48 protein-coding genes and 1 other RNA gene are annotated in these 47,716 nt (G+C 63.2%); 25 read left to right on the top strand and 24 right to left on the bottom strand.

Going from position 1 to position 47,716, the window contains the following annotated elements:
* Positions 1 to 872, top strand: an 872-nt coding sequence (locus ACFDTG_RS06905) for an acyltransferase family protein (RefSeq protein ID WP_375290281.1), incomplete at its 5' end; no start/stop codon positions are given.
* Positions 873 to 1,169: 297 nt separating this feature from the next.
* The gene (locus tag ACFDTG_RS06900) at positions 1,170 to 1,895 is read left to right on the top strand and encodes a 3'(2'),5'-bisphosphate nucleotidase CysQ (RefSeq protein WP_375290280.1); all 726 of its coding nucleotides are present in this window, start codon (positions 1,170 to 1,172) and stop codon (positions 1,893 to 1,895) included.
* Between the two features lie 30 nt (positions 1,896 to 1,925).
* Here the strand turns inward: ACFDTG_RS06900 and ACFDTG_RS06895 are convergent, their stop codons facing one another.
* Positions 1,926 to 3,194 (bottom strand): acetyl-CoA C-acetyltransferase, encoded by a 1,269-nt coding sequence (locus ACFDTG_RS06895; RefSeq protein WP_375290279.1) that lies wholly within the window; start codon positions 3,192 to 3,194, stop codon positions 1,926 to 1,928.
* Between the two features lie 98 nt (positions 3,195 to 3,292).
* Here ACFDTG_RS06895 and ACFDTG_RS06890 point away from each other — a divergent pair, with 98 nt between their 5' ends.
* The gene (locus ACFDTG_RS06890) at positions 3,293 to 4,054 is read left to right on the top strand and encodes a crotonase/enoyl-CoA hydratase family protein (RefSeq protein WP_375290278.1); all 762 of its coding nucleotides are present in this window, start codon (positions 3,293 to 3,295) and stop codon (positions 4,052 to 4,054) included.
* Between the two features lie 2 nt (positions 4,055 to 4,056).
* Positions 4,057 to 5,220, top strand: a complete 1,164-nt coding sequence (locus tag ACFDTG_RS06885) for an acyl-CoA dehydrogenase family protein (protein ID WP_375290277.1) — start codon at positions 4,057 to 4,059, stop codon at positions 5,218 to 5,220.
* 124 nt (positions 5,221 to 5,344) lie between these two features.
* Here the strand turns inward: ACFDTG_RS06885 and ACFDTG_RS06880 are convergent, their stop codons facing one another.
* The 7 genes from ACFDTG_RS06880 to tsaD form a co-directional block, all read right to left on the bottom strand.
* Positions 5,345 to 6,355, bottom strand: a complete 1,011-nt coding sequence (locus ACFDTG_RS06880; protein WP_375290276.1) for a fumarylacetoacetate hydrolase family protein — start codon at positions 6,353 to 6,355, stop codon at positions 5,345 to 5,347.
* A gap of 338 nt (positions 6,356 to 6,693) precedes the next feature.
* On the bottom strand, positions 6,694 to 7,869 hold the full coding sequence (locus ACFDTG_RS06875; protein WP_375290283.1) for an acyl-CoA dehydrogenase: 1,176 nt from the start codon (positions 7,867 to 7,869) through the stop codon (positions 6,694 to 6,696).
* A 67-nt stretch (positions 7,870 to 7,936) separates the two neighbouring features.
* Positions 7,937 to 8,323, bottom strand: a complete 387-nt coding sequence (locus ACFDTG_RS06870; RefSeq protein WP_375290275.1) for a four-helix bundle copper-binding protein — start codon at positions 8,321 to 8,323, stop codon at positions 7,937 to 7,939.
* Between the two features lie 66 nt (positions 8,324 to 8,389).
* Complete coding sequence (locus ACFDTG_RS06865) at positions 8,390 to 8,752, bottom strand: response regulator (RefSeq protein WP_375290274.1); 363 nt, start codon at positions 8,750 to 8,752, stop codon at positions 8,390 to 8,392.
* A 68-nt stretch (positions 8,753 to 8,820) separates the two neighbouring features.
* Complete coding sequence (locus tag ACFDTG_RS06860; protein ID WP_375290273.1) at positions 8,821 to 9,417, bottom strand: hypothetical protein; 597 nt, start codon at positions 9,415 to 9,417, stop codon at positions 8,821 to 8,823.
* A 65-nt stretch (positions 9,418 to 9,482) separates the two neighbouring features.
* Positions 9,483 to 10,475, bottom strand: coding sequence for an NAD(P)H-dependent glycerol-3-phosphate dehydrogenase (locus ACFDTG_RS06855; protein ID WP_375290272.1), 993 nt, complete (start codon positions 10,473 to 10,475; stop codon positions 9,483 to 9,485).
* Positions 10,472 to 11,512: a tRNA (adenosine(37)-N6)-threonylcarbamoyltransferase complex transferase subunit TsaD gene (gene tsaD / locus ACFDTG_RS06850; RefSeq protein WP_375290270.1), complete on the bottom strand. Its 1,041-nt coding sequence runs from the start codon at positions 11,510 to 11,512 to the stop codon at positions 10,472 to 10,474. The genes ACFDTG_RS06855 and tsaD overlap by 4 nt, the downstream gene beginning before the upstream one ends.
* A gap of 45 nt (positions 11,513 to 11,557) precedes the next feature.
* On the opposite strand from tsaD, the gene hemC reads away from it, so the two are divergent.
* From hemC to ACFDTG_RS06835, 3 genes are all read left to right on the top strand, one after another.
* Positions 11,558 to 12,493 carry a hydroxymethylbilane synthase gene (gene hemC, locus ACFDTG_RS06845; RefSeq protein ID WP_375290269.1) on the top strand — a complete coding sequence of 312 codons (936 nt, stop codon included), beginning with the start codon at positions 11,558 to 11,560 and terminating at the stop codon, positions 12,491 to 12,493.
* Positions 12,493 to 13,173 carry a uroporphyrinogen-III synthase gene (locus ACFDTG_RS06840; RefSeq protein WP_375290268.1) on the top strand — a complete coding sequence of 227 codons (681 nt, stop codon included), beginning with the start codon at positions 12,493 to 12,495 and terminating at the stop codon, positions 13,171 to 13,173. Before hemC ends, ACFDTG_RS06840 begins: the two co-directional genes overlap by 1 nt.
* A gap of 63 nt (positions 13,174 to 13,236) precedes the next feature.
* Positions 13,237 to 14,187: a mitofilin family membrane protein gene (locus tag ACFDTG_RS06835; RefSeq protein ID WP_375290267.1), complete on the top strand. Its 951-nt coding sequence runs from the start codon at positions 13,237 to 13,239 to the stop codon at positions 14,185 to 14,187.
* Here the strand turns inward: ACFDTG_RS06835 and ACFDTG_RS06830 are convergent.
* Positions 14,173 to 15,399 carry a UbiH/UbiF/VisC/COQ6 family ubiquinone biosynthesis hydroxylase gene (locus ACFDTG_RS06830; protein ID WP_375290266.1) on the bottom strand — a complete coding sequence of 409 codons (1,227 nt, stop codon included), beginning with the start codon at positions 15,397 to 15,399 and terminating at the stop codon, positions 14,173 to 14,175. The two genes, ACFDTG_RS06835 and ACFDTG_RS06830, sit on opposite strands and share 15 nt — an antisense overlap.
* A 35-nt stretch (positions 15,400 to 15,434) precedes the next feature.
* Here ACFDTG_RS06830 and ACFDTG_RS06825 point away from each other — a divergent pair, with 35 nt between their 5' ends.
* Positions 15,435 to 17,501 (top strand): protein-disulfide reductase DsbD family protein, encoded by a 2,067-nt coding sequence (locus ACFDTG_RS06825; protein WP_375290265.1) that lies wholly within the window; start codon positions 15,435 to 15,437, stop codon positions 17,499 to 17,501.
* On the opposite strand, the gene ACFDTG_RS06820 is transcribed toward ACFDTG_RS06825, so the two are convergent.
* From ACFDTG_RS06820 to uvrB, 3 genes are all read right to left on the bottom strand, one after another.
* Positions 17,434 to 17,979, bottom strand: a complete 546-nt coding sequence (locus tag ACFDTG_RS06820; RefSeq protein ID WP_375290264.1) for a hypothetical protein — start codon at positions 17,977 to 17,979, stop codon at positions 17,434 to 17,436. The two genes, ACFDTG_RS06825 and ACFDTG_RS06820, sit on opposite strands and share 68 nt — an antisense overlap.
* 8 nt (positions 17,980 to 17,987) lie before the next feature.
* Positions 17,988 to 19,493 (bottom strand): S10 family peptidase, encoded by a 1,506-nt coding sequence (locus tag ACFDTG_RS06815; RefSeq protein WP_375290263.1) that lies wholly within the window; start codon positions 19,491 to 19,493, stop codon positions 17,988 to 17,990.
* A 107-nt stretch (positions 19,494 to 19,600) separates the two neighbouring features.
* A complete protein-coding gene (uvrB, locus tag ACFDTG_RS06810; protein ID WP_375290262.1) occupies positions 19,601 to 21,796 on the bottom strand; it encodes an excinuclease ABC subunit UvrB in 2,196 nt (731 codons plus the stop codon).
* Between the two features lie 100 nt (positions 21,797 to 21,896).
* On the opposite strand from uvrB, the gene ACFDTG_RS06805 reads away from it, so the two are divergent.
* The 7 genes from ACFDTG_RS06805 (at position 21,897) to ACFDTG_RS06775 (ending at position 28,108) form a co-directional block, all read left to right on the top strand.
* Positions 21,897 to 22,424 carry a DUF3617 domain-containing protein gene (locus ACFDTG_RS06805; protein ID WP_375290261.1) on the top strand — a complete coding sequence of 176 codons (528 nt, stop codon included), beginning with the start codon at positions 21,897 to 21,899 and terminating at the stop codon, positions 22,422 to 22,424.
* A 96-nt stretch (positions 22,425 to 22,520) separates the two neighbouring features.
* The gene (locus ACFDTG_RS06800) at positions 22,521 to 23,291 is read left to right on the top strand and encodes an esterase/lipase family protein (RefSeq protein ID WP_375290260.1); all 771 of its coding nucleotides are present in this window, start codon (positions 22,521 to 22,523) and stop codon (positions 23,289 to 23,291) included.
* A gap of 57 nt (positions 23,292 to 23,348) precedes the next feature.
* Positions 23,349 to 24,773 carry a circularly permuted type 2 ATP-grasp protein gene (locus ACFDTG_RS06795; RefSeq protein ID WP_375290259.1) on the top strand — a complete coding sequence of 475 codons (1,425 nt, stop codon included), beginning with the start codon at positions 23,349 to 23,351 and terminating at the stop codon, positions 24,771 to 24,773.
* Positions 24,774 to 24,789: 16 nt separating this feature from the next.
* The gene (locus tag ACFDTG_RS06790) at positions 24,790 to 25,734 is read left to right on the top strand and encodes an alpha-E domain-containing protein (protein ID WP_375290258.1); all 945 of its coding nucleotides are present in this window, start codon (positions 24,790 to 24,792) and stop codon (positions 25,732 to 25,734) included.
* A complete protein-coding gene (locus ACFDTG_RS06785; RefSeq protein ID WP_375290257.1) occupies positions 25,734 to 26,549 on the top strand; it encodes a transglutaminase domain-containing protein in 816 nt (271 codons plus the stop codon). Before ACFDTG_RS06790 ends, ACFDTG_RS06785 begins: the two co-directional genes overlap by 1 nt.
* A 21-nt stretch (positions 26,550 to 26,570) precedes the next feature.
* Positions 26,571 to 27,320, top strand: coding sequence for a peptidase (locus ACFDTG_RS06780; RefSeq protein WP_375290256.1), 750 nt, complete (start codon positions 26,571 to 26,573; stop codon positions 27,318 to 27,320).
* A gap of 140 nt (positions 27,321 to 27,460) precedes the next feature.
* Positions 27,461 to 28,108 carry a response regulator transcription factor gene (locus ACFDTG_RS06775; RefSeq protein WP_375290255.1) on the top strand — a complete coding sequence of 216 codons (648 nt, stop codon included), beginning with the start codon at positions 27,461 to 27,463 and terminating at the stop codon, positions 28,106 to 28,108.
* A gap of 28 nt (positions 28,109 to 28,136) precedes the next feature.
* Here ACFDTG_RS06775 and ACFDTG_RS06770 read toward each other — a convergent pair whose 3' ends face one another.
* Both ACFDTG_RS06770 and putP read right to left on the bottom strand, forming a co-directional pair.
* On the bottom strand, positions 28,137 to 28,814 hold the full coding sequence (locus ACFDTG_RS06770; protein WP_375290254.1) for an extensin family protein: 678 nt from the start codon (positions 28,812 to 28,814) through the stop codon (positions 28,137 to 28,139).
* Between the two features lie 49 nt (positions 28,815 to 28,863).
* Positions 28,864 to 30,351, bottom strand: coding sequence for a sodium/proline symporter PutP (gene putP, locus ACFDTG_RS06765; protein WP_375290253.1), 1,488 nt, complete (start codon positions 30,349 to 30,351; stop codon positions 28,864 to 28,866).
* Positions 30,352 to 30,534: 183 nt separating this feature from the next.
* Between putP and ACFDTG_RS06760 the strand changes: the two genes are divergently transcribed.
* A complete protein-coding gene (locus tag ACFDTG_RS06760) occupies positions 30,535 to 30,789 on the top strand; it encodes a hypothetical protein (protein WP_375290282.1) in 255 nt (84 codons plus the stop codon).
* Between the two features lie 369 nt (positions 30,790 to 31,158).
* Here the strand turns inward: ACFDTG_RS06760 and ACFDTG_RS06755 are convergent, their stop codons facing one another.
* The 4 genes from ACFDTG_RS06755 to mscL form a co-directional block, all read right to left on the bottom strand.
* A complete protein-coding gene (locus tag ACFDTG_RS06755) occupies positions 31,159 to 32,040 on the bottom strand; it encodes an energy transducer TonB (RefSeq protein ID WP_375290252.1) in 882 nt (293 codons plus the stop codon).
* Positions 32,041 to 32,128: 88 nt separating this feature from the next.
* On the bottom strand, positions 32,129 to 33,229 hold the full coding sequence (locus tag ACFDTG_RS06750) for a DUF5694 domain-containing protein (RefSeq protein WP_375290251.1): 1,101 nt from the start codon (positions 33,227 to 33,229) through the stop codon (positions 32,129 to 32,131).
* A gap of 204 nt (positions 33,230 to 33,433) precedes the next feature.
* Positions 33,434 to 33,791: a transfer-messenger RNA gene (gene ssrA, locus ACFDTG_RS06745) on the bottom strand.
* On the bottom strand, positions 33,778 to 34,266 hold the full coding sequence (gene mscL, locus ACFDTG_RS06740) for a large conductance mechanosensitive channel protein MscL (RefSeq protein WP_375290250.1): 489 nt from the start codon (positions 34,264 to 34,266) through the stop codon (positions 33,778 to 33,780). The genes ssrA and mscL overlap by 14 nt, the downstream gene beginning before the upstream one ends.
* Before the next feature lie 144 nt (positions 34,267 to 34,410).
* Here mscL and ACFDTG_RS06735 point away from each other — a divergent pair, with 144 nt between their 5' ends.
* From ACFDTG_RS06735 to ACFDTG_RS06715, 5 genes are read left to right on the top strand one after another with little or no spacing between them, the layout of a single operon-like run.
* Complete coding sequence (locus ACFDTG_RS06735; protein WP_375290249.1) at positions 34,411 to 35,088, top strand: LemA family protein; 678 nt, start codon at positions 34,411 to 34,413, stop codon at positions 35,086 to 35,088.
* A gap of 16 nt (positions 35,089 to 35,104) precedes the next feature.
* Positions 35,105 to 35,920 carry a TPM domain-containing protein gene (locus ACFDTG_RS06730; RefSeq protein ID WP_375290248.1) on the top strand — a complete coding sequence of 272 codons (816 nt, stop codon included), beginning with the start codon at positions 35,105 to 35,107 and terminating at the stop codon, positions 35,918 to 35,920.
* Positions 35,920 to 36,594 (top strand): TPM domain-containing protein, encoded by a 675-nt coding sequence (locus ACFDTG_RS06725; protein WP_375290247.1) that lies wholly within the window; start codon positions 35,920 to 35,922, stop codon positions 36,592 to 36,594. Before ACFDTG_RS06730 ends, ACFDTG_RS06725 begins: the two co-directional genes overlap by 1 nt.
* The gene (locus ACFDTG_RS06720) at positions 36,591 to 37,133 is read left to right on the top strand and encodes an NUDIX hydrolase (RefSeq protein WP_375290246.1); all 543 of its coding nucleotides are present in this window, start codon (positions 36,591 to 36,593) and stop codon (positions 37,131 to 37,133) included. Before ACFDTG_RS06725 ends, ACFDTG_RS06720 begins: the two co-directional genes overlap by 4 nt.
* 3 nt (positions 37,134 to 37,136) lie before the next feature.
* On the top strand, positions 37,137 to 37,919 hold the full coding sequence (locus ACFDTG_RS06715; RefSeq protein ID WP_375290245.1) for an SDR family oxidoreductase: 783 nt from the start codon (positions 37,137 to 37,139) through the stop codon (positions 37,917 to 37,919).
* 57 nt (positions 37,920 to 37,976) lie between these two features.
* Here the strand turns inward: ACFDTG_RS06715 and ACFDTG_RS06710 are convergent, their stop codons facing one another.
* Genes ACFDTG_RS06710 through ACFDTG_RS06700 form a run of 3 tightly spaced genes read right to left on the bottom strand, consistent with a single transcriptional unit; the run spans position 37,977 to position 38,454 of the window.
* Complete coding sequence (locus tag ACFDTG_RS06710) at positions 37,977 to 38,192, bottom strand: PspC domain-containing protein (RefSeq protein WP_375290244.1); 216 nt, start codon at positions 38,190 to 38,192, stop codon at positions 37,977 to 37,979.
* Complete coding sequence (locus tag ACFDTG_RS06705; protein ID WP_375290243.1) at positions 38,189 to 38,302, bottom strand: enoyl-CoA hydratase; 114 nt, start codon at positions 38,300 to 38,302, stop codon at positions 38,189 to 38,191. Before ACFDTG_RS06705 ends, ACFDTG_RS06710 begins: the two co-directional genes overlap by 4 nt.
* 38 nt (positions 38,303 to 38,340) lie before the next feature.
* Positions 38,341 to 38,454, bottom strand: a complete 114-nt coding sequence (locus tag ACFDTG_RS06700) for a recombination protein F (protein WP_375290242.1) — start codon at positions 38,452 to 38,454, stop codon at positions 38,341 to 38,343.
* A 222-nt stretch (positions 38,455 to 38,676) separates the two neighbouring features.
* Here ACFDTG_RS06700 and recF point away from each other — a divergent pair, with 222 nt between their 5' ends.
* Positions 38,677 to 39,753 (top strand): DNA replication/repair protein RecF, encoded by a 1,077-nt coding sequence (gene recF / locus ACFDTG_RS06695; protein ID WP_375290241.1) that lies wholly within the window; start codon positions 38,677 to 38,679, stop codon positions 39,751 to 39,753.
* On the opposite strand, the gene ACFDTG_RS06690 is transcribed toward recF, so the two are convergent.
* The gene (locus tag ACFDTG_RS06690; protein ID WP_375290240.1) at positions 39,742 to 40,449 is read right to left on the bottom strand and encodes an arylesterase; all 708 of its coding nucleotides are present in this window, start codon (positions 40,447 to 40,449) and stop codon (positions 39,742 to 39,744) included. The two genes, recF and ACFDTG_RS06690, sit on opposite strands and share 12 nt — an antisense overlap.
* 48 nt (positions 40,450 to 40,497) lie before the next feature.
* Between ACFDTG_RS06690 and ACFDTG_RS06685 the strand changes: the two genes are divergently transcribed.
* Together ACFDTG_RS06685 and ACFDTG_RS06680 are read left to right on the top strand one after the other, a co-directional pair.
* Positions 40,498 to 41,187 carry an ABC transporter ATP-binding protein gene (locus ACFDTG_RS06685; protein ID WP_375290239.1) on the top strand — a complete coding sequence of 230 codons (690 nt, stop codon included), beginning with the start codon at positions 40,498 to 40,500 and terminating at the stop codon, positions 41,185 to 41,187.
* Entirely contained in the window at positions 41,184 to 43,688 is a 2,505-nt protein-coding gene (locus tag ACFDTG_RS06680) for an ABC transporter permease (RefSeq protein ID WP_375290238.1), read from the top strand. Before ACFDTG_RS06685 ends, ACFDTG_RS06680 begins: the two co-directional genes overlap by 4 nt.
* A gap of 92 nt (positions 43,689 to 43,780) precedes the next feature.
* On the opposite strand, the gene ACFDTG_RS06675 is transcribed toward ACFDTG_RS06680, so the two are convergent.
* Together ACFDTG_RS06675 and ACFDTG_RS06670 are read right to left on the bottom strand one after the other, a co-directional pair.
* Positions 43,781 to 46,441 carry a TonB-dependent receptor gene (locus ACFDTG_RS06675; protein WP_375290237.1) on the bottom strand — a complete coding sequence of 887 codons (2,661 nt, stop codon included), beginning with the start codon at positions 46,439 to 46,441 and terminating at the stop codon, positions 43,781 to 43,783.
* 141 nt (positions 46,442 to 46,582) lie between these two features.
* Positions 46,583 to 46,804, bottom strand: coding sequence for a hypothetical protein (locus tag ACFDTG_RS06670; protein ID WP_375290284.1), 222 nt, complete (start codon positions 46,802 to 46,804; stop codon positions 46,583 to 46,585).
* On the opposite strand from ACFDTG_RS06670, the gene ACFDTG_RS06665 reads away from it, so the two are divergent.
* A partial coding sequence (locus ACFDTG_RS06665; RefSeq protein ID WP_375290236.1) for a GTP-binding protein occupies positions 46,697 to 47,716 on the top strand: 1,020 nt, incomplete at its 3' end. The genes ACFDTG_RS06670 and ACFDTG_RS06665 overlap by 108 nt on opposite strands.

Below are 47,716 nucleotides of genomic sequence, written 5' to 3'. Positions count from 1 at the left end.
GCATTTTTCGCCTGCATCCAATGCTCGTTGCAGGCGGGCTCCTAGCTGCTTTTGTGGCTTTTTTCCAAAGTAGAACGGGGTACGATCATTTTGGCAATTACGCTCCTGCTACATTCATTTCCAGCATGGTACCGTTTCCCGCATTCTGGACGACCTCCTATGTCGCTTTCCCATGGAACGTACCGGTCTGGTCGCTATTTTTCGAATTGATCGCGAGTTTTATTGCTGGTGCGTTTTTGATCAATGCGAGACGGACGCCGCTGCTTGCCACGGCAACCGTGTCAGGACTGATTCTTGCAATCTCCAGCATTGAACAGAATGGGTTTCAGGTCGGTTATCAGCGCGACCCATTTCTTTTTTGGCTCGGCCTGCCAAGGGTAGTTTTTTCTTTCGCAGTGGGTGTGGTGGTATATCGTTTGCACCGTCAGATAGATATTTCAGCACACCGATACGGTTGGCTTTGCGCAGCAATTCTTTTCGCTACATTTGCGGCAATGGGCCATAAAGCGCCCGGTTCGTCCTGGTACGATCTCATTGTGGTTTTCATTATCTATCCCCTCCTGATTTTTTTCGCAGCCAGGGCAGATTCGGTCCTTCCCCGTTTTTGCGTTTTCCTGGGGGCTGTTTCCTATCCCCTTTATATTGTTCACGAGCCAATTCTTAAGATCATCGGTGGTGGCTTCAATGCATTAGGTTTATCAAGCGCTGGTCAAGGTGAAGCGCCCATGCTCCTCGAAGCCTTGATGCGGTTGGGCCTCACGGTTCTCGTATCGTTTATAATTTTGAAAGTCTTCGACGAGCCCGTTCGAGCGTATCTCAAGACGAGGACTAAAAGACGATCAGCCTCACGAGAGGAATTTCATGCTCGGTAAGGCTTTGATCCGCTAAATTCCTCTGTTTAGACCGTGCTAGCGAGCGCGCTGCGGTAAGATTGAGATCGGCCCTTTTGTGCCAAGCGCGCTCCGTATTTCGCGGTAGATCGGATCGGCGAAGCTTTTGGTGATCACTGCCCTCGCGTTCTTGCCGTGCCGGCACCAACGCCCCGCATCGCGTTGATTGTCACGCGCTTTTCCTTGTCCGAAATCATTCGCTGATGGACTGGGTTGTTGCCTAGCGCAGCTAGGTACCATAGCGTCCTGCCGCGCGATGAAAGATGTCTGGAAACCCACATGACGGATGCCGAACTGGCCGCGCGTCTCGCCCAGACACTGGGGCCGATACTCGAGCGGGTGCGAGAGGCTAAGCTTTTCGAGCCGGACGGGCTGGGCCGCGTGGGCGATCAGATCGCCGATCGGTATCTGATCAACGCCCTTCGTGAACATCGCCCGGATGATGGCATCATCTGTGAGGAGATGCGCGAACGGCCGCGCCGTCTGGAAAAATCACGCGTTTGGATCGTCGATCCGATCGACGGAACCCGTGAATTCGCCGAGGGGCGGGCCGACTGGGCAATCCACGTCGGTCTTGCGATCGATGGAGACGCTGCGATCGGCGCGGTCGGTATGCCGTGCCTCGATGGCGGCGTGGTCTTTCGCAGCGACCGTCCGGTCGAACTGGCTCCCAGGCACGCCGCGCCGCGGATCGTAGTGAGCCGCACGCGCCCGCCCGAAGAGGCGTCGAACATCGCCGCGCGGATTGGGGGCAGTATCGTCCCGATGGGCAGCGCGGGCGCGAAGGCGATGGCGGTGATCAGGGGAGAGGCGGATATCTATCTGCACTCTGGCGGCATGAGCGAGTGGGACAGCTGCGCACCTGTCGCGGTGGCCCAGGCGCATAGGCTGCATTGCTCCCACCTCGATGGTTCGCCTCTCCGTTACAATAGGGGCGATCTATCGATGTCCGATCTTCTGATCTGTCGCCCGGAATGGGCGAAACCCGTCCTCGACGCGTTTTGACGGGTCCCTCCTGCCCAATCCAACCAGGTCTCAGTCGGCCCAGTCCTCGACGCGTTCGACGATGATCGCGGGGGCCATGCCGCCAGCCGCGCACATCGTGACGAGGCCGTAGCGCTTGCCCTGCCGCTCCAGCTCATCGACGATCGTGCCGATCAGGATCGATCCCGTCGCGCCGATGGGGTGCCCGAGCGCGATCGAGCCGCCGTTTACATTGACCTTGTCCCAATCGAGTTCGAGATCGCGGACGAATTTCGCGGCGACCACAGCAAACGCCTCGTTGATCTCGTAGAGATCGATGTCGTCTTTCGAGAGACCGGCCTTTTCCAGCACCTTTCTGGCGGCAGGGACGGGTGCGTTGAGCATGAGCGTGGGGTCATCGCCCATATTGGCGGTGGCGACGATGCGGGCACGAGGTTTGAGCCCGTGCTTGCGGCCGTAATCCGCGCTGGTGAGCAACACGGCCGCCGCTCCGTCCACCACGCCGCTGGAATTGCCGGCATGGTGGAAATGCTCGATGTCAAGATCGGGATATTTCTCGTTCACCAGGCCGCGGAAGGTCGTTCCCTTTTCGTCGAGCGGCACATTCGCGATCTTGGTGAAGGCCGGCTCCAGCTTGGCCAGGCCTTCCATCGTCGTTTCGGGGCGGGGAAATTCCTCGCGCTCGAGAACGACCGTTCCGCTGTCGTCTTGGACGGGGACGAGCGACTTCTGGAACCGGTTCTCCTCGATTGCCTGTGCCGCGCGCTGCTGGCTGCGAAAGCCGACCTCATCCAGTTCCTCCCGCGTGAAGCCTTCCATCGTCGCGATGGCGTCGCCGCATACTCCCTGGTGGCTCTGGGGATGGCTGGCTTGCAGGCGTTCGTTGTGGCTGCCCATCATCGGGCCCTTGATGCCGGCCGCCATCTTGTCGCGCGCCATCTGTGCGGTGAGGCTCATCATCTCGGTTCCGCCTGAGATAACGCAATCCTCCATCCCGCTCATCACCTGAGCGGCCGCGAGCGCCACGGAGGTAATGCCTCCGCCGCAGAACCGGTCCAGCGTGGTGCCGCTGGCGGTGATATCGTAACCGGCGTCGAGCGCGGCCATCCGCCCGAGATCTCCCGCCTGGGGGCCGTCCTGAGTGCTCACCGACCAGATGATGTCGTCCACGGTCGACGTATCGAGATCGTTTCGGTCGCGGATCGCCGAAAGGACCGTCGCGGCGAGATGCTGCGGATGCATGTGCGCCAAGGCACCCTTGCCCTGCTTCCCGATTCCCCGCGGCGTTCGCACTGCATCGACGATATAGGCTTCAGGCATCACGGTTCCTCTCAGTTCTGATAATAGGTTGACGGGTACGTAAACCTTGCCCCACATACAGGCAAGACAGTTTCCATAAGCAACGGGAGCCAGCGAGGATGTCCGAGGAAATTCTGACCGAGGTGCGCGATGGCGTGCTGATCGTGACCATCAACCGTCCCGATGCGAAGAATGCCATGACCAAGGCGGCAGCAGAGGGGATCGCGGCGGCCATGGACCGCCTGGACGGCGAGGACGATTTGCGGGTCGGTTTGTTGAAGGGCGCGGGCGGCACCTTCTGTTCGGGAATGGATCTCAAGGGCTTCCTGCGGGGGGAAAGCCCGAGCATCGAAGGTCGCGGGTTTGGCGGCATTGTACAGAAGCCGCCGGTCAAGCCGCTGATCGCCGCAGTCGAAGGCTATGCCTTGGCAGGCGGGCTGGAGCTGATGATCGCCTGCGATCTCGTGGTGGCGAACAAGGATGCGAAATTCGGCATTCCCGAGGTGAAGCGCGGCCTCGTCGCGGCGGCGGGCGGGGTCATGATGCTGCCCGACCAGATCCCGGAACGGATCGCGATGGAGCTGGCATTGACCGGCGAGTTCATCGACGCGCACCGTGCCTATGAACTGGGTCTCATCAATCGTGTCGTGGATGGAGATGCGCTGGAAGGCGCGCTGGAACTTGCGGCCAAAATCGCCGAGAACGGCCCGCTGGCCGTGCGCGTGTCGAAACAGATCATCAAGGACTCGCGCGGCTGGCCGATGGACGAGCGCTACGACAAGCAGGCGCAGCTGATCGGACCGGTCTTCTTCAGCGAGGACGCGCGCGAAGGCGCGGCTGCCTTTGCGGAGAAGCGCAAGCCGAACTGGAAGGGGAAATAAGCATGGCCGTCATCGACGTACCCGAGCCCGAATACATGCAGGACGAGGAGATTGCGATCTTCTCCGACGCGGTCGGCAAGTTCTACGAGAAACATGCGCCCGAAAAGCGCGTCCTCAAATGGCGCGAGGACGGGCAGGTCGAGCGCGAATTCTGGAACGAAGCGGGCGAGGCGGGCCTGCTCGGTGCGTCCGTGCCGGAAGAATATGGCGGCCATGGCGGCGATTTCCGCCACGAGATGGTGGTGATCGACCAACAGGGCAAACATGGCGTCGAAGGCTTTTCCGCCAGCCTCCACAACACCGTGATCCTGCCCTACCTGGTCCGCCACGGCACCGAGGAACAGAAAAAGAAATATCTGCCCAAGCTGGTTTCGGGCGAGCTGGTCAGCGCCATCGCCATGACGGAACCGGGCGTCGGCTCCGACCTACAGAGCATCACAACCACGGCATTGAAGGATGGTAACGGCTACCGCATCAACGGGGCCAAGACCTATATCTCGAACGGCCAGATCGCCGATTTCATCATCGTCGTCGCCAAGACCGACCCGAAGGAGCGGGCCAAGGGCATCTCGTTGATGTTGCTGGAGACCGAGGGCGCGGAAGGGTTCCAGCGCGGCAAGAAGCTCGACAAGGTCGGGCTCGATGCGCAGGACACCAGCGAATTATTCTTCGACGATGTGTTCGTCCCGGCCGAGAACGTGCTGGGTGGAGAGGAAGGTAAGGGCTTCTACCAGTTGATGGGCGAATTGCCGCAGGAACGCCTTATTATCGCGATGGGCGGCATGACGGTGATCGAACGCGCGCTCGAAGAAACGGTCAAGTTCACCAAGGAGCGCAAGGCGTTCGGCCAGACTATCTGGGATTTCCAGAACACCCAGTTCACGCTCGCCGACCTGAAAGCGAAGGGGACGGCGGCGAAGATCTTCGTGAACGATTGCATCGCCAAGCATCTGAAGGGCGAACTGGACGTGCCGACAGCCTGCATGGCCAAATACTGGGTGACCGAATTGCAGGGCGAGGTGGTCGACAAGTGCCTGCAACTGCATGGCGGTGCCGGCTATATCAACGACTACCCGATCGCCCGCATGTTTCGCGACAGCCGCATCAGCCGCATATTCGGCGGATCGAACGAGATCATGAAGATGGTGATCGCGCGTTCGATGTAGCTATCCGGAATGCATAGGCCTTCACGGCAGCGGAAACGGGGATCTCGCTCGACCGGGTCGGACCTGAGGGCGCGAGGCCCCAGCTTTCACTGGGACGCCGGCCTGTTTGAAATGGTATGGAGGATCAGGCCCCCACCACCGTCTGCTCGATGGCACCGAAGATGGAATGGCCTTCCTTGTCCTTCATTTCGATCCGCACCGTATCGCCTGGGCTGAGGAACGGCGTGCTCGCCTCACCGTTGCCGATGGCCTCAATCATGCGGATTTCCGCGATGCAGCTGTAGCCTGCTCCGCCTTCGCTCACCGGCTTGCCCGGATCGCCGCCGGGCCCCCGGTTGGAGACGGTGCCGCTGCCGATGATGGTGCCGGCTGAAAGGCGACGGGTTCTGGCCGCATGAGCCACCAGCTGCGCAAGGCTGAATGTCGCATCCTGCCCGGCGTTCGGGCGACCGAAAGCCTGGCCGTTGAGATCGACCATCAGAGGCAGATGTACGAGGCTGCCGCTCCACGCATCGCCCAGCTCGTCCGGCGTCACCGCGACGGGGCTGAAGGCGCTGGCGGGCTTTGCCTGAAAGAAGCCGAAACCCTTGGCCAGTTCGTCGGGGATCAGGCCGCGTAGCGACACGTCGTTGACCAGCATCACCAGCTTGATGTGATCCGCCGCCTGTTCCTTCGAAACGCCCATCGGCACATCGTCGGTGACGACCGCGATTTCGCCCTCCATGTCGCAGCCCCAGGCTTCGTCGCCCAGCGGAATGTCCTCGCGCGGGCCGAGAAAACCGTCGCTGCCGCCCTGATACATCAGCGGATCGTGATAGAAGCTTTCTGGCATTTCCGCGCCGCGGGCTTTCCGCACCAGTTCCACGTGATTGATGTAAGCGCTGCCATCTGCCCACTGGAAGGCGCGGGGCAGGGGGCTCATCGCCTCGCGCTCGTGAAACCGCTCGCACGGCACCGTTTGATGTTCGACATCGGTGTAGAGCGCTGCCAGCTTGGGAGCCACCCGGTCCCAGTTGTCGAGCGCATATTGCAGTGTCGGCGCAATGTAGCCCGCCGCGCAGCAGCGGGTCAGATCCTTCGAGACCACCACGAGTTTACCGTCGCGCGTTCCGTCATTGAGGCTGGCGAGTTTCATGCTGTGTCGTTCCTCTCCGCTTAGTCTGGCGGGTTTTCCCGCATATGTCGTTTTGCTCGGTACCGGGGGTGCTTAACCGCGCTCCCCCCGCCGCCTGCGCGGCGAGTCGCATCGGCGAGCGGCACCGGGCGGCAAAATAGGAAATCGGTAGGGCTTACGGATCGATGTCCAAGAACATGGACCACTTGGACCACGGTACAGGGACAAAACTGAGCGACCGCCGAAATCCGCCGAGAACCTGGTCTGCAAAGCGGATTTCGGGCGGTTCATGGCTGCCCTTCTGCCACGCCGGAGCCATGTAGGAAAGGTCGCTGCGCGGCCCGTCCGTTCCGCCGCGATCAGAAAGCGGGTATCCCCGTGATGGCGCGTCCCAGGATCAGCGCATGGACATCATGCGTGCCTTCATAGGTATTCACCGTCTCCAGGTTCACCATGTGACGGATGACCTGGTATTCTTCCGATATCCCGTTGCCGCCATGCATGTCGCGCGCGGCGCGGGCGATGTTGAGCGCCTTGCCGACGTTGTTGCGCTTGACGATGCTGATCATCTCGGGCGCGAACCGGCCTTCGTCCATCAGCCGCCCGACTTGCAGCGAGGCCTGAAGGCCCAGCGCAATCTCGGTCATCATGTCCGCCAGCTTGAGCTGGTAAAGCTGCTTGGAAGCAAGCGGTACGCCGAATTGTTCGCGGTCCAGGCCATACTGGCGCGCGGCATGCATGCAGAATTCAGCAGCGCCCATCGCGCCCCAGCTGATGCCGTACCGCGCGCGGTTGAGGCAGCCGAAGGGACCTTTCAGGCCCTGCACATCGGGCAGGATCGCGTCGGCGGGCAGCTTGACATCGTCCATCACGATCATGCCTGTGGTGCTGGCGCGCAGGCTCAGCTTGCCCTTGATCTTGGGGGCGGACAAACCCTCCATACCCTTGTCCAGCACGAAGCCGCGGATCGCGCCGCCGTGTGCCTCGCTCTTGGCCCAGACAACGAAGACATCGGCAAAGGGGGAATTGCTGATCCAGGTCTTGGACCCGCTCAGGCGAAATCCGTCACCATCCTGCCGTGCCACGGTCTTCATTCCGGCAGGATCGGATCCGGCATCGGGCTCGGTCAGGCCGAAGCAACCGATCAGCTTGCCGCTGGCCAAGCCGGGGAGATACTTGCGGCGCTGCTCCTCGCTGCCATAGGCGAAGATGGGATACATCACGAGCGAGGACTGAACGCTTGCCATCGAGCGATAGCCGCTGTCGACCCGCTCGATCTCCCGCGCGATCAGGCCATAGGCGACGTAGCCCGCTCCGGCCCCGCCGTATTCCTCGGGAATGGTGGCACCAAGCAGACCAGCTTCGCCCATCATCGGGAAAAGCTCGGGCGCATCGGACTCCTCGCGGTAGGCGTCGATCACGCGTGGTTGCATCTCACCCTGCGCGAAGGCCCGCGCCGCATCGCGGATCATGCGTTCGTCTTCGGACAACTGATCGTCGAGCCGGAAGGGGTCCTCCCACCCGAAAGGTACCATCTGCGCCATCTCGTCTCCTCTTCGCCTCCGCCATGTCAGGCTGAGGGCGTACGGGCAAGAGCGAGACTTAGTTCACCAGCGGAAGGGCCTTGCGGCAGTCCTCTGCGCATTCCCTGCACATGGTCGCGCACAGGTTGCAGTGCGGATTGTCGTGCTTGCTGCATTCCTCGGCACATATCTCGCACGCCTTGATGCAGGCTTCGATCTGGGCGCGCAGAACGTCGATATTCTGTCCGGTGCGTCGCACGGCCAGACGGGCGGTCGCGGCACACACGTCCGCGCAGTCCGAACAGGTGCGCACGCACTGGCTCATGTCCATGCTTTCGGACGAACAGGCATCGGCGCAGCTCGTGCAGAACAGCGCGCACAACATTGCATGGCGCGCGGCCAGAACCAGTTCTTCCGTTTCGTTATCTACCTGTGGGTGCGTGGCGACCATTTTTTGAAGCGACATGAATTTCCTCTCGTGCGAATGTTCACCACACGAACGGACCCCGGCCCCAAACTGTTCCGACGCGTTCTATTGCGGGCGTAGCGCCTCGCTGACGCGTTCGAGGATTTCACCCGGAGGGCACGGCTTCGACAGGGCCCAGGCCTGGGGGAACCGCTCGCGAACCTCTTCCACCGTCACCTGGCCCGAATGGAAGATCACGGGAATGTCCTCCGCGATCAGCTTCTCGGCCAGGGCATAGGCGGTTGTTCCGCCGAACAGCTTGATATCGAGTATCGCGATATCGGGTTTTTCCGTCTGCGCCGAAAGGAGCGCCGAGGAAGGATCGTCGAACGGTCCGGCGACAGTGAAGCCGGCGCTCTCGATCGTCTCGCATAAGTCGTAGGCGATGATTGCTTCGTCTTCCGCGACAAGGATAACCGGGCTTTTCATGTCATCGACTCCCGTTCGTACGACGACCCAGGGAGATCATACGCAGGTAAACCGGATAAGTTCCAGCCCTAGGCGTTGTTCCCAAACCTCGCCGCGTAGCCGGCATCGTCGCCACTGGCGAGAAACTTCGCCTGTTCGACCCAGGCGTCCCTGCGAATACGGCCCTGAAAGCGGCCGAGCTGGCTGTCGACGCGGTCGATCTCCGCCTCGTCCCATTTGGCGATCTGCGCGAAGGAGTTAATCCCCAAGCCTTGAAGGATCGCGGCGAGTTTTGGACCTACACCCTTGATCTGGGTCAGGTCGTCGCTGTCGGCCTGCGGTTCCTGGGCATCGGTCATGGCGGCGGCCGCCGATCCAAATCTGGCCGCCTCTCCCGCGCCCGCCAGCCCAGTGGGTGCGCTGGCCATCGCTGCGGGGGCCGTCACCGGTGAGGGGTCTGGACGTGGTGCGGGTTCCACGCGATCCGTCCGCGGGGCCGCCGATGCGGGAGGCGCGTCGATAAGGGCCTGGTTGCGTGCTGCCGGAGCTGCCCCTTGATCGAGCACATCGCGCCGCTCGCCGGTAACGCGGGTCCGCCTCGCGGCGTGAAAGATGTACCAGAAAATCGCGACCGCCGTCACGACGACCAGCAAGATCAAAAGCCAGTTGGCCTCGATGAATTCCATGGGACCGTGTCTCCTCTCCGATCAGTCCTTAGCGGGAACCCCGGCGAGGGGGAAGCTTCGGGTCTTCAGTTGCCCTCTTCGCCTTCCGCCCGCAGGGGGCGGGCCAGCAGCCCCGTGACGACCTCTGCCGCGCGGGCGCCGCCCAGCAGCCGTTCGACGGCATCGACTATCGGCATGGCAATGCCATGGTCCCGCGCCAGCCTGGCGAGAACCGGGGCGGTGAAGGCGCCTTCGGCCACGGTGCGCCGGTCGGCCATCAGGTCTGCGGGATTGCCCCCTTCCCCCAGCGCCTTGCCAAGGGAGAAATTCCGGCTGGAGGTGGAGCTGCAGGTGAGCACGAGATCGCCGAGGCCGCAAAGCCCGGCCAGGGTTTCGGCCCGAGCGCCAAGAACTGCTCCGAACCGCAGCATTTCGGCATAGCCGCGCGCGATCAGGGCAGCCCGCGCGTTCTGGCCAAGCGCCAGCCCGTCCACCACGCCGCAAGCGATGGCTAGCACATTTTTGACCGCGCCCCCGATCTCCGCGCCGATGACGTCGTCGGAGTAATAGGGCCGGAATGCGGCCCTCGCGATGGCCGGTGCCAGTCGATCCCACTGCTCCTCTGCGCCGGAGCAGGCGAGGGTGACTGCTGTGGGCAATCCCGCCGCGACTTCATGCGCGAAAGTGGGGCCGGATAGCACCGCAACCTCGCTGCCCGGCGCAGCATCGCGAGCGACGTGATTGAGCAACAGGCCCGTAGCGGCGTCGATGCCCTTGGAGCACAGCACCAGATCGCGCGGATGAGCGGGCATGCCGCCAAGCACGCTGGCCATATGCTGGGCCGGAGTGACGACCAGCAGAATTTGCAGACCGGCCATCTCGCCAAGATCCGTCGTCGCGCGGATGGAGTTCGCAAGCTGCGCGGAAGGCAGGAAGACGGGATTGCGATGCTGCGTGTTGATGGCATCCACCACGTCGGGCTCTCGCGCCCACAGCCTGACCTCGCGCCCCTCGCTTGCGAGCATCTGCGCCAGGGCCGTACCCCAGGCGCCGCCTCCCAGAACTCCGATTCCGCTCATGCCTTCACGCCCGCGCCGCGCACCGGCTCCGCATCGGGATCGAGCGGCCAGCGCGGCCTGGCGGGGATATCGAGAGGATCGCCGGCGAAACCTTTCTGGCCCAGCCGTTCGCAGCCTGCCCATGCGATCATGGCGGCATTGTCCGTGCACAGGGGGACTGGCGGTGCCACGAAGCGCATGTCGTAACTGGCCGCCAAATCCGTCAACGCGCCGCGCACCGAAGCATTGGCCGCAACTCCCCCGGCCACGACAAGGGCAGGGCATCCGCCATGATCGCGCACAGCCATGCGCAACCGATCGGTTACGCAATCGATGGCGGCGCGCTGAAAGCTCGCCGCAATATCCGCATCGCCATATTTCCCGCTGTCCTTGGCCCGAAGGACGGCGCTCTTGAGCCCGGCAAAAGAGAAATGGGGCTCGCCGCTTCCAACCAGGGGCCTCGGCAATGGAACCGCCTGCGGATCCCCCTCCAGTGCCAGCTTCTCGACCGCGGGGCCGCCAGGGAATCCGAGGCCCAGGATCTTCGCGGTCTTGTCGAAGGCTTCGCCCAAAGCGTCGTCTATGGTCGTGGCGAGGCGGCGATATTGCCCCACGCCCTCCACGCGAAGGATCTGGCAATGGCCACCGGAAACAAGCAGCAGCAGATATGGGAATTCCAGTTCCGGATCGGCGAGGCGAGGGCTGAGAGCGTGGCCTTCGAGATGGTTTATGGCGATGAGCGGCGTATCGCTCGCCATGGCCAGAGCCTTCGCGCTGACCAGTCCCACCATCACTCCGCCGATGAGTCCCGGACCGGCCGTGGCCGCGATCGCATCGCAATCGGCGAGGGATACATCGGCCTCTTCCAGAACCGCTGCGATCATCGGTGCCAGCCGCTCCGCGTGGGCGCGTGCGGCGATTTCCGGGACAACGCCCCCGTAAGGCGCGTGGGCTTCGTCCTGGGAGGCGATCTTCTGCGCCACGATCCTGCGATCGTGCGTGACCAGCGCCGCCGCCGTTTCGTCGCAACTCGATTCGATGCCCAGTACCAATGCCATGCGGCTTTCCTCTAACGAGCCCGCCCGCTAGGGCAAGCGACCGCGATGGTCGATCAGCCCAGCCCCGACAGACCCTTTCGCCTCGGCACGAGGCGTTCCCCGCTCGCCATGGCGCAGGCGGAGGAAACGCGCCGCCGCCTTTGCGATGCACACGGCTGGGACGAGAGCTGGGTCGAACTGGTGCCCGTCATCGCGAGCGGCGACAAGATCCAGGACCGCCCGCTGGCCGAAATCGGCGGCAAGGCGTTGTGGACGCGCGAACTCGATATGTGGCTCGACGAAGGCCGCATCGATGCGGCGGTCCATTCGATGAAAGACGTTGAGACGCTGCGCCCGGACAGCTTGGCCATTGCCGCCATCTTGCCCCGTGCGGACAAGGCGGACGTGCTTCTTGGTGCGCTCTCCATCGACAGCTTGCCGCAAGGGGCCACCATCGGAACAAGCGCGCCGCGCCGTGCCGCTCAGCTGCTCCATGCCCGGCCGGATTGCAAAGTCGTCATGTTCCGGGGCAATGTCGCGACGCGAAGGGCCAAGCTGGCAGCTGGGGAGGTGGATGCGACTTTCCTTGCGGCCGCAGGCCTTGCGCGGCTGGGCGAAGGCGGCATCGGCACGCGGCTCGATCCCGAGGACTGGCTTCCCGCACCGGCTCAGGCGGCCATCGGCATCGAGTGCCGCGGCAGTGACGAGGCGGCGACGAGATTTTTAAAGGCCATCGACGACGCGCCAAGCCATGCCGAGGTAATGGCGGAACGCGCGCTGCTCGCGGCGCTGGGCGGCTCATGTCACAGCGCGGTTGCCTGCCTGACCGTGCGAGGAGAGGGGGGGCTTGTGCTTCATGCCGCCATCTTCTCGCCCGACGGGGCAGAACGGATCGCGGGGGAGCAGCGCTTCGCCGAGGGAGACCCCGCAGGTCCCACGGCGCTTGCGGAGGAATTGCTCGCGCGTGCGCCGCTTTCGGTTCGCGAAACCTTTCAGGCGTGATGCCGCGACCTCTGGCGATCCTCAGGCCACAGCCCGGCTGGGATTCGACGGCAGAGCTTGCCAGAAGTCGCGGTATCGCCGCAATCGGCCATCCGCTGTCCGCCTATGAACCGATTGCCTGGTCTTTGCCGGACGGTGCTTTCGACGCCATTCTGGCTGGTAGCGCGGCGGTTTTTCGCCACGGCGGCCCCGCACTCGCCCAATTGCGCGGGCTGCCCGTTCTGGCTGTGGGCAAGAGTACCGCCGATGCAGCCCGGGGAGCCGGCTTTCGAGTGGCTGCGACCGGGCGGGGCGGATTGCAGACCGTGCTGGAGACTGCGGGAAACGATTGGCCGCGCCTTTTGCGCCTGATGGGCGACGAGCGCGTCGATCTTGAACCGATGCCGGGACAGCAGATCGAAGAGCGGGTCGTGTACCGGGTCCGATCGGTCCCGCTGGAGACCGCTTTCGCCTCGGAAATTGGGCTTTTGCGTCCGGTGATCGCCTTGCACTCTGCCGCTACGGCCCGACATTTCCGATCGGAGTGCCAGCGACTGGGGATTGACTTGCCGCGTCTGGAATTGCTGGCTCTCGGCCCCCGCATCGCAGAAGCAGCGGGCGAGGGATGGTTGGCCGTCCACAGCGCCGAAACGCCAAGTGATGCGGCGCTGATTGGCAAAGCTGCGGCTTTGTGCAAGTAACTTGCTCCGACAGGGGAGCATTGCGCGCGCGGAGCGGCGCGTCGGATCGCAGAACGGGAGCTGATGAGCGAATATTCGAGCAGGCGGCGCGCGGGCACGACCGTGCGACCGGTATTGATGGCATTGGCCGCTTCTTTCCTACTGGGCGGCGCACTCGTTGGTTATGGGGTCTATAGCTACCTGGAGCGTGACAGCGCGGTCGAGCCGGCAGCCTCTGTGTCGCAGCCTGTGCTTTCGACCACCCCCGCTGAGACGAACAGCCCGGAGCCAACGCCAAGCGCGACTTCCAGCAGAGCCGTTCAGAAGGCTACGGAGGCGGTAGAGCGGGTCGCTGAACAACAAGGCGGTCTCGACCAGCGTATCGCCGCTGCGGAACAACGGATCGCGCGGCTGGACCTTCAGGCGCAGGCGGCTGCGGGCAACGCGGCACGGGCCGAGGGTCTCCTCATCGCTTTCTCCGCGCGCCGCGCGCTGGAGCGCGGAAACGAACTCGGCTTCCTGGCCGATCAGCTTCGGCTGCGGTTCGGCGATGCCATGCCGAATGCGGTTCAGACGGTGGTGGCCTTCGGACGCAATCCGATCACTCTCGATCGGCTCGTTGCCCGCCTCGATGGACTGGCGCCCGAACTTGCCCAGACGCAAAGCGAAGCGAGCTGGTCACGGCTGCGCAGCGAGATCGCCCAGCTTTTCGTGGTTCGCCGTGAAAGCACCCCGTCTCCTCAGCCCGAACGAAGGCTCGACCGTGCTCGACTCTTTCTTCAGAGCGGGCGCGTCGAAGCTGCCGTGGCAGAAGTCAGCAGCCTGCCCGGTGCGGCCAACGCGCAGAACTGGGTTCGCGATGCCAGGCGCTATGCCGCTGCGCAGAATGCGCTGGATCTGATCGAAACGGCGGCGGTGCTGGAGCCGCGCAAGCTGCGCGACGGCACGGGCCGCGCGATCGAGCAGGCAAGCCCGGCCGATCCGGTCCCGGCTATTTCCACTTCGGCGGCTATCGAAGGGTCAGGCGCGCAGTAGATCCGGCAGGTCGCCGGCCATACCCCTGGCCTCGTCCATGAACCATCGTTTCAGCGGAGGCATCCGCTCGACACCGGCCATGCCGAAGCGCCGGATCGCTGAGGCGGCCGGGCCGGACAGACCGAACAGCCGGGTCAACCCATCGGTAGCGAGGGCCACCATGAACGCGTCCAGCCCGCGCCAGCGCTCGTAACGGGCCAGCAGCTGCGCGTCTCCCGGCTCCAGGCCCAGCCGCGCGCCTGCGTCCAAGACCTCGACCAGCGCGCCCACATCGCGCAGCCCCAGGTTGAGACCCTGACCGGCGATGGGGTGTATGCCATGGGCCGCGTCGCCGACCAGGGCGAGCCTGTCGGCAGTGATGCGCGCGGTGTGATGAAAGCCAAGCGGGAAGGAGGAGCGTGGGCCAACTCCCGTTATTTTTCCGAACAGGTCGCCCATGCGCTTGTCCAGCTCGGCCAGAAAAGCCCGATCCGACAGTTTCAAAGTACCTGCGGCGTCTTTTTCGGAGACGGTCCAGACCAGGGCACTTCGATGCGTGCCGTCTTCGTCGTCGCGCATCGGCAGCAGCGCGAACGGGCCCGCCGGGTAGAATATCTCCCACGCCACATTCTGGTGGGGCTTTTCGTGCGAAATGCCTGCGATGATCGCGCGGTGGGAGTAGTCCCACTTGGCGACCGAGATGCCCGCATCCCCCCTGGTGGGCGAATTGCGCCCCTCCGCGCCTACCATCAGCGACCCTGTGAGCGCGGTACCGTCGGACAGCTTGGCCTCGACACCGAAATCGCTGCGTTCCCGGCTGGTCACTTCGGACTTCGCGTGCCAGTCAATCAGCGGTTCCCCCCGGGCCGCTTCGAACAAGGCCAGCCGCAGACGACGGTTTTCGAACATACGCCCCAGTGTTCCTTCGTGCGCTTCAGGCGTAAAATTGAGGTGGCCCGGGCGCAGCTGATCTGTGACGGCGATCGAGGAAATGGGGCAGGCGAAAGGCTCAAGGGCGGTGGCGATGCCGATATTGCGGAACAGGTTCCAGCTCGCGGTCGAAATGGCCGATGCGCGACCGTCGAATCCGTCCGCGGTCAGGTCCGCCGGATCGGCTCGATCGACGACATGGCTGGAAAACCCGCGTTTCGCCAGTGCGAGGGCGAGCGTCATCCCGACCAGCCCGCCGCCAAGTATCACCACGTCCCGCTCGTTCGCCATCACTGCTCTCATTGCACGCCTGTCGGCTGCGCTCTAGGACGGCGCGCATGATGCAGGCAAGGGCGATCGGACGATGGTGGGCGGTGCTTGCAATGCTTGCCCTGGCGGTGTGTGCATTGCCGCTGGCCGCACAGCCGACACCCCGTCCGAACAATATCGCCCTCGATCTGGTGGCGGATGGGCAGCCACAACCAGGCTCCACATGGACCTTGGCCCTGCGCTTCACCCCCAAGTCCCCCGAATGGCACGGATATTGGAGCAATCCGGGCGACGCGGGCGCGCCGATGCGGCTCGACTGGGTACTTCCCGACGGCTGGAGCGCGGGCGAGCCGAAATATCCGGTTCCACATCTTTTGGAGATTGCCGGTCTCGCCAATCATGTCTTCGAAGGGGAGTACGCCGTGCTTGTGCCGATCAAGGTGCCGGCTGACGCGCGTATCGCCGATCTTCCGTCGATCCGGCTGACCGCGGATTATCTGGCCTGCACCGACCGGATTTGCGTCCCCGAACATGCCGAAGTATCCATCGACCCGTCGGCAGCCCGTGACGAACCGCGCTTCGCCGACTGGCGATCCCGGCTCGCACCGGATCTCGACCGGCAGGCGACCGCTACAGCCGATGGAAGGGTGCTGCGCTTGGCGGTCCCGCTGCCGGCATCGCTAGCAATCTCGCAGCCGCATGTTTTCGTCGAAACACCCGAACTCGTTCAATATGCTGCGCCACAGGCCTTTTCGCGCAAAGGCGATCATCTGATCGCCACGCTCGAACTGGCCGATGGGGCCAAGATGCCCGAAAGCGTCACGGGGATTCTGGCGCTCGGCGATGGTGAGGGCATCCGGTTTACGGCGGTACGCGGACCTGTACCGACAGGCGGCACATTGCTGGCGCCCACTTCCGCTCCCGCGCCGGATTTCTGGATCACGCTGCTGGCCGCATTCCTCGGCGGGCTGATCCTCAACGTGATGCCATGCGTTTTCCCCATCCTCAGCCTCAAGGCTCTCGCTCTGGCGAAAGCGGGCGGTGATGAGGGTGGGGCACGACGCGATGCGCTGGCCTATACGAGTGGTACGGTGCTCGTGACTCTGGCGCTCGGTGCGCTTCTGCTGGTCCTGAGGGCTGGGGGCCAGCAGATCGGGTGGGCTTTCCAGTTGCAGGAACCCGGCGTGGTGGTGGCGCTTTTCGTGCTGGCGGTCGCGCTGACCGCCAATTTCCTGGGTCTGTTCGAGATACCCGGAATGGCTATCGCCGGGGGCGGCGCATCGCAAAGCGGTTCGTTCGGCACCGGTCTTCTCGCGGCCTTCGTCGCGACGCCATGCACCGGGCCGTTCATGGCCGCGGCTCTTGGCGCCGCGCTTTTGCTTCCCGCGGTAGAGGCATTGGCGTTGTTCGCCGCTCTGGGATTGGGCCTTGCCTTTCCGTTCCTGCTGCTGGGGTTCGTGCCCGCGTTGCGATCTCGCCTGCCTCGGCCGGGAAAATGGATGGAGACGTTCAGGCGCTGGATGGCGCTGCCCATGGGGCTTACCGCACTGGCGCTCGCCTGGCTGGTGTGGCGTCTTGGCGGCGTGTGGTTCGCGCTGGGCGCGGGCGGCACCGCTATCGCTTTCTCCTTTGCCCTGATGCAATTCTGGGGGGGCAGACGGGGCCATTTCGCCGGGCCAGTGGCTGCGACTGTTGCACTGGTACTGGCGGCGTCACTGCCCTTCCTCGTCCGAGCCCCGGGCCCGGGCGCCGTCCAGACCGATGCGCTGCTCGCCAGTTCGCCCTTCAGCGAAGACCGTCTTGCGGCGGCAAGGCGAGATGGGCCGGTATTCGTCTATTTCACCGCCGACTGGTGCCTGACCTGCAAGGTCAACGAGGGGGCGGCCATCGAGCGGGAAAGCACCCGTGACGCGTTCAAGTCAGCAGGGGTCACCGTGCTTCGCGGGGACTGGACCCGACGCGACCCGGAAATCACCCGCTTCCTCACGGCGCAGGGCGCGGCGGGCGTTCCTTTGTACCTGTGGTATCCCGGGCAGGGCGATCCTGTTCAGCAACTGCCCCAGGTGCTTACTCCCGGGCTCTTGGCGGAACTTGCGCGCGGCAGCGATCGATCAGCTCGCCGGGAAGCCGGCTAGCATTGAGGATCACGCTTCCTGCTCCGGGAACCGTCGCCTCTACTTGCCGCGCACCCGTCAGCCCCTCGAAATTGCGGCTCAGCGCCGGTTCGCTTCCCCGCCAGAGCCAGCTGCCGTCTTCCCGCGTGGCGTCGATCTTGAGCCTGCTGACATACCCATTTCCGATCAGAGCCAGTATCGCCTGAGCGCGCGGATCGGCTTCGGCAAAGCGCGTGTAGATTATATTGGGTACGCCTTTCTCCAAAGCGCATTCGAGCGAAAAGAGGGCGGGACTGCCCGGTTTTCCGTAAATCAGCCGGTTTGCTCCCTGCGCGCTTGGGACCCAAACCGCGCCTTCGGTGTCGGGCGAGTCGATCGGGGTAGACGGCGCGCTGCGTTCCCCCATGCCCACGCGCGCGACATAGCGGTCTGCGGCCGGCGGATTGCAAGCAACCAGACACAACAGGGGTGAGAGGGCCAATGCGACGCGGGACTTCATCGCGCCGCTCAGCGGTTCCGGATGAAGGCGCGGATATCGGAGGAAAGCTTGCTCCGGTCCTCGTCGCGCACATACATCATGTGGCCGGAATCATAATAGGCATACTCGATACGATCCTGCGGAATTCCCGTGCGGGTCAGCGCGTATTCCGCTGCGAAGAACGGCGTGGCGAAATCATACCAGCCCTGGCCAACGAAGATGCGTAGACCGCTGTTCTCACGCAGGGCGCGGCCAAGATAGGGGGTGACATTCAGATAGGCATTGGTGTCGCGCCCGCCCTGAAGGCGCCAATCCCAGTCACCCACCCCGCCAATGGTCACATAGTCCCGCTCGGTTTCGTAGCCGATGGTATCGCGGAAATAGGCATTGGCGGCAGCAGTGTAGCCACCGTCGATACCGTAGAAACTGGGATCGTTATCGGGATATTCGCCGGCGCTGTCGTAATCTATGCCAGTATAGCGGCTGTCGAGACGACCCACGGTCAGGCCGCGATCGCGCAGAAGTTCCTTGTAGAAGCGGCCTGCGGTTACGCGCAGATCGGCCCGGTCGAGATAGGCTTCGGAAAGGCCAGTGAACCGGGCCAGTTCGCGGCGGACTGCGGCGCGCTCGGCGTCTTGCGCGCGTTGGCCCTTCAAAAGAAATGCTGCGTAGGGGCCCAAGGCGAATTGCCGGGCCGCCTCGGCGAAAGCGGCGGGGGTTTGCCCCGTGCCTGCCTTGCCATGATATTGGGCAGTCACCGCCATGCTTGGCAAAGTGGTGATGTAGCCCAGTTCGGCCCCTTCCGTATCGGCGCCGGCAGCAAAATCGAGAACGGTAGAGATCAGGATCACGCCGTTGAGCGACACGTCGTTATAGCTGCCCTCCAGCTCGTTCACGACCGCAGCCGACCGGGTTGTGCCATAGCTTTCACCGCCCAGGAATTTCGGACTGTTCCAGCGCCCGTTTTCGCTCAACCACAGCCTTATCACCTTGGCGACCGATTTGGCATCCTGCGAAACACCCCAGTAATCCTTGGGATCGGTGTCGCCGATCACATGGCTGAAGCCGGTGCCGACCGGATCGATGAAGACCAGATCGGTCACATCCAGCAGCGAATCAGGGTTGTCGAGAATGGGGTAGGGCGGGGCGCCATCGTCGCGCGCGTCCGACGGAATCGCCACGCGCTTCGGTCCGAAGGCCCCCATTTGCAGCCATAGCGAGCCCGAGCCGGGCCCGCCATTGAACAGGAACGTCACGGGGCGATCGGGATCGCGCGGCTCGGCGATATAGGCGGTGGTGACGATTGCCGCCTTGGGATGGCCCTTGTCGTCCTTCAGCACCTGCTCGGCGACGCTGGCGGTGTATCGCAAGGTGCGTCCGCCAAAGGTGCCGGTGAAGTTTTTGCTGGCGCTGACAGGCTTGTATTCACTGGTCCTGGCAGGCTCCGCCCCGGCCCCGGATTTGTCCTGCGCCTGAGCCATCGTGACGGCCAGGGAAATGGCGAGGGCGGCGGAGACCCATGTCTTTGCTGTCATGCCGTCGCTCCTATAAGCGAGGGCAGGATTAGGCAATTGCCGTAGCGCCAGCGGCTGAGGCCAGCCGATTGCGAGCCGACGAGCGTCTTGCGGAGCGGCGCAGCCAGTTAGGGTTTGCCGCCCATTCGCTTGTAACGCGTCTTGCCGTAACGGGTCTTGCGCGTGCCGGGTTTTCCTTCGTTACTGCGACCGACCAGCGGCGCCTTCTTCGCATCATCCGGCAGGCCAAGCTCATCGTTCTCAAGCCGCCGGATCTCGTCGCGCAGGCGGCCTGCCTCCTCGAATTCCAGATTGGCTGCGGCATTGCGCATCCGTTTCTCCAGATCCTCGATGTAAGACCGCAGATTATGACCGACGAGGTTGTTCCGCTCGTCCTCTCCGGTGTCCACGGTCACGCCGTCGCCCGCTGCGGTGTGCGCGACTATGTCGGCGATCTGGCGGCGGATGGTCTTCGGCGTGATGCCGTGCTCTTCGTTATAGGCCCGCTGCTTTTCCCGGCGGCGCTCCGTTTCCGCCATCGCGCGCTCCATGCTGCCGGTAACGCGATCGGCATAGAGGATCACGCGCCCATCCACGTTGCGCGCGGCGCGACCGATGGTCTGGATCAGACTGGTCTCGGAACGAAGAAAGCCTTCCTTGTCGGCGTCGAGAATGCACACCAGTCCGCATTCCGGAATGTCCAGCCCTTCGCGCAGCAGGTTAATGCCGATCAACACGTCGTAAACGCCAAGGCGAAGGTCTCGAATGAGTTCGATGCGTTCCAGCGTCTCGACGTCCGAATGCATGTAGCGGACCTTCACACCCGCTTCGTGCATGAATTCGGTTAGGTCTTCCGCCATGCGCTTGGTCAGCGTGGTGACCAGGGTGCGGTAGCCCTTGGCCGCCGTCTTGCGGCATTCCTCGATACAGTCCTGGACCTGGTCTTCGACCGGACGAATGTCGACCGGGGGGTCGATAAGACCGGTCGGACGGATGACCTGCTCTGCAAAGACACCGCCGGTCTGCTCCATCTCCCACCCACCGGGCGTAGCGCTGACCGCAAAGGTCTGCGGCCGCATCGCATCCCATTCGTTGAAGCGAAGCGGACGGTTATCGATGCAGCTGGGCAGACGAAAGCCGTACTCGGCCAGCGTGATCTTGCGGCGGTGGTCGCCGCGCGCCATCGCCCCGATCTGCGGCACGGTCTGGTGGCTTTCATCCACGAACAGAAGCGCATTTTCGGGAAGATATTCGAACAATGTGGGGGGCGGTTCGCCCGGAAGGCGCCCGGTCAGGAAGCGGCTGTAGTTCTCGATACCGGCGCAGCTGCCCGTCGCGGCTATCATTTCGAGATCGAAATTGGTGCGCTGTTCCAGCCGCTGCGCCTCCAGAAGCCGGCCTTCCTCGTGCAATTCCTTAAGCCGCTCGGCCAGCTCGAACTTGATGGCCTCGGAGGCCTGCTTCATCGTCGGCCCCGGGGTCACATAGTGGCTGTTGGCGTAGACCCGGACCTTGTCGAGGCTGGCGCCCTTAGTGCCTGTCAGCGGATCGAACTCGCTGATCTCCTCGATCTCGTCGCCGAAGAAGCTGACGCGCCACGCCATGTCCTCGTAATGGCTGGGGAAGATCTCGAGGCTATCTCCGCGCACACGAAAATTGCCGCGCTGAAATGCGGCGTCGTTGCGCTTGTACTGGAGCGCGACAAGCTTGCGGATGATCTCGCGCTGATCCTGCACGTCACCCTGCTTGAGGTCGAAGATCATGGCCGAATAGGTTTCGACCGAGCCGATGCCATAAAGACAGCTGACCGAGGCGACGATGATTACATCGTCGCGCTCCAGCAGAGCCCGCGTGGCACTGTGCCGCATCCGGTCGATCGCCTCGTTCACCGAGCTTTCCTTCTCGATGTAGGTGTCCGATCGAGGGACGTAGGCCTCGGGCTGGTAGTAGTCGTAATAGCTGACGAAATATTCGACCGCGTTCTCGGGAAAGAAACTCTTGAATTCGCCATAGAGCTGCGCTGCGAGGATCTTGTTCGGCGCCAGGATCAGCGCGGGGCGCTGCAGTGCTTCGATGACCTTGGCCATGGTGAAGGTCTTGCCCGACCCGGTCACTCCCAGGAGAACCTGGGTCTGCTCACCCTCATGCGCGCTGTCTACCAGTTCGGCGATCGCGGTAGGCTGATCGCCGCTCGGTTCATATTCGCTCACCAGCTTGAACTTGCGGCCCGGCATCGATTTTTCCGGCCGAACCGGCTTGTGGGGGACGAATTTGTCCGATGTGTCGGGCTCTTCCAGCCCCCTGCGGATGACGAGTTCGGCCATAGCGGGCGATATGTGCGCAATCCCCCTCTTTGTGAAGACAGCGCGGTGCTGTACGTTGGGCCCACGAGCAAAGAGGGGGATTGCTATGTTACGTGCGATCGTGAGCTTGACCTTGGCGACGGCTATTCTTGCCGGCTGCGGCGACTCGAATGGAGCCGATACCAACGACGACGGCGAAATTACGTCCGAGGAAATGGCCAAGGAGGCGGTCAGCGGCGGCGACATCACCATGCGTGCGGGCAGGTGGGAACACAGAGTTCAATTCACTGAAATGGATATCCCCGGTGTGCCGGATGACATGCGCGACATGATGCGATCGCGCATGGAAAACGCCATCACTTCCGAGCAATGCCTGACGGAGGAGGAAGCCAGTCGGCCAAGCCCCGAATTCTTTGGCAGCGAAGATCAGAAAGACTGCCGGTACGACGAATTCGATCGAAGCGGCAATCGCATGACCTTGCGCATGACGTGCCAGGCGGGCGAGGGTGGCACGGTCAACGTCGCGATGGACGGCGATTTCGGTGAAGAGAGCTTCTCGCTCGATTTCGACAATGAGGTGACCGGCAATCCCATGGGCCGGATCATCATCAAGGGCAGCGTTTCCGGCAAACGCATCGGAGACTGCTGAGGGGACAGCATCCGCCGAACTGGGGGCCGCTTCCCGTATCCTAGGAACGCCAGTTCTCATCGCGCATTAATGCGATGAAGGATATGTGACAGTTCCATGGCAACCCACCCGTTAAATTTCGCATCCGGGCTTCAGGCGGGCACGGCAGAGCTGGCCCGCAGGATTGCATTGGCGCGAGAGGCGCAGCCCGAAGATGTGCAACCGCCCCGTCTGGGGCGATTCGTGGCCGAACTCAGCTGGCTGGCCGAACCTTTCATCCGCCCCTTCCGCCGGATCAAGGTCCAGCCCGCTGCCCATCCCGCCACGGTGATGTTGCTGCCCGGGTTTGGTGCGCACCCTTCCCGCATGCGATATCTGGCGAAGCATCTCGAAAGCGCGGGGCACAGGGTCAAGCGCTGGGGGCTCGGGTTCAATCTCGGCATCACGCCCGGAAAATTCGATGTGATGGAGCAGCGGCTCCTGGCGCTGCATGCCAGATATCAGGTGAAGATTACGCTGGTCGGCTGGAGCCTTGGCGGCGTTTTCGCACGCGAATTGGCAAAGCGGCATCCCGACAAAGTTCGGAGAGTGCTCACGCTCGGATCGCCGTTTTCCGGTCACCCGAAGGCCAACAATGGATGGCGCGCCTATCACCTGATTGCGGGCCATCATGTCGAAGACCCGCCAATCGACTGTACGATCAATACCAAGCCGCCGGTCGAGACGATTGCATTCTGGAGCCCGCGCGACGGCATCGTCTCACCTCGCTGCGCCAGTGGCCGAGCCGGCGAACGCGACCGCGCCGTGGCGCTTCGCTGTACCCACATGGGATTTATTCGTGCCAAAGGTTCCATCGAGACGATATTAAAGGAACTGGACAGGGCCTAAGTTCGTTGCAATGCAGCAGAAACGGCCATCATCACGTGGGCCGAATACAGGGGGTCCATGGCGGGCGGAACGTTTTTCGACGAAATGCACGACGCTGATGGTGGCGTCCGCAGCGCTTACAGGCAGTATGACGGCTGGCTGAAAGACCAGGACGTTGCCTTCCTCAAGCGAAAAAGCCGTGACGCCGAAGAGACTTTTCGCCGTATCGGCATCACCTTCAACGTTTACGGTCAGGACGAGGCCGAGGAACGGCTGATCCCCTTCGACATGGTGCCGCGGGTAATCACCGCCGGCGAGTGGCGCCGGCTGTCGCGCGGGATCGAACAGCGTGTGCGAGCGCTCAACGCATTCCTTCACGATCTTTATCACCGGCAGGAAATCATTCGCGCCGGGCGTGTTCCGCAGAGTCTGTTTCGCAACAACGAAGCCTGGCTGCCGCATATGGTGGGCATGACGCCTCCCGGCGGGATCTATACGCATATCGTCGGCATCGATCTGGTCAGGACCGGGCCGGACGAATTCTATGTTCTGGAAGACAATGCACGTACGCCGTCCGGGGTGAGCTACATGCTCGAAAACCGCGAGACCATGATGGCGATGTTCCCGGAACTGTTCATGCGGGTGGGCGTGCGGCAGGTGTCGAATTATCCGCGCCGCCTCGCGCGAAGCCTGGCGGCCTGCGCACCCGAAATGACGGAGGGCAAGCCGAACATCGCGGTGCTGACGCCGGGCATCTATAACTCCGCATTCTTCGAACACGCTTTTCTCGCCGAACAGATGGGCGCCGAGCTCGTCGAGGGGGGCGATCTGCGCGTGGTGGATGGCAGGGTCGCGATGCGCACCACGCGCGGGTACCGCCCGGTCGACGTGCTGTACCGCCGGGTGGACGACGAGTTTCTCGACCCTCTGACGTTCAATCCCGACAGTGTTCTGGGCGTGCCCGGCATCATGGACGTCTATCGGTCCGGGGGGATTACGATCGCCAATGCGCCGGGGACGGGGGTGGCCGACGACAAGGCGATCTACTCGTTCATGCCGGAGATCGTCGAGTTCTATACCGGCGAGAAGCCTCTGTTGCCCAATGTCGAAACCTGGCGCTGCGCCGACGAGGACAGCTGCAAATACGTCCTCGACAATCTTGCCCAACTGGTGGTGAAAGAAGTCCACGGTTCGGGTGGCTACGGCATGCTGATCGGCCCGGCGTCCTCCAAATCCGAGCTCGAGGCCTTTCGCAAGAAGATCGCGGCCAACCCGGGCAATTACATCGCACAGCCCACCTTGTCGCTTTCAACCTGCCCCATCTTTACCGAGAAGGGGCTGGCCCCGCGCCATGTGGACCTGCGCCCCTTCGTACTGGTTTCGCCAGACGCGATCGAGATCACACCCGGCGGCCTGACACGCGTTGCGATGAACGAGGGTTCACTGGTCGTGAATTCCAGCCAGGGCGGCGGAACCAAGGACACATGGGTGCTGAAAGACTGATGTGCGGGATTGCATCATGCTAGGCCGGACCGCCAACGCCCTGTTCTGGATGTCCCGCTATCTGGAGCGCGTGGACAACACCGCGCGCATGATCGACGCCGGACTGCGCATGGGGCTGACGCGCGATCTGGTGACGTCCGAGGAAGAATGGCGGTCCGTCATTGCGGCGGCCGGTCAACGTCAGGATTACGAGGCCGCGCACGCCAGCTACACCGGGGTCCAGGTGTGGAACTTCATGCTTCGCGACACGAATAACCCGATGAGCGTCCTCGCCACCTTCGGGTTGGTGAGGGAAAACGCCCGTCAGGCCCGCAATGTCGTGACCAGTGAGCTGTGGGAAGCGCTGAACGACAGCTGGATGCAGATCCGCGATCTGCTTTCGAAGCCGGTCTCGGAACAATGCGTGATCGATGTGCTGTCTTCGATCCGCCACGCGGGAATGCTGGCCCATGGGGCGATCATCGGTACCATGCCGCGCGATGAGGGATTTCACTTTGCCAGGGCTGGAACCTTCATAGAGCGGGCGGACAACATCGCCCGCCTTCTCGATATCAAATATTATCTGCTCCTTCCTTCGCTCAACTATGTCGGGTCCAGTCTCGATACCGGTCAATGGGACAGCATTCTGCGCGCCGTTTCAGGCGATCGCGCCTATCGCTGGCTGAATACGGCACACATCGATGCGCGCGGGATCGTGGAATTCCTCGTCTTCGACGAGCGTTTCCCGCGCAGCCTGTCCTATTGCCACCAGGCGCTTCGCGAGCATCTCGATGCACTGGCGCGGATGCACGGGACCGAGGGCGAAAGCCACCTCCTCATGCGCGAGGCCAATCTCGATCTCGACGATACTGGACTGGAGGGTGTGTTCGACCGCGGTCTTCATGAATTCCTGCTCGATTTTCTCGCAGCGAACGGCCGGATCGGCCTTGCCATCTCCGAAGATTACAGGTTCCTTTCCTGATGCGCCTCGCCATTCGACACAGCACCCGATACCGCTTCGAAAGACCGGTGGTTCACGCCCTTCAGCGCCTTCATCTCACGCCGAAGGAAACGCAGGGCCAGGAAATCCTCTCGTGGTCGATGTCGTTCGAGAACGCGACTAAGGAACTGGAATACGAGGATCAGCACTATAACACGACGACGCTCGTTTCGGTGGAACCCGGCACGCAGGAGGTGGTGATCTCATGCACCGGCCTGGTCGACACGCATGACCATGCCGGGGTGATCGGCCAGCATGCCGGCCATCTGCCGCTATGGAGCTTTCGCGGCCAGACCGATCGAACCCGGCCCGGCTCCAGCATGCGCGCGCTGGCCAAGGAACTCCGCTCGGAGGATCGCGAACCGCTGGCCATGCTCCATACTCTTTCGGAACGGGTCCTTTCGCGTATGCCCTATGCGAAAGGCACCACGATGGTCGGTACGACCGCGGAAGAGGCGCTGTCCCAACAGACCGGCGTCTGTCAGGACCACGCCCATGTTTTCATCGGCGTGGCGCGCATCATGGGCATCCCGGCGCGCTATGTCAGCGGTTACCTGATGATGGATGACCGCATCGATCAGGAGGCTACGCACGCCTGGGCCGAAGCGCATGTGGAGGGGCTCGGCTGGGTCGGGTTCGACATCTCGAACGGTATCAGCCCGGATCAGCGCTACGTCCGCGTTGCGACCGGACGCGACTACCGCGATGCCGCGCCTATCACCGGCATAAGCGTTGGAACCGCGAACGAAGACCTTGAAGTCGCCGTCGCGGTCGAGCAGCAATCGCAAGAACAATAGAACACCAAGCGGAGAGAAACGATGACCTATTGCGTCGGCATGATGCTGGACAAGGGGCTCGTCCTCATGAGCGATACGCGCACCAATTCCGGAGTCGATAATGTTTCGGTATTCCGGAAGATGTTCAGCTTTCAGGTGCCCGGAGAGCGGATCATCACTCTGATGACGGCAGGTAATCTCGCCACCACGCAATCGGTGGTGAGCCAGCTGGAGGAGCGCAGCAAGATCCCGGGGGAGCGACACAACTCCCTGCTCGAGGCACCAACCATGTTTCAGGTCGCCAGCGAAATTGGCAAGCTGCTGCGAACGACTATTGGCGCTCGGCAGGAAGCCAATGGCGCGCGGGGGCAGGGGCGGTTCACCGCCTCCATTATCGTGGGCGGCCAGATCAAGGGCATGGAGCCGCGGCTTTTCATGATCTATCCCGAGGGCAATTTCATCGAAGCGGGGCTGGATACGCCATTCTTCCAGATCGGGGAGACCAAGTATGGCCGTCCGATCATACTGCGCGGTTACGACCGGGAGATGAGCATGGAAGATGCGGTGAAGCTCCTGATGGTGTCTTTCGACTCCACGCTCAAGGCGAACCTGTCGGTCGGTCTTCCCCTGGATCTGATGGTAATCGAAAAGGATGGCTTCGCGGCTGCGCACCAGGAACGAATCGGCCATGACGACGCGTATTTTCAGGCGATCTCCAGCAGTTGGGGCGATGCACTCAAAAGTGCGTTTCACTCCCTCCCTGACTACAGCTTTTATCGAACTGACGGATAGATAACCCTTAGAATTGTGCTTTAGGAGCGCCTGCCACTGCGTTAGGCATTATTCCCTAGGTGAAATTGCTCGTTCTCTTTTGTTCCCGCAGCGCATAACCTCGCTCGACTTGGGAAGAAGAAACTAGAGAGGGTTCGGGTATGCGTACCCCACGTGTCCATGTCGTGGCGCCGACGAGCGAAGAACGTGCAGAGCAGGCGCGATTGTGTTACGAAATCGGTGCACACGCTGAAATTTACGGAAGTATGATCGAGCTTGTCGATCATGCCCCAGCCAATGGGATCATATTGGTTCGCGATGGTGCCGATGGACTGGGCGTCACCGATCTGATGCGGATGATGTCGGAGAGGGGGTTCTGGCTACCGGTTATCGCCTATGGGGAAAAGCCCGCCGCGTCGCAGGTTGTTCAAGCAATCAAGTCCGGAGTGGTGGATTACCTTTCTCTACCGCTGGGCGCCGAGCGCCTGAAAACAGCCCTGTCAACCATCGAGAGGGACGTGAATTCCTTTTCGCTGATGCAACGGCGCGCCGTTGCGGCGCGCAAGAAACTTGCTGCGTTGACCAGCCGGGAGCGGGAGGTTCTCGACCTGGTGTCGGCCGGAGCCAGCAACAAAATCATGGCGCGGGAACTGAGCATCAGTCCCCGCACGGTCGAGATTCACCGCGCGAACATGATGACCAAGCTGCACGCCAACCACCCCGCCGAAGCAGTCCGGCTCAGGCTGGAAGCGTCCATGGGGTACGGGTCCGAAGAATTTCCCATGATCGAAGAGTTCATCGCCGCCTGATGCCGGCGCCGAGCATTGGACTGGAGCTCTAGCGACAGAAGCTACCCCGGCCCAGTTCCACGTGCAGATGATTGTGATGGGCTGCGTTGTAGTCCGGACCCAGCACGGTGCCGAAGCGCTTGCAGGCGCTTGCATGGATGATACGGAAAAACTGGCGTTCGCTCGCAGTGCCGTTCCACGCTTTTTCAACGGTGATCACGCGACCGTCCGACAACAGGAATCCCCCGATATCGATCGCTTCGGCGCGTGAATGGGCGGAAAGCCTGCCCGTGCCCGCCACGTTGCGGCATGAATAGCTCCCCATGGTCTGGATCCGCGCCAGCCCGGCGCCCAAAATCTGGCGCGCCGCGCGATCGACGCCGTAGCGTGCCCAGCCAGCGAAGGCGTTGGCCAGCGGGCAGGCCACAGGTCCCAGGTTCGTAAGGTCGAAGCGTCCTTCGTCGCCCCTGATCGCCTCCAGCCTCACCGAGCCCACCGCCTGGCAACCCGGTGCGTAATAGCGATCCTCCAGCGGCCCGAACCGCGCCCCGCTTGCGCCAAGCTCGGCCAGGCATTGCCGGGTTTCCGGCTGCGACGCGATGACCGGCTGAGTCACCGCACCGGAGCTGCGGGGTGGTGCACTCGTTTTCCGCGCCGGAAGGGCGCTGCACCCTGCCAGGGTCAAAGCCGAAACGGCGGTGCAAATGGCGAGGGCGTTGATACGCATGGGGGGCAGCTTATCGCGCCACCCTTGCCCTGTCATGAGCGGGGCGTGATCAGACTGCGCCTTCCACCGCTTTCGCATCGCGCGCGGTTGCCAGGCTGACGATCCAGATGGCGAAAGACGCCGCCAGGAAGCCGGGAAGGATCTCGTAGAGGCCGCCGTTCATGCCGGGGAGCTGCTGGTCCCAGCCGAGCGCGATCCAGGCCGCGACCACGCCCGCTCCGGTAACGAGGCCTGCCACCGCGCCCGCGCCTGTCATGCGCGACCAGGTGAGCGAGCCCAGGATCAGCGGCCCGAACGCGGCGCCGAAGCCGGCCCAGGCGTGGGCAACCAGACCCAGCACCTCGCTATCCGGATCGCGCGCAATGAAGATTGCGGCAAAGGCCACGAGGGCGACGCAGACGCGCCCGACGTTCACCGCTTCACGCTCGCTGGCATTCTTGCGCAGGAACAGACGGTAGAAGTCCTCCGTCAGCGATGACGAGCTGACGAGGAGCTGCGAACTGATGGTCGACATGATCGCGGCGAGCAGCGCTGCGAACAGGAAGCCCGTGACCAGCGGGTTGAACAGCAGATCGGCGAGCAGGATGAAGATGGTTTCCGGATCTTCGAGGACCAGGCCGTTGCGCTCCACATAAGCGCGGCCGGCCAGGCCGACACCGAGGGTGCCGAGCAGGCACACCGCCATCCAGCTCATGCCGATTGCCCGCGCCGCCGGCACCGACTTGACGCTGCGCAGGGCCATGAAGCGCACGATGATATGAGGTTGCCCGAAATAGCCAAGACCCCAGGTCACCGCGCTCAGGAAGCCCAGCACCGTCAATCCCTGGGTCAGGCTCAGGAAGCCTTCGACCGGAACCTGAGTCAGGCTTTCTCCCGAGCTGCCGCCAGGGCCGAACATTACCACCAGCGGCATGACCACCAGTGCCCCCAGCATGATCAGTCCCTGGACGAAGTCGGTCAGGCTGACTGCCAGGAAACCGCCGACCATGGTATAGGCCAGCACCACCAGCGCCGTGATCCAGATCCCGGCCGCATAAGGCGTCATCCCCGTGCCTGCCGGAAGAAGGTCGGCAAAGGCGCTCTCGAACAGCTTGCCGCCCCCGACCAGCCCGCTGGCGGTGTAGACGGTGAAGAACAGCACGATGACAATCGCGCTGATGACCCGCAGTGCGGTGGCGCTTTCCGGGAAGCGATTGGCCAGAAACTCCGGGATGGTGAGCGCATTGCCGCGCGCCTCGCTCTGTTCGCGCAGGCGTGGGGCCACCACGATCCAGTTGACGAAAGCCCCCACGAACAGGCCGATGCCGATCCACGCCGCGCTAAGACCGGCGAGATAAAGCGCCCCCGGCAGGCCCAGCAGCAACCAGCCCGACATGTCCGAGGCGCCCGCGCTGAGTGCCGCGACGGCGGGATGCAGGTTCCGCCCGGCGAGCAGATAGCCTTCCGAAGTGTCCGTGGATTTCTTCCACGCGAACAAGCCGATGGCGATCATGCCGACGAAATAGAGGGCGAGGGTAATCAGCGTTCCGGTATGCATGGGCGGGCCGGTAACAGAACTGTCCCGCGCTGGCCACCGCCGCCCCAGCCATGGTTAACGGCCTTTACAGCTCACCCGTCGGCAGGCTTTACATCTCGGGACGTGTTAACCAGCGTGGATGGCACAAAGCCGTCGATGGCATGATGTTTGCGTGCTGAGGGGTTAATGGAAGGACTATTAACGGTGTTCCGCAAGATTGCCCGGCTGTTCGTCATCAAAACGAACTTCGAAGCCTATCTCATCATCTACGCGCTCGCTTTGGGCGCCACCGCACGCGGGGCCGCCTATCTCGAGCAATTTCCGGGCTGGGGGGGCAAGCTGCTGTTCCTTGCCACCACCGGCGCCGTATTCATGGCTGGTGCCAAGATCCTCGACTGCCTGAAGTACGAGAAGGCGGCGCGGCTTGCCAAGGCTGCCGAGGCGCCTGGACCTGCCTGACGGGCGTATTTGCCGAATCGGGCGCGATCGTTTCGGAGAGACATGGACCGCTTGGACCACGGTCCAGGGAAAGTTTTGTCACCTTGCGCGCAGTCGGTGTCGCCTTGGCGGGATTGGGCGTAACCTTGTGCAGTCCGGGCGTCGCCTTGCGCGGGCCAAGTGTAACTTAGGGCGGGAAAAGCGTAACTTTGCGAGGCCCGCAGTGTCATCTTGCTTAGCTGGTGTCCTGGGTCGACGATGGGAAAGAGCCTGGCGCAGGATGGCAGGCAAAATCCTACATTGGAAGGATTTAGTGATGGTTTCTTCTGGATGTCGAGAGGTGTTGGGAGTTCAATCGTCGAAGGCGATCAGGCTTGGAGCGATCGAGGTTTAATCCCCCGAGTAGGTTATCGAGGTGACGTAAACGGATGCGACCGGCTCACCGCTGGCATCCAGGGCCGGGTCGAAGCGCGCATAGCGCATAGCCATCTCGCATGCGTATTTGCCGAAGGCGGTTTCTCTCGAACTGCCGAGCGCACCGCACGAGCTTGGCCTTCCGAGCGGCCCCACGATAATCCGGATGTCGGCGCGGCCCCGCCAGGCCTCCTTCAACACCTCCCGGGGCAACCCTTCCTGCGTTTTGCGCGCCAGAGTCATCTGATCCCTCGGCTTCAAGCTGCGCGACAGGGAGCGTTGCGGGGCGGGATCCAGGCCAAGTCCTGTGAGCAGATCATCGACACAGACGCGCAAGGCATCCATCGGCTGGCTCAGCGGCCCCGTTTGAAGCAAAACCTCGCCCGAGCCGGTGCCGTCGATCCGCAGCCCCGACATGCTTTCCTCGCGTGAAGTCTGCTCCGGCTCCGCCAAATCGCTCGTAGCGCCGTCTTGGCGAACGGAAGGTTCAAGTCTTCCACTGAATCGTACCGCCTGCCATTTGTCGCTGGTCAAAAGCCTCCCATTGCGCGCTTCGCTGAAGGTACCGCCCGGCTCGATACGAAAGCGTATCTTTTCGGCAGTCGGAGAAACCGTTAGCCCTGCGACCGTCACTTCGAAGAAATTGCCCCATTGGTAGGCCCGAATGTCGAGAGATATCTCGTCCGACCCATTTGCGAAGGATCGCTGGAGCGCGCAGCTATCCTCCGCATAGTCGACATTCCACGCCGATGTTGGCTGAAAGGTCTGCGCCGTGTCCGGCTGCGCGAAAGCGGGCAGGGAGAAAAGCCCGTTCGCGGAAAGAGCGAGCGCCGCGCCAATTGGCATAATTCTGGCCATCGGGTCAGGCTAACGACCGGTCCTGATTCCAGCAAGTTTCAAACGCTCAATCCGAGCCCGACACCGGAAAACGCAACTGGCTCTGAGTCTACGGCGCGAGCACCGGCATCACATCCACAAGATCTACGTCGCGCATCTGGCGCAGATAGGCTTCGTAATACGCCTTGTGGGACGCGCCCACGATGGCGATCATTCGCGTTCCGGGGCGGCGGCCAAGTACTTCGCGGATGTTTGCGACCATGCGCAGGTTGCGTGTCTCCCAGTAGGCGACATAGCGCCTGCCGAAGCCTTCCTCCGATGGCTCGACGAGTGCGGGCCCCCAGTCGGATCGATAGGCCTCCTCGGCATAGGACGGATCGTTGAGCGCGCGGTAATAGGTCAGCATGGCGCCGCGCTTGCCCAGACCCTTCGCCAGTTCGTCGCTCTGTGCGATACGCGCCTTGGTGGCCGGATTGTCCCATGCCTTCGATATCGCAGCTCCGTAGCCCTCCTCGTCGTTCAGGTTCCCCATGTAAGTGGCTTGGTCGTCCACGCTCCAGACCCGCTCCAGCCCGGATTGCGCGGCGATGCGCGCGGCGATGAGGTCGCTTTCGTTTGCGCGGGTCATGCGCTTGTTCAGCATCGCAACCAGCGCATCCGTCAGAACACCGTCGGCCTTGCGCTCGGTGTCTGAAAGGCGCAGCCATTGCACCAGTGCCGACGACGGTTCACCGGCAGCAAGGAGAAGCGCCGCGAGGCGGCGGCGCATTCCGGGCGAAGGATCCGCGGGCCAATCTTCCAGCGTGGTTTCGACCGCGGCATTGGCGGCGGCGACATCCAGTCCGGTCGCTTCGTTCGCTTCCTTCGGATCGAAGCAATAGGACTCGACGGAAACGCTGTAGCGCGTGGGATATCGGCGCATGAAATCGCAAAGGACGCCCGAATTGTCTTCGGTCGCGACGGCGGTCGGCTTCCAGGCCACGAGGCGTGCGACCAGCGGCTCGACCATCTCCGGTCGGAATGCGTCCGGTAACTGCGAAAGATGCGGGGTGCCCAGCACCATCACTTCGTTAGGCTCGCCTGCCGGTCGATCAGTCATGGTTTCAGGCCGGAAAATGGCGGAATCCTCCGATTGCGCGGCCAAGGGCATGCCGACCGCGAGTGCTACCGTGGCGAGGGCCAGCTTGTTGAAAAGAATCAGGCTTCGCATCGGCACTCTCCGGCGAGATCGATTTGCACGGGCGGTGTTAGCGGGCGGACGGGAATCCACCAGCGCGAATCCGCCGCTGTTAGACCAAGCGCAAATGGGTATCGTCGAAGTGCGAAGACGTGCGAGCCGCCTCCCTTTTCGCCTTTTGGTATTCACCTTCACGGGGAGGTGGGGGTTTCTGTTGCTAGGCACCCCCGGGCCCCCGGTTTCCGATTCTGTTACCCGGTTCGGTCCGAACCGTGCTCGTAGCTTTGTAAGATCAGGCCGCTAGGCCGTCAGATTACGCAGCGAGAGCAAGTGCTTCGTTGTCGTTGGCACTTGTGAGTTTTGAGCCTTGAACGGGTTACTCAGCCCGAGCAAAAACACCGTCTTTCAACACACGTCGATCCTAGTTCGGCCCCGTCAGGACCCCCGCACCCAAATGCATGGGCGCGGGGATTGTGGTGGAGCCGCCGGGTACTGCCCCCGGGTCCGTTGTGCCTATTGCACGGCGCAATTTATCGCCATATCCGGTCGAAACCGGCACGCCCTATATAGGGGCTTCTGGCTTAATGGGAAGTGTCGGAAACGATCGCGCCGTCCCGCGCCTTGAGCTCGGCCAGGATCCTCTTCAGCACGTCCAGCTGGGGATCGGTGGGGATGTCCTTCTCCTGACTGGTATCTTCCGCATCGGCGGCCTTGCGCTGCATTTCTTCCAGTACCCGGTTGACGCCGCGAAGCAGCAGGAACAGCGCGAAGGCCAGAATCAGGAAATTGACCACCTGCGTCAGGAAATCGCCATAGCCGATCATGGCAACGCCCGCTTCCTTGAGCTGCGCGTAATTGCCGGGCTCGCCCTCGTATCCCGCGGGGATGTCGCTCAGGCGGATGAACCAGTTGCTGAAATCCACGTCGCCGAAAATCCAGCCGATCAGCGGCATGATGACACTTTCGGTCAGCGATGTAGTGATCTTGCCGAAGGCCGCGCCGATAACCACGCCCACCGCAAGGTCCAGCACATTGCCGCGCGCGATGAATTTCTTGAACTCTCCGAACATTGCCGATCCCACCGTGATGATTGCCGCAGGCTTTCGCACGGTTCATGGCAGCGGGGACGCTCTGTCTCAAGCCGGTTTCGCTTGAACGCGCCGCGCACCGTGCTATCTGTATAAGACAGTAGTTTTCTCATGGGAGCCGTCTCAATGACTCGCCTTGCCGCCATCCGTACCATGATTGCCTTTGCCGCCGCCGCCGCGCTGTCGGCCTGCGGCATCAATTCGGTCCCGACCGCCGAGGAAGCCGCCAAGGCCAAGTGGGCCGATGTGGAGGCTGCGTTCCAGGAACGGGCCAATCTGATTCCCAACCTGCAGGAGATCGTCATGTCTTCCGCGGAGCAGGAGCGGGCGACGCTCAATCAGGTTATCGAGGCTCGCGCGTCGGCCACCCGGCCAGAGATCCAGGTCAGCGGGGATGATCTTAGCAACCCCCAGGCGATGCAGAATTACCAGGCTGCCCAGAACAATCTGGGTGGGGCGCTCAGCCGTCTGCTCGTGTCGGTCGAGCGCTATCCCGAGCTGCGCAGCCAGGAGAATTTCGGCCGCTTCATGACTCAGATCGAAGGTCAGGAGAACCGCATCCGCGTTGCCATTCGCGACTATAACGAGGCGGTGCGCCAGTATAACACCACCATCCGCACCTTCCCCGACGCGATCGGTGCCAAGGTGATCCACGGTGCCGAACCTCTGGTGCCCTATCAGGCGGCAACGCCCGGTGCCGAAGTCGCGCCGACGCTCGACATGCGGGCGAATACCGGAGCGGCCGCTCCCGCTCCGGGTGCCAATGACAACGCCGCCGAAGCCCCTGCCGCGGTAAATCAGTAAGCGGCGGGCGCGCGAGATGCGCGATTTGCTCCGCCTGATGCTGCTTGTGATGGCGGCGCTGGGTCTTGCCCAGCCCGCCTGGGCACAGCCCGCCTTTCCCGAGCGCGGCACCGCGCCGATCGTCGATAAGGCCAATATCATCGACGATGCGACCGAGGCTGAGCTGACCCAAAAGCTCGAACAGTTCGAACAGACGACGGGGCGGCAATTCGTTATCGCCACCGTTCCCACGCTCGATGGTTACGACATTGCGGATTATGGCTATCAGCTTGGGCGCGAATGGGCACTCGGTGATGCCGAGCGCAATGATGGCGTCATTCTGCTGGTCGCGCCCAACGAGAAGAAGGTGCGGATCGAGGTCGGATATGGCCTCGAGGGCGTACTGCCCGACGGTCTTGCTTTCGAATATGTCGAGGAAATGAAGCCCTATTTCCGTGAGGGCGATTTTACCGGGGGCATTGCGCGCGGTGCGGATCTCATCACGACCCAGCTCGCCCTGCCGCCTGAGGAAGCAGCCAGGATCGCGCAGGAACGTTCGCAGCAGCGCGAAAGCGAGGGCGGGTTTCCCATCGGCGCGCTCTTCTGGATCGTCTTCCTGATCCTGTTCTTCGTTCTGCCGATGCTCAAGGGCGGCCGCCGACGCAGGCGCGGGCGTCACAGCCCCTGGGGGAACACCGCCCGTGACATCATGCTGTGGGAAGCGGGCAAGGCGATCGCCCGCGGGCTGACCGATGATGGAGGCGGCTGGGGCGGCGGTGGCGGCTTCGGCGGCGGTGGCTTCGGGGGCGGCGGCGGCAGCTTCGGCGGCGGCGGCGCGAGCGGGGGCTGGTGATGGGTTACCTCGACGAGGCGGGGCACAGGATCGTTTCCGATGCGGTAGCCGAAGCCGAACTCCAGACCTCCGGCGAAATCGTGACAGTGCTGGCCGACCGGTCGGACGGATACACTGATGTGATTCTCCTCTGGGCCATCGGCATCGCCTTTACCGCGATGAGCATAGGCGCGCTGATCCCCGGGGCCATCTTCGACACGATCGATGGACTGATGGGCGGCTGGAGCCATGAATGGACGCCGGGTGAAATGATGGCCTGGACCAGCGGCCTGGGCTTGGCCTTCTTTCTGGTCGTCTGGCTGATTTTTTCCTTCGATCCGGTCCGTTTCCGCGTGATCCCTGGCCCGATCAAGCTGTCTCGCGTGCGCGATGCCGCGGTACGACATTTCAAGGTGGGGGCCGATCGCCGCACTCACGGGCGGACCGGTATCCTGATCTACGTATCGATGCGCGAACATCGCGCGGAGATCGTGGCGGACGAGGCGATCGCGACCAAGGTGGATGCCGAAGTGTGGGGCGACGCGATGGCCGACATGCTCGTAGAGATCAGGCAAGGCCGGCTGGCCGAAGGGCTTGCCGCCGGAGTTCGGGATGTGGGTGCCGTGCTTTCCGAGCATTTCCCGCGTGCCGAGGATGACCGGAACGAGCTGCCCGACAGGCTTATCGAGGTATGAGTGTTCCCGACGCGGACGCGCCGGAAGAGATCGTCTGGCAGGGCAAGTATGTAACTGCCAAGACCCGTGGCCGCTGGGAATTCGTGAGCCGTGCGCGGAACATCCGCGCCGCGGTGATCCTTCCCCTGGTGGATGGCGACGTCCTTCTGGTGGAGCAATATCGCGTGCCGTTGGGACGCCGCTGTATCGAGCTTCCCGCCGGCCTGATCGGCGATGAGGATGGCGGGGAAGGTGAGGACGATCTCACTGCGGCGGGGCGTGAGCTGGAAGAAGAGACTGGCTACCGTGCCGGCAAGCTGGAGGATCTCGGCGAATTCTGGTCGAGCCCCGGCATGGTCAGCGAAAGCTTCACTCTGGTGCGCGCTACCGAACTGACCAAGGTCGGCCCGGGTGGCGGTACGGAAAGTGAAAATATCACCGTCCACCGCGTTCCGCGGACGCAGATCCCGGAATTCGTGGCTGCGCGCCGCGCCGAGGGTTGCGGCATCGATGTTCGCGTGCTGATGCTTCTGGCCGGAGATTTCCTCCCGGGAGAGTGATGCATGGCAGGACGGGTGGCGGGCAAACTGGCCCTGGTAACCGGCGCGGCCCAGGGCTTGGGCGCGGCGCAGGCGCAGATGCTGGCGCGCGAGGGCGCCAAGGTTCTGTGCACTGATATCAACGAAGCGGGTGCGAAGGACGTCGCCGCGTCAATCGACGATAGCTGCGGCAGCGGCACCGCCTTTGCGATGAAGCTCGACGTCACGAGTCCGGAGGAATGGGATGCCGCGATCGACATGGCGCGCGAGAGCATGGGCGGGCTTTCGATCCTGGTGAACAACGCCGGGGTCGGTGTGCGCGGCAATATCGAGACCTGCACCTACGAGGATTGGAAGCGCGGCTTCGCGATCAACGTCGATAGCGTGTTTCTGGGATGCCAGAAAGCCTTGCAGCTGATGAAGGACAACCAGCCGGGCTCCATCGTCAATATTTCCAGCATTGCCGGCCTGATAGCGAGCGACACCATGCCGGGCTACAACGCCAGCAAGGCGGCGGTGTGGATGCTTTCCAAATCGGTGGCGCTGTATTGCGCCAAGATGGGCTGGAACATCCGCTGCAACAGCGTGCATCCGACTTTCATCGACACCCCCATCCTCGACGGAATCGTGGCGAATTCGGGGCGGGACAAGAGCGTGGTGATGGACAAGCTTGCGCGACAGATCCCGCTCAAACGCGTGGGAGAACCGGACGATATCGCGAACGGGGTGCTCTATCTTGCCAGCGACGAGAGCAAATTCATGACCGGGGCGGAGCTGAAGCTCGACGGCGGTATATCGGCCATGTGAATTTTCGGCCGCCCTGGGCGGACGAAAGGTGACGAGGGGGCCTCGTACGAAGCCCCCTCAGTCGGCGATCAGCCCGATCGCCAGGTAGATAAGTGCGGCGGTGCCGAAGCTGACGAGCGCGCCGACCACAAAGGCAATTCTCACGGTCGTGGTATCTATGCCGGCGTAGTCCGCAATGCCCGCTGCCACGCCCATGATCTTGCCATCATGCTTGTTTAGACGGAACCGGCGGCTGGGGATGCCGCCTACCGGGCGGATGTCATGATTGCTCATGCGATCACTCCGCTCGGTGACGCCGGGACGATGGCGTAGGCGAAGAAGACTGCCGAGACAGCCAAGGACGACACCAGAGCAAAGAGCTTGCTGGAAGTGGTGGACGACATGATAGAATTTCCTTGTTTCAAGAGAGGGTTGGTAGCGCTCAGGCTATGAAGCCGGCGGGGGTGGCGGGGACGATCGCGGTGGCCAGGCACAGCACCGAAAGGGTGAAGGCGGCGGCGGCGGCTAGGACGTTGTCGAGATTGAAAGCAGACATGTTTTTGTTTCCCTTCCTGTGTCCCGGACCATTCCGGGGACACACAAGGGATTGCATGAGCTGTGCCAAATCTATGAAGTCTTTAAATTTCAGAATATTACGATTTACGGTGCCTTTCAGCGTCGTTTACGTTTACGCAAGGTTGGGATTTTTTCCCATTTGTTGGGAGGCGTCCTTTCGACTGGCCCGACCAAAGCCCTCCAGCTAGGGCTAAGTCTCCTCATGGCGCTCGCTCGGATCACACTCACCGACTTCAGAAATCATCGGGACACGACGTTCGACGGCGCGGGGGGATTCAATCTGCTCGTTGGTCCGAACGGGGCGGGCAAGACGAATGTGCTGGAGGCGATTTCCTTGCTTTCGCCGGGACGCGGATTGCGCCGCGCACAACTGGGCGAATTGGCGGGGCGCGAGGGCACGGGGGGATTTGCGGTCGGCGCCACGCTCGCGGCGGAGGGGGCTGCACGCATCGGGACGGCGGCCGATCCTGCCAAGCCCAACCGCCGCCGCGTCCGCATCAACGGAGCCGACACCTCCGCCTCCGCCTTGGCCGAATGGTTGGCGGTAGGTTGGCTGACACCCGCGATGGACGGACTGTTTACCGCATCGGCTGGCGAGCGTCGTCGGTATCTTGACCGCCTGGCACTGGGGCTGGAGCCACGGCACGCATCGAAGGTGGCACGCTACGAAGCTGCGCTGCGAGAACGAAACCGCCTGCTGTCGGATCAGGCACCGCCGGATCCCCAATGGATGGATGCCATCGAAACACAGATGGCGCAGGCGGGTGGCGATCTGGCAGAGGGGCGGTCCGCGCTAGTCGATGTGCTGATGGGGGAGATCGTCCGTCACGGAGAGGAGAGCTTCCCGCGTCCGGCGCTTACCTATCGGCCCGGAGGACCCACGGGTCACGAAGAGCTTTCGCAAGCCCTGCATGAAGGGCGGGCCAGGGATCGGGCTGCCGGCCGCACGCTGACTGGTCCGCATCGCGACGATCTGGAGGTTTTCTATGCCGCCAAGCAGCGAGCAGCGGCGCAAAGTTCGACTGGCGAGCAAAAGGCGCTGTTGATTGCCATTACCCTGGCCCACGCCGCGCTTTCGGCGCGCGGGAGACCGGCTGTCCTGCTGCTCGACGAAGTAGCCGCGCACCTTGATCCCGATCGCCGCGCTGCCTTGTTCGAACGGTTGGAGGGGGCGGGGATTCAGGTGTGGGTTACGGGTACGGAACGCGCGCCATTCTCGTCCATCGCCGATCGTGCAGCGATCTGGGATGTACGGGCGGGCACCGCCTCACGGCTCTGACGGAGCCGGCCCCAGGGCTTCGACGACCGCGCTCTTGGTCGCCTCAGCCAGCAGGCCCAGGCCTTCCCTGGTCGGGTGCAGCCGGTCGCTCTGGAACAGTTCCGGGCGCTGGTAGATGGTTTCCAGCCAGAACGGCACCAGCGACACGCCCTCACGCTCAGCCAGATCGCCGTAAATGGAATCGAAGGAGCGCTGGTATTCGGCCCCGTAGTTTGGCGGCGCGCGCATGCCCATGAGCAGGACCGGGATGCCGCGGCTTTGCAACTCGTCGAGCATCGCGGTTAGATTGGCCCGCGTTTCTTCCGGGTCCAGCCCGCGCAGCATGTCGTTGGCGCCAAGTTCCAGTATGACGAGCTCGGGCGGTTGCGGCTGAGCATCGAGCGTGAATGCGAGCCTTTGCAGCCCCGCGGCGCTGGTATCTCCGGAAACCCCGGCATTGGCGATTTCGGCATTGATCCCGCCTTGGCGCAACTGCGCCTGGAGCTGTGCGGGATAGCTTGCCTCCTTGCCCACGCCGTAGCCCGCGAAGAGGCTGTCTCCGAAGGCCAGAATATGGCGTGGAGGTCCGGAAACGGTGGCTTCCGTACCGGACTGTCCGCTTGCCGGTTCCGATGGGGGCGGCGCGGTTTCATCCGCCGACTGACTGCATGCGGCCACCGCCAGCAGCGCTGGAATCGACAAAAGGGTCATTCGCATGGGTTCAAGTTCCTTGTTGCCACCCGATGCCTATGCCATCTCGCCTGTGTGACAAACCCCATTCCCGCGATCACCGCCCGCAACCTTACACTCACCCTCGGATCCGCCGCCGCGCCGGTTACGATTCTGAAGGGCATCGATCTCGATGTCCGGAGAGGGGAAACGCTCGCGCTGCTGGGACCGTCGGGCTCCGGAAAAAGCTCCCTGATGGCGCTTCTCACCGGGCTCGAACGCTTGAGCGGGGGCACGCTCACCGTTGCGGGGGCGGACTTCGCTTCGCTGAGCGAGGACGAACTGGCCAAGGCGCGGCGCGGGCGGATCGGCATCGTCTTGCAGGCCTTTCACCTTCTGCCGACCATGACTGCGCTTGAGAACGTGGCCACCCCGATGGAGCTTTCCGGGGAGGCGGATGCCCGCGACCGCGCCAGCGCCGAGCTCGAGGCGGTCGGTCTTGGCCATCGCCTCGATCATTACCCGCAGCAGCTTTCGGGCGGAGAGCAACAGCGCGTCGCCATCGCGCGCGCCACCGCCCCGCGACCCGCGCTTCTGTTCGCCGATGAACCCACCGGCAATCTGGATGCCGCCACCGGTCAGTCCATCGTCGAATTGCTGTTCGCCCGGCGCAGCGAAACGGGTGCCACGCTGCTGGTCATCACGCACGATCCGGATCTGGCGGCGCGCTGCGACCGGATCGTGACCCTCGCCGACGGGCGCATCGCCAGCGATACCGCCACGTGAGCTGGAGTACGGCATGGCGCATCGCGCGGCGGGATCTGTCGGCGCGCTTCAAGGGACTTCGGCTGCTGCTGGTCTGCCTGTTCCTGGGGGCAGGCGCCCTGACCGCGATCGGATCGCTTACTGCGGCGATTGAACGCGAATTGCAGGATCGCGGTCAGGAATTGCTTGGGGGAGACATCCAGCTTTCCGTCTGGCAGCGCGGGCTGCGCGCCGAGGAGAGGGACGCGCTGACTTCGCTTGGCACGGTGTCCGAAGGCGTGCGCCTTCAGGCGATGGCGGTCGCGGGCCAACAAACCGTGCCGGTCGAACTGAAGGCAGTCGACCGGGTCTATCCGCTCTACGGCGCGCTAACGCTGAAAGATGGGCGCCGTGTCGGGCCCCCGCCCGATGGGCAGGCTTGGCTGACGCAGGATGCCGCCGACAGGCTGGCACTGACGCCGTCGATGCGGTTCACGATCGGCACGCGCACGCTGACCGTGGGCGGCATCATCGCCCAAGAGCCTGATCGGCTGGGCGAGGGCTTCCAGTTCGGCCCCACCGTTATCGTCGATGGCGCGCTGGCTGCCGATGCAGGCTTGCTGGCCCCGGGGTCGATGTACCGCAGCAAGATCCGGGTGAAACTGCCGGAGGGGGCCGACGCAACCACCGCCGGCGAAGGTTTTCTCGATCGCTTTCCCACGGACGGGTTCGATTTGCGCACGCGCGATCAGGCTTCGCCCGGAGCGGATCGCTTCGTCAGCAGGATGGGCGATTTCCTCACCCTCGTGGGTTTGGCCGCGCTGGTGATCGCGGGGATCGGGATTGGCGGCGGGGTTTCGAGCTATCTCGACGCGCGACGCCCCAGCATCGCGACGCTCAAGGTGCTTGGCGCCACCAGTGGCGGCATCGCACGGATCTACGCGCTGGAAATCGGTGCGGCCGCGCTGATCGGCAGTGGGGCGGGCATGGCGGCCGGTGTCGCCGTGACGCCTCTGTTGGCGGGTGCGTTGGACGGCTTGCTGCCGGTAGCCGGCGGGCTCGTGATTGCCCCGGGTGCGCTTGCGCTGGCGCTTGGTTATTCGCTTCTTGTTGCGCTGGTGTTCGCGGCCCCTCCGCTGCTGCGCGCAAGGCGGTTTCCCGCGATGGCCCTCATGCGATCGCGGATCAGTCCGCTGGGGCGCGATCCCGCTGCCATCGCTGTCGTGATCGCGGGCCTTGCGGCAATCGCGGCGCTGGCCTTGCTGACTGCGAAGGATATCCTGCTCACGGGCAGCTTCCTGGCGGGAGCAGGAGCGGTGTTTCTTTTGCTCGCCGCGGCGGGCGGCGCCTTGCGCCGCGTAGCGGCACGCCTGCCGAGACCGGGCAACCCCATAGCCCGCGCCGCGCTGGCCAATCTGCACCGACCGGGCTCTGCCACCGGAATGCTGATCACCGCGCTTGGCTTCGGGCTGGCCGCATTCGTGCTGCTGGCCGCCGTGCAGACGGCAATAGACGGCACGATAGCGCGCCGCGTCCCTGCCCAGGCGCCCGACTATTTCGTGCGCGACATACCGAAGGACCGCTCCGCGGAGTTTATCCGTCTTGCCGATGCAAGCGCCCCGGGTGCAAAGGTGGAATTGGTCCCCATGCTGCGCGGGTCGGTAATCGCGTACGGACCGCCCGATGCCATGACACGGGTAGCGGAGATGGAAGAGAGGCCGGAGGGGGCATGGGCGCTGTCCGGCGAGCGTGGCCTGACCTACGCGACGACCCTGCCCCAGGGTAACACCGTCACGGCGGGTCGCTGGTGGTCGCCGGATACCACCTCGCGCGAGGTCTCCGTCGATGAGGAATTCGCCGACGCTGTCGGCCTGAAGGTCGGCGATGCGATAACCTTCGGCATTCTTGGTGCCGAAGTCACGGCAGAGGTCACGAGCCTGCGCCGCATCGATTGGCAATCGATGGGCTTCAACTTCGCTTTCATCCTGTCTCCGCCAGCGCTCGAAAATGCTCCGCACAATCTGGCCGCAACCATCGAACTGGCCGGCAATTCGCCCACGGCGCCGCTGTTACAGGGCATGGTGAGGACCTTCCCGTCGAGTTCCGTGATCGAGGTAAAGGGCGTGATGGCTCAAGCGCGGACCTTGCTTGAGCAGGTCGGGCTGGCGACGCTGGCCGCGGCGGGCGTAACCGTTCTGGCGGGCATTGCCGTGCTGCTTGGGGCGATTGCCGCGGCCCGCGCCCAACGCAGCTTCGACACCGTGATGTTGCGCGTGTTGGGGGCTAGCCGGGGCCAGGTGCTGGAGCTTCTACTGTTTGAATACGCCTTGCTCGCCACCGTACTTGCCGTCGTGGCACTGGTGCTGGGCGGCGCTGCGGCGTGGCTTGTGATCGTGCAGTTGTTCGAATTCGAATGGCTGCCCGACTGGCCGACTGTGCTGATGACGCTGGGTGCCGGCCTGGCGGCGGTGCTGATATTTGCCGTCCTGGCGTCCCTTCCCCTGCTGCGGGAAAAGCCTGCGCGGGCTTTGCGAGCCCTGTAGGCCAACCTGCCTATCGTCAGAGCATTGCCAAACAGAACGCACAAAAAAAGGGAGCCCGGAGGCCCCCTTTTCGTTACACTATCTGTCCCCGCTCAGAACTTGAAGCGAACCACGCCGCCATAGGTGCGCGGCTGGTTCGGGTAGCCCGAGATCGATCCGCTCTGTGCGGTGCTCGGGAAGATGGTGACGATGTATTCGTCATTGAGCAGGTTGCGGACATAGGCGCCGATCTCGAGCCCGTTATCCATCGCGAAGGTCATCGACCCGTTCACCAGATTGACCTCGCGCGAGTAGTTGCGCGCAACCTGACGACCCACGGCGTTGCTGCCGAAGCCCGGCACACCATTCAGGATCTGCGTGTTGCTCTCGTGATTGTAGTCCAGGCGTGTGATCAGGCTATTGCCGCTGGCGCCGAATTCGTGGGTGTAGGTGGCGGAAGTGGCGATCACGAATTCGGGGACGTTGCCGGGGCGTTCGCCGCTGACATCGCCCACGGGCGAGTTGACGAAACTGTCGTAGACAGAATCGAGATAGGTCATCGCATAGGTGAAGACCAGATTGCGCACCGGGCTGATCGTCGCGTCGAATTCGAAGCCCTTGGCAGATTGCTGCCCGGCATTTGCCAGCTGGAAGCCGGTTCCAGTGAACAGGAATGCCTGGAAACCCTTTATGGTCTGATCGAACAGCGCGAGGTTGAAGCCCAGGCCATCGAACTGACCCTTGATTCCGATTTCATAGACCTCCGCATCCTCGGGGCCCGCAAAGCGCGACCCGGTGGTGAGGTTCGTGATGGGAAGCCCGGCGTCCAGAACCGGCGAAGAGGGGGCGAGGAAGTTGCTTCCGCCCACGACTGCGCCGACGCCAGCGGGCAGGGCGGCAGGCACGAAGTCCCCGAAAAGCGGCCGGGAGTCGCGCGACAGGTTGACCGAGCTCGCCTTGAAACCGGTCGAATAGCTTGCATAGACATTGAGCTCGGGAGCGACGTCGTAGGCGACGCGGGCCACGTAGGAAACGTTGTCATCCCGCGTCTGTCCATCCTCGACCGCATTCGGCACATCCAGGAAGGGGGGAAGAAACTGCAATGCCGCAAGGCCGAGCAGAGGATTGCACGTTCCCGCCGGCGCGCCTGCTGCACAGGGGCGCGTCGCTAACGTCCGCAGCACCGCCTGGTTCGCCGCCGGCAATGCCTGGAACTGAGCGCGTGTGCGCACCAGACCCCCGGTTGCCTGCGTGATGAAGGCATCGGCCAGGTTGATGTTGGCCAGCGGATCGAGCGCGTCGCCGGACAGGGCGAAATCCTTGCGGTCGTCCGTGTAGTTGGCGCCCACGGTGAACACGAGCCCGTCGATGGGTTCGAAATCGAGGGTGCCAAAGATCGAGTACGACTCATTCGACATGCTGTAATTTTCGACCGTCGTCGGACCGGCCCGGAAAATGCTCCCGGTCGGAAGGCCGAGCCCCGCTTCGAGACCTGCAAGCGTGCCAGGGCGGCCCTGGCCTGCGAGGAGATCGAAGAAAGCCCTCGCGTCGTCGCCGTTGCGCAGTCCGCTGGCCTGCTCGATGTCCTCGTTGAAGTAGAAACCGCCGAGCAGGAAGTTCAGCGGCCCGTCGAAGTCCGAAGCGAGACGAAGTTCCTGCGTGAAAGTGTTGACCGCCTGATCACGCGTTTCGCTGACCACGTCCGCACTGGAGAAATCGACATCCTGGTCGAAGAAGTTCTGCAACTCGCGATAGGCGGTGATGGAGGTGAGCGTCAGATCGCCCACGTTCCATTCGACCTGTGCCGAGCCGCCATAGTTGTCGACCTTGTTGATCGGGACCTGATTCAGATAAGTGTCGTAGCTGAATAGATTATTGGGATCGATCGCACCGCCGACAGCGAAGATGAGGGGGGCGGTAGGTCCGGCCAGGACGTTGCCGACAACGCAGCATGCCTCGTCGATGTTGGAATAGTCGCCAATGAGGCGGATCGAAAGGTCGGGCGTCGGCTCGATCAGCAACTGGCCGCGCACGTTCCAGCGGTTGCGGGTGCCCAGATCCTCGTCGAGATTGACGATCCGCGCATAACCGTCGCGGCGGTTGTAGCCACCGGCCAGCGAAAAGGCGATCGCATCGCTGATGGGGCCGGTAACGTCGCCGCGCACGACCACCGAATCGTAATTGCCGTAGCTGGCTTCGATGTTGCCGCCGAAGGTGAATTGCGGCTCACGTGTGACGACGGATACGACGCCAGCAGACGCGTTCTTGCCGAACAGGGTCGACTGTGGTCCGCGCAGAACTTCGATCCGCTGCACGTTCGCGAGGTCATCCAGCGCACCCGCCGAGCGAGAGCGGAACACGCCATCGATGAAAACGCCTACCGAAGGCTCGATCCCGAAGTTGTTGTCGCCGTTGCCGAAGCCGCGAATGGAGAATGTGGTGTTGGAGGAGCTTTGCAACTGCTGCACCCGCAGCGACGGTGCCACCGTCTGCAGATCGATCAGGTCGCGAATCTGCGCACGCTCCAGCGTTTCGGCCGTGGTCACGGACACCGAGATCGGCGTTTCCTGAAGAGTCTGTTCGCGCTTGGTCGCGGTGACGACGATCCGGTTGCCCGAACTGAGGTCCTCGGCATCTTCATAGTTGTCGCCGTCGCTATCCACCTGGTCCTGAACCTCGGGCGGAGCGGCGGTGGTCTGCGCATGAAGCGCGGCAGGGGCGAAGGCAGTGGTCGCGAGCAGAAGCGCGCGCACGGCAAAAGCGTCAAAACGCATGATATAAAACCTCTCTCAAACTCTCGATACCCTGTCCGGCGGACAAGGGGCACCTCACGATTGCGCATATCCGCCATAGGTCGGTCTCTCAATGCCCTCTCTTCATTGCGTTCATGTGTCGAACCCAGCGTTGCATTCGAGTCACACACTGTGGCCACCCTGGCCGCTGGGCGCGCCGTCCGCTAGGGGCGCGCGCGACAAGGCGGCCGGACGGGTTTCGGGCGCCATTCTCCGTACATCACTGAAAGCGCCATAATGTCCCGCCCCCTGCGAAATCTCGCCATCATTGCCCACGTAGATCACGGCAAGACGACTCTCGTCGATCAGCTCTTCCGTCAATCCGGAACTTTCCGCGAAAATCAAAGGGTTGAAGAGCGCGCCATGGACTCCGGCGATCTCGAGAAGGAACGCGGGATCACCATTCTGGCCAAATGCACCAGCGTCGAATGGGAGCACGAGGGCGATACCACCCGGATCAACATCGTCGACACGCCCGGTCACGCCGACTTCGGCGCCGAGGTGGAGCGCATCCTGTCGATGGTCGATGGCGTGATCCTGCTGGTCGATGCCGCGGAAGGGCCGATGCCGCAGACCAAATTCGTCACCGGCAAGGCGCTGGCGCTGGGCCTTCGCCCGATCGTGGTGGTCAACAAGATCGACCGTTCCGACGCGCGCCCGCAGGAAGTGCTCGACGAAGTGTTCGACCTGTTCGCCTCGCTGGACGCCAACGACGAACAGCTCGAGTTCCCCAGCCTGTGGGCCTCGGGCCGCGATGGCTATGCCAGCGACGACGAGACGGCGCGCTCGGGCGACCTGACCCCGCTGTTCAAGCTGATCGTCGATCACGTTCCGCCGCCGGGCCTGGACGCGGATGCGCCCTTTTCCTTCCTCGCCACGCTGCTCGATCGCGATCCGTTCATGGGCCGCGTGCTGACCGGGCGCGTGCAGTCCGGGCGGGTCAAGGTGAACGATCCGATCCGCGCCATGGACGCCAAGGGCAATGTGATGGAAGTCGGCCGCGCCACCAAGTTGCTGAGCTTCCGCGGGCTGGAGCGCGTTCCGGTGGACAGCGCCGAGGCGGGCGACATCATCGCGCTCGCGGGCCTCGAAAAGGCGACCGTTTCCAACACCATCGCCGATCCGGCAGTGACCGAACCGATCGCCGCGCAGCCGATCGATCCGCCGACGCTGGCGATGCGTTTCGCCGTCAACGACAGCCCCCTGGCGGGCCGCGAGGGCGACAAGGTGACCAGCCGCATGATCCGCGATCGCCTG

Source organism: Qipengyuania sp. (genome assembly GCF_042095715.1).
Lineage (GTDB): Bacteria > Pseudomonadota > Alphaproteobacteria > Sphingomonadales > Sphingomonadaceae > Qipengyuania.
Note: the sequence above shows the minus strand (reverse complement) of the source record. Positions and strands in the feature narration are given on the sequence as shown.

Excerpts from the sequence above, each read along its gene's own strand:
- ACFDTG_RS06900 (WP_375290280.1), top strand. The coding sequence starts at position 1,170 with ATGACGGATGCCGAACTGGCCGCGCGTCTCGCCCAGACACTGGGGCCG.
- ACFDTG_RS06895 (WP_375290279.1), bottom strand. The coding sequence starts at position 3,194 with ATGCCTGAAGCCTATATCGTCGATGCAGTGCGAACGCCGCGGGGAATC.
- ACFDTG_RS06890 (WP_375290278.1), top strand. The coding sequence starts at position 3,293 with ATGTCCGAGGAAATTCTGACCGAGGTGCGCGATGGCGTGCTGATCGTG.
- ACFDTG_RS06885 (WP_375290277.1), top strand. The coding sequence starts at position 4,057 with ATGGCCGTCATCGACGTACCCGAGCCCGAATACATGCAGGACGAGGAG.
- ACFDTG_RS06880 (WP_375290276.1), bottom strand. The coding sequence starts at position 6,355 with ATGAAACTCGCCAGCCTCAATGACGGAACGCGCGACGGTAAACTCGTG.
- ACFDTG_RS06875 (WP_375290283.1), bottom strand. The coding sequence starts at position 7,869 with ATGGTACCTTTCGGGTGGGAGGACCCCTTCCGGCTCGACGATCAGTTG.
- ACFDTG_RS06870 (WP_375290275.1), bottom strand. The coding sequence starts at position 8,323 with ATGTCGCTTCAAAAAATGGTCGCCACGCACCCACAGGTAGATAACGAA.
- ACFDTG_RS06865 (WP_375290274.1), bottom strand. The coding sequence starts at position 8,752 with ATGAAAAGCCCGGTTATCCTTGTCGCGGAAGACGAAGCAATCATCGCC.
- ACFDTG_RS06860 (WP_375290273.1), bottom strand. The coding sequence starts at position 9,417 with ATGGAATTCATCGAGGCCAACTGGCTTTTGATCTTGCTGGTCGTCGTG.
- ACFDTG_RS06855 (WP_375290272.1), bottom strand. The coding sequence starts at position 10,475 with ATGAGCGGAATCGGAGTTCTGGGAGGCGGCGCCTGGGGTACGGCCCTG.
- tsaD (WP_375290270.1), bottom strand. The coding sequence starts at position 11,512 with ATGGCATTGGTACTGGGCATCGAATCGAGTTGCGACGAAACGGCGGCG.
- hemC (WP_375290269.1), top strand. The coding sequence starts at position 11,558 with ATGGTCGATCAGCCCAGCCCCGACAGACCCTTTCGCCTCGGCACGAGG.
- ACFDTG_RS06840 (WP_375290268.1), top strand. The coding sequence starts at position 12,493 with ATGCCGCGACCTCTGGCGATCCTCAGGCCACAGCCCGGCTGGGATTCG.
- ACFDTG_RS06835 (WP_375290267.1), top strand. The coding sequence starts at position 13,237 with ATGAGCGAATATTCGAGCAGGCGGCGCGCGGGCACGACCGTGCGACCG.
- ACFDTG_RS06830 (WP_375290266.1), bottom strand. The coding sequence starts at position 15,399 with ATGAGAGCAGTGATGGCGAACGAGCGGGACGTGGTGATACTTGGCGGC.
- ACFDTG_RS06825 (WP_375290265.1), top strand. The coding sequence starts at position 15,435 with ATGATGCAGGCAAGGGCGATCGGACGATGGTGGGCGGTGCTTGCAATG.
- ACFDTG_RS06820 (WP_375290264.1), bottom strand. The coding sequence starts at position 17,979 with ATGAAGTCCCGCGTCGCATTGGCCCTCTCACCCCTGTTGTGTCTGGTT.
- ACFDTG_RS06815 (WP_375290263.1), bottom strand. The coding sequence starts at position 19,493 with ATGACAGCAAAGACATGGGTCTCCGCCGCCCTCGCCATTTCCCTGGCC.
- uvrB (WP_375290262.1), bottom strand. The coding sequence starts at position 21,796 with ATGGCCGAACTCGTCATCCGCAGGGGGCTGGAAGAGCCCGACACATCG.
- ACFDTG_RS06800 (WP_375290260.1), top strand. The coding sequence starts at position 22,521 with ATGGCAACCCACCCGTTAAATTTCGCATCCGGGCTTCAGGCGGGCACG.
- ACFDTG_RS06795 (WP_375290259.1), top strand. The coding sequence starts at position 23,349 with ATGGCGGGCGGAACGTTTTTCGACGAAATGCACGACGCTGATGGTGGC.
- ACFDTG_RS06790 (WP_375290258.1), top strand. The coding sequence starts at position 24,790 with ATGCTAGGCCGGACCGCCAACGCCCTGTTCTGGATGTCCCGCTATCTG.
- ACFDTG_RS06785 (WP_375290257.1), top strand. The coding sequence starts at position 25,734 with ATGCGCCTCGCCATTCGACACAGCACCCGATACCGCTTCGAAAGACCG.
- ACFDTG_RS06780 (WP_375290256.1), top strand. The coding sequence starts at position 26,571 with ATGACCTATTGCGTCGGCATGATGCTGGACAAGGGGCTCGTCCTCATG.
- ACFDTG_RS06775 (WP_375290255.1), top strand. The coding sequence starts at position 27,461 with ATGCGTACCCCACGTGTCCATGTCGTGGCGCCGACGAGCGAAGAACGT.
- ACFDTG_RS06770 (WP_375290254.1), bottom strand. The coding sequence starts at position 28,814 with ATGCGTATCAACGCCCTCGCCATTTGCACCGCCGTTTCGGCTTTGACC.
- putP (WP_375290253.1), bottom strand. The coding sequence starts at position 30,351 with ATGCATACCGGAACGCTGATTACCCTCGCCCTCTATTTCGTCGGCATG.
- ACFDTG_RS06755 (WP_375290252.1), bottom strand. The coding sequence starts at position 32,040 with ATGGCCAGAATTATGCCAATTGGCGCGGCGCTCGCTCTTTCCGCGAAC.
- ACFDTG_RS06750 (WP_375290251.1), bottom strand. The coding sequence starts at position 33,229 with ATGCGAAGCCTGATTCTTTTCAACAAGCTGGCCCTCGCCACGGTAGCA.
- mscL (WP_375290250.1), bottom strand. The coding sequence starts at position 34,266 with ATGTTCGGAGAGTTCAAGAAATTCATCGCGCGCGGCAATGTGCTGGAC.
- ACFDTG_RS06735 (WP_375290249.1), top strand. The coding sequence starts at position 34,411 with ATGACTCGCCTTGCCGCCATCCGTACCATGATTGCCTTTGCCGCCGCC.
- ACFDTG_RS06730 (WP_375290248.1), top strand. The coding sequence starts at position 35,105 with ATGCGCGATTTGCTCCGCCTGATGCTGCTTGTGATGGCGGCGCTGGGT.
- ACFDTG_RS06725 (WP_375290247.1), top strand. The coding sequence starts at position 35,920 with ATGGGTTACCTCGACGAGGCGGGGCACAGGATCGTTTCCGATGCGGTA.
- ACFDTG_RS06720 (WP_375290246.1), top strand. The coding sequence starts at position 36,591 with ATGAGTGTTCCCGACGCGGACGCGCCGGAAGAGATCGTCTGGCAGGGC.
- ACFDTG_RS06715 (WP_375290245.1), top strand. The coding sequence starts at position 37,137 with ATGGCAGGACGGGTGGCGGGCAAACTGGCCCTGGTAACCGGCGCGGCC.
- ACFDTG_RS06710 (WP_375290244.1), bottom strand. The coding sequence starts at position 38,192 with ATGAGCAATCATGACATCCGCCCGGTAGGCGGCATCCCCAGCCGCCGG.
- ACFDTG_RS06705 (WP_375290243.1), bottom strand. The coding sequence starts at position 38,302 with ATGTCGTCCACCACTTCCAGCAAGCTCTTTGCTCTGGTGTCGTCCTTG.
- ACFDTG_RS06700 (WP_375290242.1), bottom strand. The coding sequence starts at position 38,454 with ATGTCTGCTTTCAATCTCGACAACGTCCTAGCCGCCGCCGCCGCCTTC.
- recF (WP_375290241.1), top strand. The coding sequence starts at position 38,677 with ATGGCGCTCGCTCGGATCACACTCACCGACTTCAGAAATCATCGGGAC.
- ACFDTG_RS06690 (WP_375290240.1), bottom strand. The coding sequence starts at position 40,449 with ATGCGAATGACCCTTTTGTCGATTCCAGCGCTGCTGGCGGTGGCCGCA.
- ACFDTG_RS06675 (WP_375290237.1), bottom strand. The coding sequence starts at position 46,441 with ATGCGTTTTGACGCTTTTGCCGTGCGCGCGCTTCTGCTCGCGACCACT.